This window comes from Paenibacillus pasadenensis, assembly GCF_023715725.1.
Classification (GTDB): Bacteria; Bacillota; Bacilli; order Paenibacillales; family Paenibacillaceae; genus Paenibacillus_O; species Paenibacillus_O pasadenensis_A.
Map to the genome: position 1 here is coordinate 1 of NZ_JAMBOT010000019.1, position 43,659 is coordinate 43,659.

Annotated in this window: 33 protein-coding genes, 1 pseudogene, 1 CRISPR repeat array and 1 riboswitch; of the genes and pseudogenes, 25 read left to right on the forward strand and 9 right to left on the reverse strand. The window is 55.1% G+C overall.

What is annotated here, in order from left to right; genetic code table 11:
• Positions 1–28 precede the first annotated feature (28 nt).
• Positions 29–719: direct repeats of the CRISPR family, unit length 32 nt; unit sequence GTCGCTCCCCGTGCGGGAGCGTGGATTGAAAT.
• Between the two features lie 268 nt (positions 720–987).
• From udk to M3223_RS23030, 5 genes are all read left to right on the forward strand, one after another.
• Positions 988–1,611, forward strand: coding sequence for a uridine kinase (gene udk, locus M3223_RS23005; protein ID WP_251566032.1), 624 nt, complete (start codon positions 988–990; stop codon positions 1,609–1,611).
• Between the two features lie 172 nt (positions 1,612–1,783).
• Entirely contained in the window at positions 1,784–2,494 is a 711-nt protein-coding gene (locus tag M3223_RS23010) for a response regulator transcription factor (RefSeq protein ID WP_251566033.1), read from the forward strand.
• Entirely contained in the window at positions 2,491–3,903 is a 1,413-nt protein-coding gene (locus M3223_RS23015) for a sensor histidine kinase (protein ID WP_251566034.1), read from the forward strand. Before M3223_RS23010 ends, M3223_RS23015 begins: the two co-directional genes overlap by 4 nt.
• Positions 3,900–4,721, forward strand: a complete 822-nt coding sequence (locus tag M3223_RS24375; protein ID WP_285891420.1) for a PepSY domain-containing protein — start codon at positions 3,900–3,902, stop codon at positions 4,719–4,721. Before M3223_RS23015 ends, M3223_RS24375 begins: the two co-directional genes overlap by 4 nt.
• Positions 4,722–4,883: 162 nt before the next feature.
• Entirely contained in the window at positions 4,884–5,744 is an 861-nt protein-coding gene (locus M3223_RS23030; protein ID WP_251566036.1) for a PepSY domain-containing protein, read from the forward strand.
• A 138-nt stretch (positions 5,745–5,882) separates the two neighbouring features.
• Here M3223_RS23030 and M3223_RS23035 read toward each other — a convergent pair whose 3' ends face one another.
• From M3223_RS23035 to M3223_RS23045, 3 genes are all read right to left on the reverse strand, one after another.
• Entirely contained in the window at positions 5,883–6,287 is a 405-nt protein-coding gene (locus tag M3223_RS23035; protein ID WP_251566038.1) for a hypothetical protein, read from the reverse strand.
• Between the two features lie 45 nt (positions 6,288–6,332).
• Entirely contained in the window at positions 6,333–6,794 is a 462-nt protein-coding gene (locus M3223_RS23040) for a hypothetical protein (protein ID WP_251566040.1), read from the reverse strand.
• 144 nt (positions 6,795–6,938) lie between these two features.
• Positions 6,939–7,454, reverse strand: coding sequence for a PCYCGC domain-containing protein (locus tag M3223_RS23045; RefSeq protein ID WP_251566043.1), 516 nt, complete (start codon positions 7,452–7,454; stop codon positions 6,939–6,941).
• Positions 7,455–7,596: 142 nt separating this feature from the next.
• Here M3223_RS23045 and M3223_RS23050 point away from each other — a divergent pair, with 142 nt between their 5' ends.
• The 4 genes and pseudogenes from M3223_RS23050 (at position 7,597) to M3223_RS23065 (ending at position 12,811) form a co-directional block, all read left to right on the forward strand.
• Positions 7,597–8,334 carry a MerR family transcriptional regulator gene (locus M3223_RS23050; protein ID WP_251566045.1) on the forward strand — a complete coding sequence of 246 codons (738 nt, stop codon included), beginning with the start codon at positions 7,597–7,599 and terminating at the stop codon, positions 8,332–8,334.
• 204 nt (positions 8,335–8,538) lie between these two features.
• The gene (locus M3223_RS23055) at positions 8,539–8,688 is read left to right on the forward strand and encodes a hypothetical protein (RefSeq protein ID WP_251566047.1); all 150 of its coding nucleotides are present in this window, start codon (positions 8,539–8,541) and stop codon (positions 8,686–8,688) included.
• A gap of 427 nt (positions 8,689–9,115) precedes the next feature.
• On the forward strand, positions 9,116–11,194 hold the full coding sequence (locus tag M3223_RS23060; RefSeq protein WP_251566049.1) for a carbohydrate-binding module family 20 domain-containing protein: 2,079 nt from the start codon (positions 9,116–9,118) through the stop codon (positions 11,192–11,194).
• 395 nt (positions 11,195–11,589) lie between these two features.
• Positions 11,590–12,811 (forward strand): annotated as a pseudogene (locus M3223_RS23065) (IS256 family transposase).
• A 67-nt stretch (positions 12,812–12,878) separates the two neighbouring features.
• Here M3223_RS23065 and M3223_RS23070 read toward each other — a convergent pair.
• Together M3223_RS23070 and M3223_RS23075 are read right to left on the reverse strand one after the other, a co-directional pair.
• On the reverse strand, positions 12,879–13,361 hold the full coding sequence (locus M3223_RS23070) for a DUF3221 domain-containing protein (protein WP_251566051.1): 483 nt from the start codon (positions 13,359–13,361) through the stop codon (positions 12,879–12,881).
• A gap of 47 nt (positions 13,362–13,408) precedes the next feature.
• A complete protein-coding gene (locus M3223_RS23075) occupies positions 13,409–14,629 on the reverse strand; it encodes a S1 family peptidase (protein WP_251566053.1) in 1,221 nt (406 codons plus the stop codon).
• Between the two features lie 1,071 nt (positions 14,630–15,700).
• Positions 15,701–15,900: riboswitch (cobalamin riboswitch) on the forward strand.
• Positions 15,901–16,068: 168 nt separating this feature from the next.
• Here M3223_RS23075 and M3223_RS23080 point away from each other — a divergent pair.
• The 4 genes from M3223_RS23080 (at position 16,069) to M3223_RS23095 (ending at position 20,507) form a co-directional block, all read left to right on the forward strand.
• Positions 16,069–16,926, forward strand: a complete 858-nt coding sequence (locus M3223_RS23080; RefSeq protein WP_251566054.1) for a DUF4430 domain-containing protein — start codon at positions 16,069–16,071, stop codon at positions 16,924–16,926.
• Positions 16,926–17,813 (forward strand): energy-coupling factor transporter transmembrane component T, encoded by an 888-nt coding sequence (locus M3223_RS23085; protein ID WP_251566057.1) that lies wholly within the window; start codon positions 16,926–16,928, stop codon positions 17,811–17,813. Before M3223_RS23080 ends, M3223_RS23085 begins: the two co-directional genes overlap by 1 nt.
• Positions 17,786–19,822 (forward strand): ATP-binding cassette domain-containing protein, encoded by a 2,037-nt coding sequence (locus M3223_RS23090; RefSeq protein ID WP_251566059.1) that lies wholly within the window; start codon positions 17,786–17,788, stop codon positions 19,820–19,822. The genes M3223_RS23085 and M3223_RS23090 overlap by 28 nt, the downstream gene beginning before the upstream one ends.
• A 67-nt stretch (positions 19,823–19,889) precedes the next feature.
• Positions 19,890–20,507: an ECF transporter S component gene (locus M3223_RS23095; RefSeq protein ID WP_251566091.1), complete on the forward strand. Its 618-nt coding sequence runs from the start codon at positions 19,890–19,892 to the stop codon at positions 20,505–20,507.
• An 80-nt stretch (positions 20,508–20,587) separates the two neighbouring features.
• Here M3223_RS23095 and M3223_RS23100 read toward each other — a convergent pair whose 3' ends face one another.
• On the reverse strand, positions 20,588–20,761 hold the full coding sequence (locus M3223_RS23100; protein WP_251566061.1) for a hypothetical protein: 174 nt from the start codon (positions 20,759–20,761) through the stop codon (positions 20,588–20,590).
• Between the two features lie 149 nt (positions 20,762–20,910).
• Between M3223_RS23100 and M3223_RS23105 the strand changes: the two genes are divergently transcribed.
• Positions 20,911–21,492, forward strand: coding sequence for a histidine phosphatase family protein (locus tag M3223_RS23105; RefSeq protein ID WP_251566063.1), 582 nt, complete (start codon positions 20,911–20,913; stop codon positions 21,490–21,492).
• Between the two features lie 612 nt (positions 21,493–22,104).
• Here the strand turns inward: M3223_RS23105 and M3223_RS23110 are convergent.
• The 3 genes from M3223_RS23110 to M3223_RS23120 form a co-directional block, all read right to left on the reverse strand.
• Positions 22,105–22,656 carry a GNAT family N-acetyltransferase gene (locus tag M3223_RS23110; protein ID WP_251566065.1) on the reverse strand — a complete coding sequence of 184 codons (552 nt, stop codon included), beginning with the start codon at positions 22,654–22,656 and terminating at the stop codon, positions 22,105–22,107.
• A gap of 217 nt (positions 22,657–22,873) precedes the next feature.
• A complete protein-coding gene (locus tag M3223_RS23115) occupies positions 22,874–24,223 on the reverse strand; it encodes a glutamate-1-semialdehyde 2,1-aminomutase (RefSeq protein ID WP_251566067.1) in 1,350 nt (449 codons plus the stop codon).
• Positions 24,224–24,930: 707 nt separating this feature from the next.
• On the reverse strand, positions 24,931–26,022 hold the full coding sequence (locus tag M3223_RS23120) for an LCP family protein (protein WP_251566069.1): 1,092 nt from the start codon (positions 26,020–26,022) through the stop codon (positions 24,931–24,933).
• Between the two features lie 308 nt (positions 26,023–26,330).
• Here M3223_RS23120 and M3223_RS23125 point away from each other — a divergent pair, with 308 nt between their 5' ends.
• The 11 genes from M3223_RS23125 to M3223_RS23175 all read left to right on the forward strand — a co-directional run.
• A complete protein-coding gene (locus tag M3223_RS23125) occupies positions 26,331–27,551 on the forward strand; it encodes an ABC transporter ATP-binding protein (RefSeq protein ID WP_251566093.1) in 1,221 nt (406 codons plus the stop codon).
• Positions 27,544–28,338: an ABC transporter permease gene (locus M3223_RS23130; RefSeq protein ID WP_251566071.1), complete on the forward strand. Its 795-nt coding sequence runs from the start codon at positions 27,544–27,546 to the stop codon at positions 28,336–28,338. Before M3223_RS23125 ends, M3223_RS23130 begins: the two co-directional genes overlap by 8 nt.
• Position 28,339: 1 nt before the next feature.
• Positions 28,340–29,140, forward strand: a complete 801-nt coding sequence (locus tag M3223_RS23135) for an ABC transporter permease (RefSeq protein WP_251566073.1) — start codon at positions 28,340–28,342, stop codon at positions 29,138–29,140.
• A 46-nt stretch (positions 29,141–29,186) separates the two neighbouring features.
• Positions 29,187–29,654 carry a peroxiredoxin gene (locus M3223_RS23140; RefSeq protein WP_251566075.1) on the forward strand — a complete coding sequence of 156 codons (468 nt, stop codon included), beginning with the start codon at positions 29,187–29,189 and terminating at the stop codon, positions 29,652–29,654.
• Positions 29,655–29,953: 299 nt separating this feature from the next.
• The gene (locus tag M3223_RS23145) at positions 29,954–34,489 is read left to right on the forward strand and encodes a glycosyl hydrolase 53 family protein (protein WP_251566077.1); all 4,536 of its coding nucleotides are present in this window, start codon (positions 29,954–29,956) and stop codon (positions 34,487–34,489) included.
• 184 nt (positions 34,490–34,673) lie between these two features.
• Positions 34,674–35,672 (forward strand): glycerophosphodiester phosphodiesterase, encoded by a 999-nt coding sequence (locus tag M3223_RS23150; RefSeq protein WP_251566079.1) that lies wholly within the window; start codon positions 34,674–34,676, stop codon positions 35,670–35,672.
• A gap of 41 nt (positions 35,673–35,713) precedes the next feature.
• Positions 35,714–37,690, forward strand: a complete 1,977-nt coding sequence (locus M3223_RS23155; RefSeq protein WP_251566095.1) for a polysaccharide deacetylase family protein — start codon at positions 35,714–35,716, stop codon at positions 37,688–37,690.
• A gap of 343 nt (positions 37,691–38,033) precedes the next feature.
• A complete protein-coding gene (locus M3223_RS23160; RefSeq protein ID WP_251566081.1) occupies positions 38,034–38,720 on the forward strand; it encodes a hypothetical protein in 687 nt (228 codons plus the stop codon).
• 72 nt (positions 38,721–38,792) lie between these two features.
• Positions 38,793–39,875, forward strand: coding sequence for an AAA family ATPase (locus M3223_RS23165; RefSeq protein WP_251566083.1), 1,083 nt, complete (start codon positions 38,793–38,795; stop codon positions 39,873–39,875).
• Complete coding sequence (locus M3223_RS23170) at positions 39,872–41,224, forward strand: DUF58 domain-containing protein (RefSeq protein WP_251566085.1); 1,353 nt, start codon at positions 39,872–39,874, stop codon at positions 41,222–41,224. Before M3223_RS23165 ends, M3223_RS23170 begins: the two co-directional genes overlap by 4 nt.
• Positions 41,202–43,659 (forward strand): transglutaminase-like domain-containing protein (locus tag M3223_RS23175; RefSeq protein WP_251566087.1); only part of this gene is annotated, 2,458 nt, incomplete at its 3' end. The genes M3223_RS23170 and M3223_RS23175, both read left to right, overlap by 23 nt.

Consider the following 43,659-nt stretch of genomic DNA (forward strand, 5'->3'; position numbering starts at 1 on the left):
CCATTGCCTCTGTCATCATCCAGAACTCGTCGCTCCCCGTGCGGGAGCGTGGATTGAAATCGATTGATTGGAGAGAGCAGCGGGCTAAGGAATTGTCGCTCCCCGTGCGGGAGCGTGGATTGAAATTTAATGATCAACAAAAACTTGCTGATCAAATGGGTCGCTCCCCGTGCGGGAGCGTGGATTGAAATTAAAAAGAACGTTGTATTTTCCAAGTTGCTAGGATGTCGCTCCCCGTGCGGGAGCGTGGATTGAAATGGATATTAACTCTAGTCCAGCCCGCCGCCGAAGTCGCTCCCCGTGCGGGAGCGTGGATTGAAATTCGAAAAAGAGCTTGCTGGGGATTATTCCGCAGTCGTCGCTCCCCGTGCGGGAGCGTGGATTGAAATGTTGGGGGGGCGTGTGAGAGAGTGTTGTGGTTTGTCGCTCCCCGTGCGGGAGCGTGGATTGAAATAAGAAGAAGGTTAAACATCCATCACCTTATTGAGTCGCTCCCCGTGCGGGAGCGTGGATTGAAATGCTGATCGAGCATAAGATCCGTAGAGCGCTTTAGGTCGCTCCCCGTGCGGGAGCGTGGATTGAAATACCTCGCCAAAGGCAGCAGTCATAGATTCGCCCGGCGTCGCTCCCCGTGCGGGAGCGTGGATTGAAATCTTGTTTTTTGAAGTTGTTAATGGGAACCCCAATGTCGCTCCCCGTGCGGGAGCGTGGATTGAAACCGTGATCGTCGTGTCGCTCCCCGTGTAGGAGAGTGGAATGAAATCAAGAATTCTCGTGGCTACCTCAAGCTGCCCTTATACAGGTGCATGACTTATACTCGCTTGGCGAGGCAATCAGCTTATTTTATTCGTCCCCTTCCCATTACGGGGACATATCCCGACCTGCTACCTATGCCTGGCATAGGCTAAATCCTCCCAAGATGAAATACGCGCGCCGTTGTGCTAAACTACTGGAATTGCAATGTATTCGGGGAGGTAGCACAGCTACATGCTTATTTTGGGTATCGCCGGCGGCACCGGCTCAGGCAAGTCCACTGTGGCAAGGTCCGTTATCAACCGTATGGGGCAAGGCGCGGTAACGTTTATATCTCAGGACAATTATTATAAAGACCACTCGGAGCTTTCAATGGCCGAGCGCGAGAAAATCAATTACGACCATCCGTTTGCGTTTGACAACGCACTGCTGGTTGAGCATCTGCAGGAGCTCAAGCAAGGCAAGACTGCGTACGCTCCGGTTTACGATTTTACGAATCATGCTCGTAGAACGGACGAAACGGTCGAGCTCAAACCAAGTCGAATCGTTATTATTGAGGGGCTGCACGTCCTGTCGGATGAGCATCTGCGCTCGCTATTGGATATTAAAGTGTTCGTCGACACGGACCCGGATGTGCGTATTCTAAGGCGAGTGCTGCGGGATATTGAAGAACGCGGCCGGACGATCCAGTCCATACACGATCAGTATCTCAACACGGTTAAGCCGATGCATGAAGCTTTTATTGAGCCGTCCAAAAAATACGCCGATCTCATTATTCCCGAAGGCGGGCACAACGAGGTGGGAGTGGAGCTTTTATCGGTCTTGACGGAAAAATATTTAAAAGAGGGCAACGGCTAACGCCTGTTCTCTCTTCTTTAATAGTTGGCACCAGTCAGACCAGAGCCAACTTATTAGACCTCTAAAATGGACAAGCCTCGCGGCGAGTCCATTTTTTATTTTTACCGGCCGTTTGACGCCAAGCAGATATGCGGTAAAATAGCGGCTGAGAGAACAACCGGGAGGGAAGGCCGTGAACGAGGCTATTCTCGTCGTTGAGGACGAAGACAAAATTGGCCGGCTGCTGGAGATTGAGCTGGAATGCGAAGGCTACCGCGTCGGCCGGGCGTCGAACGGCTCCCAGGCGCTGGAGCTGTACCGCTCCCAGACATGGGATGCGGTTCTGTTGGACGTCATGCTGCCGGGCATGAGCGGCTTCGAGCTGCTTCGCCGCATACGGACCGCTGATACGCGCACGCCCGTTCTGCTGCTGACGGCCAAAGATTCCGTGGAGGATAAGGTGGCCGGTCTTGATCAAGGCGCCAATGATTATATTACAAAGCCGTTTCAGATGGAGGAGCTGCTTGCGCGCGTGCGCGCTGCACTGAGGCTTCGCCCTCCGGCTCAGCCGGAGGAAGCGGCGGCTTCGGATGAGCCTGAAGACTGGCTCGCTGCGGGGGAGCTTCGACTCAGCCCCGGCACCCGGGAGGTCATCCGAGGCGGCCAGCCGATTGAGCTGACTCCGCGTGAGTTCGACCTGCTGGTGTATTTGCTTCGCAACAAGCGGCAAGTTCTCAGCCGGGACCAGATTATGCAGGCGGTATGGGGCTACGACTACTTGGGGGATACAAACGTCGTAGATGTTTACATACGTTATGTGCGCAAAAAAGTCGACCATGGCTTCGCCCAGGAGCTGATTCAGACCGTTCGCGGCGTCGGGTACGTCCTCCGGGAAAGCTCATGAGGCTGCGCAGCAAAATCCATCTTTACTCCTCCGTGCTGTTCGCCGCCGTCATTATTCTGATGAATGTATCCATCTACGCGATGTTCTGGCGCATCTCCACGAACAGCGAGCTTATGCGTGCGGAAGCGGAGGCGGTTACGGCGGCTGCCGGGCTGAGAGAGGCGGCGGATACGGCTGCGATGCGCGATCTGCTGCGCGCCTATGTGCCGCTGGACGGCATGATCGGCATCGTGGACGCACACGGGTCGGCCGAAGGAAGGGTCACCTCGGCAGGCGAGCCGGGTTTGAGCCGTTGGCAGCTTCATTTTACGGAGGAACGGCAGGTACGTACGGTTCACTTCGAGGGACGCAGCTTCAGCTACGCCTCGATTCCCGTCATCTGGAGCGGCGGCGAGGTTGCGAACATTCAGGTCATGCAAAGCATGGAGGCGGCGTCGGACAACTTGCGGGTGCTGGGCCGGGTGTTGACGGCCGTGACGCTGCTCGCTTTGCTGCCGGTATTCCTGTCATCCTGGCTGCTGGGCCGGCTGGTCATGCGTCCGATCCAGGCAATGACCTCCACGATGCGAGATATCCGGGGAAGCGGCAGCTTCCGCCGGCTGAAGCAGCAGGAGGGGACGCGGGACGAGCTGGCCCAGATGGGCGAGACGTTTAACAGCATGATTGAGCAGCTGGAAAATAACTACGACAAACAGAAAAGCTTCGTTTCCAACGCCTCCCACGAGCTGAAAACGCCGCTGACCGTCATTGAAAGCTACGCCAGCCTGCTGCTGCGGCGCGGCAAGGAGCGTCCGGAGCTGCTGGAGGAATCGCTGCAGGCGATTCATTCCGAGGCGGTGAGAATGAAGGAGATGACGGAGCAGCTGCTGCTGCTTGCCCGTCCCAAGGAGCAGTGGCAGGTTTCGCTTGGACAGGTAGAGCTCGGTGCTGCAGCGGAGGAATCGGCGCAGGCGTTTCGCAGCGCCTACGACCGGGCGATCTCGGTCCGGCTGCCGGAGCTTCCGGTTACGGCCTGGAGCGACGCGGCCAAGCTGAAGCAGCTGCTTTTTATTTTGCTGGATAATGCCCGCAAATACAGCGAGGATGAGATTACCGTAACTGTCGCGGAGCGGAAAGGCGGAGGCGCGGAGCTGAGGGTCACGGATCGGGGCATCGGCATTCCTAAGGATGAGCTGCCGAAGGTGTTCGACCGCTTTTACCGCGTCGATCAGTCCCGCACAAGGAGCATCGGCGGAACCGGGCTGGGCCTGTCGCTGGGCAAGGAGCTGGCGGAGGCTATCGGGGCGGAGCTGACGCTGGAGAGCGTGGAAGGACTTGGCACGACGGCAGTTGTCGCTTTCTCAGCAAAATCTAATCCGCATCGGCTATCCTATTCTCACAAGAGCAAAAAGGAGGAGGGGAAGCGATGAGCGGACGTTACCGGATCATTGGACTCGGACTTGCGACGGTAGTGTTCGTTGCAGCCGTATGGCTTGCCGTGGAGAGAATATGGGCCAGTCCGCAGCTGCTTAGCGTACAGCAGGCGGAAAACGCCGTTTTGGACCAATATGACGGCATGATCAAGGAAACCCGGTTGAGCGGCGACCGGTATAAAATCGTGCTGGCCAGCAGCGGCCGCCAGTACGAGCTCGGCCTAAGCGCGCGGGATGGAACGATTATGTCCATTCACAGCCTTGGAGCTGCCGAAGGCTCATCGCTGCTTCCCGGAACGCAGCCGCCCGGCTCACCGCCTGACGGAACGACAACGCCAGGGAAAACGTCGCCGACTCCATCGCCGTCCTCTTCAAAGGCACCTCCGACGCCGACTCCGAGTCCGAAGCAATCATCAAAGCCGACGGCAAAACCAACGTCAAAGCCAACGACAAAACCGACGGCAAAGCCAAGCCCCACAACGAAGCCGAAGTCTCGGGCGATTTCGGCGGAGGAGGCTAAAAAGCTGGCGGCCGCTCATCTTAAGGGTAAAGCCAGGGATGTGAAGCGCGGCAGCCGGAACGACTATTTGGTCGAGGTGAAGCTGTCTGACGGCAGGAGAGCGGAGGTTCAGATCAACGCCATTTCCGGTAAAGTGATGTCTGTTGTCTGGGACGAGAAGCATACGCCGCCGAGAGGCTCCGGCAAAAAAGGCGGCGATGACGACGATGATAACGATGACGATGACAGAAACGACGACGACAGACACGGCGATGATGGCGATAAAAAGCGTGGCGGCAACGATGATGACGATTGAACAGCCGATTAGAGGGCTTCGCGACACTGCGGAGCTCTTCTTTGTTGTTCTCTGAGTTTTATCATCGATTTCTAATGTTGCTCCAATAGTTTTCTCATTCGGGGGCGTTACATTGTTCATGTGCCTTATTACGAGCGATGATAACTGAGAGGAGTGTTGAACATGAACATGAGCATGATGAGCAAAAAGAAATGGGCGGCAGCCTTCTCGGGCCTTTTGGTTGCGGGAGCGATCGGCGGAACGGCGGCGTTCGCCTCGCAATCGAGTTCCATGATCGGTCTGGACAAAGCGAGCGAAGTAGCGTTGAAGCATGCAACCGGACAGGTGGAGGGCATTGAGCTGGAGCGTGAGGTCGGCAAAGTTTATTACGAGGTGGATGTAAAAGATTACCTGGGCCGTGTGTTCGAAATTCATGTTGACGCCTACAGCGGAGATTTTCTGGGCAAGTACGTAAACGTGAACGACGATGCTGCAGCTGCGACTTCGGCGCCAAGCAGCTCGCCTTCTCCGTCCGCATCGCCAACAACATCTCCAACCCCAACCCCAACCCCAACCCCAACGCCAACGCCATCTCCGAAGCCGGGCGGCATTATAACGGCTAAGGACCATGACACGAAAAAAACCGACGTTAAGCCTAAACCGACCGTGAAGCCGTCACCGGCACCGGCGAAGCAGACCGGAGTAAAGGCGGTCACGAAGGAGCAGGCTGTGCAAATTGCCCAAAAGGCGGTTTCCGGCAAGCTGATCAAAGTGAAAAAGGACCGCGAGGACGGCCGTTTTGTATACGAGGTTAAGCTGTCTACGGACAAAGGAATTGTTGAGGTTGATGTTGACGCCGCCACAGGTAAAATTACTGAAGTAGACCGCGATGACCGCGACGACCGCAGCTGGAATGGCCGCGGAGACGATAACCGTCATGACCACGGCCACGATGATAAAGATGATGACAAGGATGACGACGACGATGACCGCGACGACCGCGACGACCGCGGCAAAAAATCCAATGACCGCGACGACGACTAAGTTCGGGCCATTTTTGAATCGTAAAGAGACATCTTGACTCCACATAAGGCCTGCACAAAGATTTAAACCTGCGTATCCTTAAGCGCAGCTGCAAAATGGGAGGGAACTGAGCGGGGCTCAGCTTCCTCCCGTTTTTGTCTATGCGTTAGCGATAATTAACGTTTTTGAAGAAGGACTTTTTGTCGTAATCGGCCCTGACATATTGATATCCGTGATACTGGGATTCCGGTATGTGGGAAAAGCCCTGTTTCTTAACGTAAAGGAGACGGACGCTCCAATACTTTGGTATCCGACATCGGCGCTGGTGTCTTCCAAGAAAATAATTTGCAGCTCAAAATGATGCGAACTGCCAGGAGCCAGATTGCCGGATGGACTTGGCGGGGCAATGCCGCTAAGCAAAGATATAAATAAAGGGAACCTGCTTGTATTCACAATATCGAAGCCGATGGAGTCCGCTGCACGTTCAACAGGGGAATTTAAACAGTCGCCAAAAATGCGGACAGCCGTCACCAATAGAATAAACAAAACAAGGGTAATCCCCATGTTCACATCCTCCTTCTTCCGCATTTTAGTTACGCTAACTATTCGTCAATCGGAAATAAGCAGCAGAGTGCGGGAGGATTTGATAGCTGCAATGGGACCTTTTGTAGTATAAAAAGGGATGTCTGGATTTCTTAATTTCCACCCGGCGGAGTTAGATAAAACAAAGGAAACTTCAATATCGGTGCCTTCGGAGCGATAGATAGCGGTGCCGGCGGTATCTGTAAATATGACAACTTCAACTTCATAATGATGATCTCCGCCTGGCGGGAGATACGCAGCTGGAGTCGGCTGTTCAAAATCGCCATAAATAAATGTGCGTCTAAGCGGAATTGAACTCACATTAACGATATCAAAACCAACTGTCGCTCGAGCCGAAAAATCCCCTCCAGCATTTGCATAGAGGCTGGGAACGATGCGCACCACAATCGTCAGCAAAATAAACAATACAAGAATGACGGCTGGGCTTGAGCTATTAAAACGGCTGATTTTTACTTGTTTAAAAGTCATTCCACGTCCTCCGAAAAATCGCTATATTAGTATAATATTAAGGGGCTTACAGATTTGTGAGGGCTCCTTACGAGAATAAAAGAGCCGCCCCCGGTCATCTGACGATGACTTCAGGGGCGGCTCTTTTAACGTAGTCATTCATTTTCAGCTGCGTCCGTACATTTCTTCAATCGTTTTGCGGATGTCCTCATCCGTCTTGCCTTCTACTTTCATGGAGATGGATTCCGCCGCAATTTGCAGGCAGACGCCGCAGCGGGTTGCGTGATCGTCCCAGACGATGGAGCCGTCCTCGCGTACTTCGTTTATAAAACAGTTCAGATTGCTTTTATGGCCGACGTTTTCCATACAGCCGCAGTAACAGGGCATTTTGGAAAGCAGGTCGGTTGCTGTTGCCGTTGCGGTATAAACGATCTGGATTTGTTCCGGCTGAGTGTCCAAAAACTTCGGGAGCTGCGAGGCGGATGCGGTTTCCTCACGAATATCGGTAGCGGCATGGTCGCCGTGGCCGTCCTGAGAGCCAGAGTCTGCATGCGAGGAGGAGCCTTCGGTTGCAACGGATCCGCCGTCGCCGCATGCGGCAAGCAGCAGCGCAAAGCTTATGGAGACAACTGGCAGCAGGCGGCGAAGCGTCCGGCGCCAGGGGGATTTTGAATGGAACATATGTAGCAAGCCTCCTTGGAATGGACAAGCGTTTTCATCGTATACTATATCATATTTCATCCCGGAGATTGGGAAAAAAAGTGGTTGACCCTTACGCAACGTGAGGCCTTATTCTGATGCAGAAGGGAGAGACGCAAACAAAATGTTCAAGGTAAAAGAAGTGGCCGAACTGGCCGGAATCAGCGTCCGGACGCTGCATCATTATGACGAAATCGGCCTGCTTCATCCGGAAGAAGCGACCGAATCGGGTTATCGGCTGTATTCGGACCGCAATCTGGCCGCCTTGCAGCAAATTTTGTTTTTCCGCGAGCTCGGATTCCCTTTGAAGCAGATCAAGTCAATCCTCCAGGACCCGGGTTACCGGGCGGCCGAAGCGCTGCAGATGCACCGGGAGATGCTGCTGGAGAAGCGGCGGCGGCTGGACGCCTTGATCCGCAACGTCGAAATGACGATTCAGGATGCCGAAGGAGAGAGGACCATGAGCGGTAAAGAGCGGTTTGAAGGATTTAATTTTAGCCACAATCCCTATGAGCAGGAAGCCAGGGAGCGCTGGGGAGACGAGGCCGTCGACCGGGCGAACGAATACGCCAAGGGCATGGGCAAGCACGATCAGGAGGCGTTCAACGACCTGTACCGGAAACTTGCGTCCGTAAGGCATTTGCAGCCGGATTCGGATGAGGCCCAGGAGGCTGTCGGCGAGTGGTACCGTATGCTGCAGCGGTTTGGCAGTTATTCGCCGGAAATGTTCCGCGGGCTAGGCCAAATGTATATCGACGACGAGCGTTTCACCCGCAATATCGATCAGTTCGGAGAAGGCCTCGCTTTGTTCATGCGCGATGCGATGGCTGTTTACGCGGATCGTGCTGCCGATAATGATTAACGAATGTGAATAATAGAGTGACAAAGCCTTTCCCGGTCCGGGAGAGGCTTTTTTGTGACGAAGGGTAGGATAGGATTGACAGTCCTGTCCGATCATTCGCATAATGGAAGCTGCATGTATGGAGTCAAATTGTTCGTAAGATGGGAAATGCAAACGCGTGTCGTAAGCGTGATCAATCATTAAGATCGTTAAAGGGGCAAAGTCATGGAAGAAAAGCCAATACCGAGGTGGGCATTTGCGCTTGTCGGCGCGGTGCTGCTGCTCGTTTTGCTCAGCGTAGGATATGCCTTATTTGCAAGCGGCCAGCATGGAGAAGACGAAACGCAGACCAGCGCGGTGGAGCTGCGGTTTTAATGGAACTCGAGTCCATTCAGAAAATGACTCCTCTTTAGGCCTTTCCGGCGGCGGGAAGGCTTATTTTATTATCCAAATTTCACCTTAATCGGGACTTTCCGACCGTCGAAGCAGAGCATTTTGAAGGACTAAACGCTTAAAATGATTCAGGTGATGCCCACATAGGCCGCTTGTATAATTATGTCGAATGTCCCGTTGACAGTTTGTGCAAACGGTTGCATAATGACGAGACAATACCGCGCAATCGTTTGCTCAGGATTGATGAACAGATGTTCATCCCTGTGCAAGCCGGACAATGAAAGGAGGGAGCCTGTACATAGGAAATGATTTCATTTTAAATGTAAGCGTTAACATTAGCCGGATAAAAGAGCCGTTCACCTAGCTTGCATTTTGCAATGCCATCTATGATTAAAAAGGAGAATGATTGATGCCATTAAAAAAAACAAATAGACGCTGGGGCTCGCTGCTTGCCGGCGCATTGCTGCTGCAAACGATAGCGGGGGCAGGTTACGCCGCTGTTGGCGGGAATGGTTTGAATGGAACGGCGGAGGCTGCGGCTGCACAAAGCGCGGGACTGCCTGCGGCGACGAAGGACGGCGTTATTTTTCATGCGTGGAACTGGTCCTTCGAAAACATCCGCAAAAACCTCCCGGCTATTGCGGCCGCCGGTTTTAAATCGGTCCAAACCTCGCCGATTCAGGGCAATAAGGAGCCTGCCGTGGACGGAAGCCAATGGTGGGTGCTGTACCAGCCGGTTAATTTCGCCATCGGCAACACGCAGCTCGGCACTCGCGAGCAGTTCCGGTTAATGGCCGAGGAAGCGGACAAATACGGCATTAGCATCATCGTCGACGTTGTTGCCAACCATACCGGCAACGCCGGGGGCGGAGAGCAGACGTACAAACCGGCAGCAAACGTCGATCCGTCCATCCGCGACAACGCTGCGTTTTGGCATGAGGCGAGGGGAGTGGAGAACTGGGACGACCGCTGGCAGGTGACGCAATGGGGCATCGGGCTGCCTGACCTTAACACCTCCAATCAGGAGCTGCAAAACAAGGTCATTGCTTTTCTCAACGATGCGGTGGCGCTTGGCGCGGACGGCTTCCGTTTTGATGCGGCGAAACATATTGAGCTTCCCGACGACCCGGCCGGGTCGAACTTTTGGCCCCGCGTGCTTGGAGCGTTGACGGATAAGGAGAAGCTGTACAACTACGGCGAGGTGCTGCAGGGAGCGGCGGACAATATGGCCGGATACGCCAATCTGATGAGCGTTACGGCGTCGAACCTCGGCCATGAGGTGCGCCGCGCGGTTGGCTTCGGCAGCAGCGTCAACGTCGGTCTGTCGCAGCCTTTCGGGGCGGGCAATATTAATCCGTCGAAGCTGGTTACTTGGGTGGAATCCCATGACACCTATGCCAATGACAGCAGCGAATCAACCGCGATGACCGATTACCAGCTGGAAATGGGCTGGGCGCTTATTGCGGCCCGCGCGGAGACGACGTCGCTCTTTTTCGACCGTCCGGCTGGAAGCGGCAAGTTCGGCAGCAAGCTCGGAGAGCCCGGCAGAGGGCTGTGGAAGGACCCGGATGTCGCGGCTGTTAACAAGTTTCATAACGCGATGGCGGGAGAAGGCGAGTATTTAAGAACGCTGCGCAGCGAAACGATGCTGATTGAGCGCGGAGCCAAAGGCGCTGTTATCGTCAATCTTGGCGGAGACATGGCGGTTGATTCCGTGACCAATATGGCAAACGGCGTGTATACCAGCAAAGCGTCGGGCGGCGGCAGCTTTACGGTGTCGAACGGCCGTATTAAAGGCAATCTGGGCGGCGGAAAAATCGCTGTGCTGTACAACGAGGCGAGTACGGCTCCAACGGCTGCGCCAAGTGCGACGCCTGCGCCGTCGGCAGCTCCGGTAACCGGGATGAGCGTTCATTTTTACAAACCAGCCGGGTGGGGCACGCCTAACATGTATTACTACGACGACAGCGTTAACCCTGTTAAAAACGGACCGGCTTGGCCTGGAACGGCGATGAGCGACGTAGGCGGCGGCTGGTATAAGGCGGTCATTCCTTCCTGGGGCCAGGCGAAGGTTGTGTTCAATTCCGGGAGCAGCCAGCTGCCTGCGGCCCAGCAAACGGGATATGCCGTAAACAACGGCGAGGTATGGGTTATAGACGGAAAGATATCCTCTAGCAAACCTTCACAGAGCCTAGTCAACGTCACCTTTACCATCCAAAACGCTGCCACCGTGACGGGCCAGAACGTCTATATTTCCGGCAATGCGGCGGAGCTTGGCAGCTGGGACCCGGCCAAAGCGATTGGCCCGGGCTCGGCGTCGAACTATCCGGCCTGGACCGTGACGGCGCAGCTTCCGGCAGGGGCGGCAATTCAGTTCAAAGCGCTTAAAAAAGACAGCAGCGGAAATGTTGTCTGGGAAAGCGGATCGAACCGCAGTTATACGGTGAGCGCGTCCAGCCCGAATGTAACGTTTTCGTTTGCGAATTAGAGTTGGGGGGCAGCAACCGTGCGGAAAGAAGGAGATTAAAGAGAGGAACGGCTACGGAGAAGCTAGGACAATGGTAGGGGGGATGGGGAGCAGGTACAAACGAAGTTACGACTAAATGAAAAGAATCGGAGCGTAGAGGTAACAAAGACATGATTAGTTGGAAGGAGCTAGAGTGTAAATAGGATGCAGAAGAACGGAACGACAGTTGTTGATAAAGCAAAGGAAATTGAATTAGAGTGAGTTTAGATGTAGGACTAGCGCAGAAAACCAGGGAGGTATGAGCTGAAGAGTTGGTTTAGCGTAGGAAAGAGAGTCGAACAGGAGTATGTAAAATCTTTTGTGTAAACTCCAAAACCAATTTACTATGGAAATAGTTGAAAGGTTGGGGAGTACACATGGGGTTATGGTCGAAGGAGCAACTGCGGGCATTCATTAAGGAGAATAAACTGGTGGCCGCGCAGGATGCGCAGAACGCGTTGAAAGACCTGTTTGCCGAGACCATCTAGGAGATGCTGGAGGCCGAGATGGGTACGCACTTGGGCTACGAGAAGCATGAGACGAAAGCTAAGGTCACGCCTAACAGCCGTAACGGCAAAAGCAAGAAAACGGTCGTCAGCGAATACGGCGAGCAAGAGATCCTAGTGCCGCGTGACCGACTGAGCGAGTTCGAGCCACTTGTGGTCAAGAAGCATCAGTCCAACGTGACGGGAATTGAGGACCAAATCGTAGCCCTCTACGCCAAGGGCGTGAGCACGCTGGAGATCCAAGATCACCTGCAAAGCTTATACGGTATTGAGGTCTCACCGACGCTCATTTCCAATGTCACGAACAAACTGCTGCCACTCATCAAGAAATGGCAGAATCGGCCGCTGTAAGGCGTTTATGCGGTCGTCTATCTCGATGCCACCCACTTTAAGGTGAAGCAGGACGGGGCCATCGTGAACAAGGCAGCATACATGGCTATCGGCATTGACCTGGACGGCAACATGGACGTGCTGGGCATGTGGATCGGCGAGATCGAGTCGGCCAAGTTCTGGCTGAGCGTCCTTAATGAACTCAAGAACCGCGGTGTCCAGGATATTCTCATCACGTGCGTAGACAACCTCTCAAGCTTCTCGAAGGCCCTCTGCGCCAGCTACCCGAAGACGGAGATTCAGAAGTGCATCATCCACCAAATCCGTAACTCCACCCGCTATGTATTCTATAAGGATCTCAATAAGGTCACAGCCGACCTGAAGCCGATCTACAATTCCGCAACGGAAGAATTGGCGCTGTTGGAACACGAACGATTTGAGGAAACATGGGGCACCAAGTATCCGCTGATCATTCGCTCGTGGCGGACTAACTGGCCCGAGATCGTTACGTTCTTCAAATATCCACCGGAGATCCGCAAGCTCATCTACACGACAAACATGATTGAGAGCTACCATCGGCAACTCCGCAAGGTCACTAAAGGGTAAGAGCATCTTCCCAACAGACGAAGTGCTTCTCAAAATGCTCTACCTGGCGACCATGGACGTCACCCGCAAGTGGACAGGCCGGATCCAGAACTGGGGGCAAATTCTCCTCCAGCTCTCCGTCTTTTTCCCTGAACGTATCGGTCAGCATCTACGCTAGGTTTCACTGTCAGTGGGTTTACACAAAGTAATTGACAGACCCACATTTAACGTGAACGTTTTAAGTCTTATTCTTTAATGGTAAATTGAATTTCTTTTTCGCGTGTTTTTGCATCGAATAGTATCACATTCCATTCTTGATCAACCAGGTTAATCGATTTAAAAATAGGAATTTGTATTCCTTTGTACTTGTTTATAACCTTATTAATTATTTTAACTTGTTCATTGCTTTCGTTAATAATATCTATTCTTTTTGCCTCTCCATACGCCGGATCTGATGTCGCTATTTCGCCATTAAAAGCAATCTTAACCTTATTACCAATTTCTATATTTGAGTTTGATAAAACCCAGATTGCTTCGTAATCAGATGATTTTTCTTCATTATAAGAGGTTACTAACATCTTACCAGATTCACTTTTCACCACATATCCAATCAGTTCGTATACAACCTCATTTGAGTTAGAATTTATTCTCGATGAATAGTCAGAATTACAAGCAGTTAATGCAATGATAGACCCAATCGCTAATATAAGCTTCAAGACCGAATTCATCTAACTCCTCCTACAAGAAAAAGCCGGGGCACCCGGCTTTTTTTCTCTCAAAATGGTATGCCATATAAAAACAACGTGTAATCAGGCCAATATGTTGCGAAAGTTCCAATTTTTGTAGCGGAGGCCCAAGCATCGTTCCCTGAAAGACTTGATTTTCCTGACATTACGCCATAGAGGGCATTACTTGAGAAAAGAGGGGCGCCGCTATCACCTGAATCCTGAAATTGATAATTAGGATTTGCAATTTTAATCTGATCCGGCCGGTTTACTCCACTTACTACGGGATTAAAGCTAGTACTAAGAACCGTACTGCATGTATACCCTGTAGTAATACCAGACTTACATACGCTCTGACCCTGTGTTACTGTAGAGGTGCTAGTAAAGCTTCCATCATAACTTGAAGTAGATGTTTTAATTACCCCATTACTAATTTGACGGCCAGTTTCAGTTATTTTTATAAGTCCAATATCTTGTCCATTCCCTGCCTTAGCCCATTCTACTCCCACTTTTGATGTATTTTGATTAACTGAGGTTGTACCATTTGCAGAGCTTAAACAATGTTCAGCTGTTATTATATACCTATCTGCTCCTTTTTTTGCTGTTGCAGCAATTGTACAACTGTTGTTGTTTATTGCAATTCCGCCACCAATAAGAGAATTATTTCCATTCCTAGAAACAGTATTTACGCCTCCTTGGAATTCATTACTTACTCGAAATTCAATAATTTCTCCGTATCTATCTAGTATTAAGTCTTTCGCTTTTTGTGATAGATTTGTACTTTCAATTATAACTCTACCTATTTCTTCATCGGTAAAAGTAGATGTGATGTTAGCGTGTAAACTATTATAAAATTCCAGATTATCAAAAATATCTTTATTTATTTCGAGCAGTGTATCGGAAGGGAACGATTTTTCATTAGAAACCCTGAATTCGATGATATTTTCTGGGAATTCATATTTTATTTTGTCTATTAGTGCATTTATTTGATTGGAATTTTCTAAATCTGAGGAATATGAAAATACAAGTTTTTTATCATTAGGATTATTAATTTTAAAGCTGCTAACTGAATCATCAAAATATAGATTTCCAAGACTTCTAAGTTCTTGAAGATATGGATCTAGACCTTCAAGTAGTTCTTTTTCTTTATTTACTTGATTTAATATGGACTCATTAGCAGACAATAAATTTGAAGAAGATTCTGCAGATACTCCTGATGATAAAAGGCTCAGAGACAACAGGGCAGATAAAAACATAATTCTTTTTTTCATTTTATTACCTCCTCAAGGTATGTATTTACATAAATAGTATATATCTGTTTTTTGTTGGTTTATATAGGTATTTTATCATGTGCTTTATGTACTATGTTGAATTAAATAGGGGATGTCTGAAAACTTATCATAAAGAGTTACTTCAACAAAATCATGGAAGAAGCCAAGAAGGCAAAACTCTAAAATCTCAAGAAAGCTTGTCATGGTGTGTTGCGATCCTGCGGAAGGTTTGAATTATTTTGGATAGAATCCCACGACATACTGTTCTTTCTACTGATAAAAATCGAATACCAGGGATTGCCGTATTCGACTTTGACTTTGGAGGGAGGCAGAACGTTGCGTCTTGAGTACATGGTTCGAGTCGGCTTAAACTACACTTCTGGACAGAGTTACGCTAGAGAGAGTTTCAACCGTCACTGTGTAGTCATGAATATGTCATGGCGTTAAAAATAGGTGATCTAAATTACCGAATGTATCCACAATAGTGTGGTTCTTGGTGTTTCGGCCTCCTCTGGAAAGTCTGATTTTTGGATTGGTTTCGGCGTTTCAGCCCTTTTTAGCTTCCGTCGCATTCTGCTGAACTTTGAAGGAAGTGCTATCAATTGATGCATCCTGCCAGTCCGCATCGCCGGCCAAGGACCCACCCCCTTTGAAAATGTTCGTCCTTGTAAAATTATGTTATGGTTTTCGCTTTTGAAGCATTATGCAGACATGCCCTAGTAATGATGAGAATTAATGTTCGGTTGAATCGGCTCTTAGGTCAGTATCTAGGACACTATCTCTTACTATTTAGAGATGTGGCTCTAGTTGCATCGGAACAAGCTTATGTCTCGAAGAAGCCATAGAAGGCTTCATTCAACACTCTGATCGACGGCTGCAGTATGCATCGGAGGCGTACCCCGACCGTTTGAAGAACTGCAAGATGATGCATAGTATGAGCAATAGGGGCAATTACTACGAAGGTCCGGCAATTGGGGCAAAACGTCTGCCGTTCAGTTTATCGCCGGACTTCCGGGGGGTAATCTGCTACAATGGAAGGTAGTTGTATAGCGGATCCGTTACGCGGAGCACCGCTTCATATGCTCAAAAGGTGCTGCGGGCGGAGCAATCTCCGGCAGCTTAATAGGGAAGCCGATGCAACTTCGGCGCGGTCCCGCCACTGTAACGCCGAGCGGCTGCCTATGAACCACTGTTCCCTCAGGGAACGGGAAGGGGGGCAGCGTCCTGCCATGACGCGAAGCCAGGAGACCTGCCTTTTGATCCAATCGGTCAAGCCCACGAGGATGGGGTGTCGGCGGACTCAAGAGGTATTTTCTTTGGGCGGTCCGCTTGTCATTCGCATCTTCCGCTACGGGAGATGCTTTTTGCCGTTTATGGAAGACCGGGCGGCGTGCGCGGACGGAATCAATAAAGTGTTTGTATAGATTGGGGAGAGTGGAATGAAACGTTCAACAGGCTGGGCCCGCCACAAATGGAAGCTGCTCGGCATTCCCGCCGCCGCGCTGATCGTGGCCGGAACGGCATGGCTATACAGCGGGGCAGCGGGAGGCGGCGCCGGAGAGCGGCAGACGGCCGCGCTCCAAAGCACCGCGCCGGCTGCGAGCGCATCGCCGCAGCCAAGCCCGGACGGCGCCGGCGGGGCGGGGTCGCAGACCGCCCCGCCGCCGACAGGAGCGCCGGAGGACGATTCGTCCTCCGGCGGCCGCGGCGAGGCCGATGCGCAGCCGGGGACAGGGACAGGGGCTGACGCAGGAGCGTCAGCGGATGCGTCCCCGTCCCCTTCCCCGGCGAAGACGGCCGCGCCGCAGGCCACGGCGAAGCCGGGAGCGGCGGGAGCGGCGGGGGATAAACCCGCCGCAACGCCGCCCGCCGGAGGGGCGAAGCCCGGGGGCGGGAAGGCTGGCCCGTCCGAGAAGCCGCAGCCGAAGGAAAAGACGGTGCAGCTGAGCATCGTCGGCCCAGAAGATACGGGAACGATACTGGACTCCGCCAAGGTGGAGATCGGAGAGGATTCCACCGTCATGGACGCGCTTAAAAAAGCGACGCGCAGCGGCAAAATCCAGCTGGAGTTCAAGGGAACCGGAGCCGCCGCTTATGTGGTCGGCATCGACAATATTTATGAATTCGATAACGGCCCCGGCAGCGGCTGGCTGTTCAGCGTGAACGGAGAATTCCCCAAAAAAAGCGCAGGAAGTTATGCGCTTAAGCCGGGCGACGAGGTGCGCTGGATGTACACGCTTGATTACGGCGACGATCTGGGCGCTCCTGATGCAAGCGGCACGCAAGGCGGCGGCTGATGGTTTACGGATTCGCCAGCCTTCATCCCCGCGTATGCTTCCTATATTTTGCGCTGCTGCTGTCATTCTGCATGCTGTTTCTGCATCCGCTGCTGTTAGGCGCAACGCTGGCGGCAGTTATTGGCCTTAATCTATCGCTGGACGGCGGACGGGCTTTGCGCAGAAGCATCGGCGGATATATGATTCTAGCTTTGTTTATATTTATCGTTAACCCGCTATTCTCCAGCAGAGGGGCAACGATTCTGTTTTATGTGTGGGATCGGGCGGTTACGTTGGAGTCGGTCGTTTACGGCGCGCTGTTCAGCGTGTCGATGCTCTGTTTGCTGATCGCCTTCACTGCCCTGAATTTGGTGTTAAACCCGGGCAAACTGCTGCTTTTGCTGTCGCCGATTGCGCCGCAAACGGCTTTTGCGGTAACGGTAACGATGCGTTTTGTGCCGCTGTTGACCCGGCGTCTCAAAGCCATTATGACGGTACAGCGGGCAATGGGCTATTTTACCGACGGTATGGGCCGCAGACGTTACGCGCGTGAGGCGATGGAGACGCTGCATGCGCTTGTCTCCTGGTCGCTGGAGGAGGCGCTGCAGACGGCGGCGTCCATGCGTTCGAGAGGGTATGGCATTGGCCGCCGAAGCAGCGCTGACGAGCAGACAATGGATGGGCGCGATTGGCTTGTATGCTGGGTTTTGCTCGTTGTCGGCGGAAACAGTCTGATCGGCCGTCTTATGGGCGTGCATGCGTATGAGGTATACCCGCGTCTGGAACCGCTTGGAGAATCGCCGCTCGGCTGGCTGCATTTGGCGAGTTATCTGGCTTTTCTGGCGCTGCCGCTTATTATGAATGAAAAGGAGAGGCTGCATTGGCGTCATATCAGATCGAACATGTAAACTTTCGCTACCCCGGTTCGGAAGAGCTCAGGCTGAAGGACGTCAGCCTGTCCATTGAAGAAGGGGAGTTTGTGCTGTTATGCGGCCCGTCGGGCTCAGGCAAAACGACACTGCTGCGCCAGCTGAAACGGGAGGCTGCTCCAGAGGGCCGGCTGGAGGGCAGCATCCGTTACGATGGAGAGCCGCTGGATTCGCTGCCGCCTCGCCGCTCGGCGGAGGAGATCGGCATGGTGTTCCAGGACCCGGACAGCCAGATTGTCATGAGCACCGTATGGCAGGAGCTGGCGTTTGCGTTGGAGAACCTCGGTTATCCGGCGGCAGCGATTCAGCGTAGACTTGGCGAGCTGGTGCCGTTTTTCGGCATGGAGGGCTGGCTGCACCGTGAAGTGCATGAGCTGTCCGGCGGGCAAAAGCAGCTGCTCAACCTGGCATCCGTCATGTCGCTCCGGCCCAAAACACTGCTGCTCGACGAGCCGACCGCACAGCTCGATCCCGTTGCAGCCCGCGAGTTCATCGGACTGCTGTCGCGGCTGAACGAGGAGCTTGGCCTCACAATTGTCATCTCGGAGCATCGCTTCGAGGATTTATTCCCTTTGGCTTCGCGGGTCGTGCTGCTGCGGGACGGGCGCATCGCCTGCAATGCAACGCCGCGAGAGGCCGCGCTGCGGATCGGCGGCGAAGGGAGCATGGAGGCTTTGCGCTTCCTGCCGTCGATTGCCCGGATGTTCGCCCAGACGGAAGCGAACGGGAAATCGGTTATGGCGTTTGAGCCGGAAGGGATGAACCCCCAATCTACATTTGCTGCTCTGTCTTCGCCAGCTAGGAACAGTCCGGCCGCCGACGTTCCTCAAGCCAGCTATGCGGAACAGGAGGGAACGCGCTTTTCTGGCGAAGACGCTCCCACTGCTAAGGGACGCGCCGCCAGCGTGCCGCTCACAGTACGCGAGGGAAAAGCTTGGCTGCGCGGCTCGCAGGACCGGCTTGCAACGCAGCTTGCTTTTGCCGGAACGGCAGCCGCCAGCGGCTTATCCGGCACTGCAAGTGCGGCAGCTGGCAATGTAGCATCCAGCGTCGCCGGAACGGCAGCCGCAAGCGGCATATCCGGCACTGCAAGTGCGGCAGCTGGCAATGTAGCATCCAGCGTCGCCGGAACGGCAGCCGCCAGCGGCTCATCCGGCACTGCCGGCACAGCCGCTGGCAGCAGCAAATCCAACGCCCCCAGCAGCCCGGACGCTCCGGCTCTGCTGGAATGCCGGGAGCTCGTTTTTGCCTACGGCAAAGACGAGGCGCTTGTGCTCAACCGGCTGTCGCTGGAGGTTGAGCAGGGCCAATGGATGGCGCTTTTTGGCAGCAACGGCGCGGGCAAGTCGACGCTGCTGCAGTGCATCGCGGGCGCGCTTGAGCCGCAGCGGGGTGCTATTAGCCTTGGTGGAGAGAAGCTTGGCCGCCGCAAGCTGCAGGGCGGGTCCGAAGCGCGCAGCCGGATCGGCTATGTCGCGCAGAACCCGCTGCTTTATTTTACGCGGGATACGGTTGGCAGCCAGCTGGAGGACCGGCTTCGCAGGCTCGGGCTGGAGCGCTCCGCTTCTCCTCTGGCAGAATTGGAGGAGCTGCTGGAGCTAGGCGGTTTGCAGGACCGGCATCCCTACGACATTAGCGGCGGCCAGCAGCAGAAGCTTGCGCTGCTCCTGGTGCTGCTTGGGCAGCCGGAGCTGCTGCTGCTCGACGAGCCGACTAAAGGGCTTGATCCGGAGTCCAAACACCGGCTGGCCGGACTGCTGGAAAACATCCGCTCCAAAGGAACAACGCTGCTTATGGTCAGTCACGATGTCGAATTCGCCGCTGCCTATACGGACCGCTGCGGTCTGTTGTTCGACGGGCAAATGGCCGGACTGCAGAGCACCCGCGATTTTATGAAAGACAACTATTATTACACAACCGCTGTTCGCCGCGCCGCCGGAGAGCTGCTGCCGGAGCTGCTGACGCTTAAGGATTTGGGCTATGATTAAAGGCCGTACGGGATGGGCTGTATATGCGCTGTGTTTTGCCGCAGCGGGGGCTGTACTGCTGGCAACAATGTGGAGGAGAGAGCTTTACTTGCCGCTAAGCCTCCTTATGGTTTTTTTAGCGATGCTGCCGTTTTTCATCCGGTTTGAGCGCCGCAGACTGCGTGCGGAGGAGCTGCTGCTCATCGCCATGCTTGGCGCAATCGCGGCGGTCAGCCGCATTCCGTTTGCGCCGCTGCCGAGCGTGCAGCCGGTGTCGTTTGTTGTTATTATGGCGGCGCTTGTGTTTGGAGCGGAGACAGGCTTTCTCGTTGGCGCAATCGCCGCGATCGTCTCCAATCTGTTTCTCGGCCAAGGACCGTGGACGCCATGGCAAATGTTCAGCTGGGGCATGATCGGATTCACGGCAGGTTTGCTGCGCAACACCCGGTTCATGGGAAGCTTGTGGGGCAAAAACCTATTTGGCCTCGTCTGGGGATTTCTTTTCGGCTGGATTATGAACCTGTGGGGGCTGCTCGGATTTGTCGAAACGCTGAATTGGCAGGTCGTTTTTGCCTCATACGCCGCCAGCTTTGCCTTCGATTTGACGCATGGCCTGTCGAATGTGTTTTTCCTAACGCTGTTTTCCGGCATCTGGCTCAAAATTTTGGGCCGAGTCAAGCTGAAATACGGATTGTTAGAGCATTAGAGCGCCTGCCTGTTAATCCGCGCAAGAAAAAACCGTTTCAGCCGCAATCGGCTTGAAACGGTTTTTGGTTTTAACGATCGTTACAACTTCCATCCTAAAGAATCCAAAAGCCAATTCAGCGCCACGAGCGCCACGGCCAAATAGAGCAGCATGTTCAGCCAATCTTTGCGGGAGAGCCGGAGATCCTGGACAAGATGAAAAACGGACCAGACGAAGATGACCAAATACGCGAGCTGAAGTACAATGGACGGCATGATCATTTCCCCTCTCGGCAAGGTGTTGAAGAAGACTTGCTGGTATATCATATGAGCGTAGAATAGAGATATGACGGATGATAAGAGATAATTTGAAAGCGTTTGCGAAATAGTTTGCTGCTGAAATTCGAACGCTTTAGGAGGCCTGAATGAGAGCGACGGTTTATATGATTCGACATGCGGAATCGGTTTACAAGCATGGGGAAGAGAGCAGCCGCGGCCTTTCAGAAAAGGGTTTGCGTGACACCCTTCAGGTGCGGGAGCTGCTTGCCAAGGAAGAGATACATCTCGTATTTTCAAGCCCGTACATCAGAGCGGTTCAAACGGTTCAGCCGCTGGCGGATGCCAAAGGGCTGCACGTTCAGCTGTGCGAGGAGTTTAGAGAGCGATCCATCGCCGGAGACGACGTTGCCGCTTCCTGGGAGCAGGTTGTGGGCGCGATGCGCCGCTCTTTTACCGATAAGGACTACGCTCTGCCCGGCGGGGAGTCGGCAAATGAGGCTTGCTTGCGAGCCGTTACAGCCATGGAGGAGCTGCTGAGGGGCTTTGCCGGACAAGGAATTGCCGTCGGCACGCATGGGAGAATTATGTCCGCGATGCTGCATCATTGGGATGCCAATTACGGATTCGATTTCTGGCAAAACGCATCTATGCCGGATGTATACAAGCTCAGCTTTGACGGCGGACGGCTGGTGGATGCGGAACGGATGTGGACGCCTGAAGCGGAATGACTTTCAAAATATCGGATAATCACATGGAGGTTCTCGGCGGGCGCTCGTAGGGGAGGATGAAGCAGGCACTCTTTTTAGAGTAAACAAGGCCTTTATTGGTCTTATATTGTTTGAAATGCGATGAAATTTGAAAATAAGGCCTTTATCGGTCTTATTTTTGTCCGAACACGTGGTTGAAGTGAAAATAAGACCTTTATTGGTCTTATATTTGTCCGAACACGTGGTTGAAGTGAAAATAAGACCTTTATTGGTCTTATATTTGTCCGAACACGTGGTTGAAGTGAAAATAAGACCTTTATTGGTCTTATATTTGTCCGAACACGTGATTGAAGTGAAAATAAGGCCTTTATTGGTCTTATATTTGTCAGAACACGTGGTTGAAGTGAAAATAAGGCCTTTATTGGTCTTATATTTGTCCGAACACGTAGTTGAAGTGAAAATAAGGCCTTTATTGGTCTTATATTTGTCAGAACACGTGATTGAAGTGAAAATAAGGCCTTAATGGTCTTAACATGGTGAAGAGGAGGACAAGCCAGGCGGTTGGAGCCTAATACTTGTCCCTAAGAATGAGCAGTCCGTTCAATTTGGTTCCAGGCTCGCGCCCGTCAGCTCTTACCGACTAGGGTACAACACGTCGAATTCCCGCCGCAGCATCCCGTAAATTAGCTCGTCGTGGCGGCGTCCGTTTGTAAACATTTGCTCCCGTAAGCGGCCCTCCAGCTGGAATCCAAGCGATTCCTGGAACTTGATCGAGGCTTCGTTGAAGCCGTACACATGGGCAGTGGCTTTTTCATAACGCAGCTCGTGGAAAAAATACCGCAGCAGCAGAAGTACAGCTTCAGACGAGTACCCTTTACGCCAATGCGGGCGGAAAAGGGCGATGCCGTATTGGAAGCTTCCGCCTCGGGGATCGCAGTGATGGGCGTTCAAACTTCCGACCAGCTCGCCATCAAGCGTCTCGATCACAAGAGCCACGCTGTCGCCCTCGGGCTCCTCTTCCGCTTTTTTTTCCGCCCATTGCCGGGTCCCTTCCTCGGAGCGCGGAAAATAGATCAGGTCGCATGCTCTCGCCGCTTCCATATCTCCATCGTTATCGTGAAAAAGCTCCCAATCCTCAGGATTAATCGGCCGCAAACGAACGCGCGCTCCTTGCCAGCTCATCATTGCTTGTCCTCCTTTTGAGTAAAAAAAGCGCCCCTAAAGCCAAAGTCTAACCTTCCAATCCGTCCGTTGGCAATTCTGATTTCTCGTTCAGGCTTGTCATTCCAATGTATTCTATTTTACCCGTTCGGGCAGGGAGAGTTTAAATATAGTTAAATTTAAAGCCAGGCTCCGTGTAGGAAACCTGGCTTGCACGTTGTTGAACGATCGTCTCCGCAGTTTAGCGGGCCATCTCGGCAAAAGCGGCCGCCGCTGCTTCCAGCGTGCGGGCGATATCTTCCTCCGTATGGGCGGTTGTCAGGAACCATGCCTCATATTTGGAAGGTGCCAGACAGATGCCGCGATCCAGCATGAGGCGGAAGAAGCGGGCGAACTGCTCGCCGTCCGTGTCCTGCGCCTGCTCGTAGTTGGTTACCGGATGATTGCAAAAATGTGTGGAAAATGCGCCGCGAATACGGTTAACCGTCATTGGCACGCCGTAGCGGGACGCCAGATCGGCCAGCCCGTCCGCCAGCCCGGCGGCGAGCCGGTCCATCCGCTCATACACGCCTGGCTGCTGGAGCACCTCCAGGCAGGCGATGCCGCTGGCGATGGAAGCCGGGTTGCCGGCCATCGTGCCGGCCTGATAAGCCGGACCGAGCGGAGCGACCTGCTCCATAATATCTTTGCGGCCGCCGTATGCGCCGATTGGCAGGCCGCCGCCGATGATTTTGCCGAGCGCCGTCAGATCCGGCTCTATGGCCGCCGCGTTCGGGAACGCATCGAACGTCTGCGCGCTGCCGTAATGGAAGCGGAAGCCGGTAATGACCTCGTCGTAAATGACCACCGCTCCTGCCTCGCGGGTAAGACGGCAAAGCTCCTCGAGGAAACCCGGCTGCGGCATAACCATGCCGAAGTTGCCCACGATCGGCTCGACCATAACGGCTGCCGTTTCCGGTCCCCAACGCTCCAGCGCTATTTTCAGCGCGTCGACATCGTTAAACGGCACCGTGATGACTTCGCTGGCGATGCTTTGCGGAATGCCTGCGCTGTCGGGGATGCCGAGCGTGGAAGGACCGGAGCCCGCCGCCACAAGCACGAGATCGGAGTGGCCGTGATAGCAGCCAGCGAATTTGATGATTTTATTGCGGCCGGTATAGGCGCGGGCGACACGAATCGTCGTCATGACAGCCTCGGTGCCGGAATTGACGAAGCGCACTTTGTCGAGGGAGGGGATTGCGTCTTTCAGCATGCGGGCCATATGGATTTCTAGCTCGGTCGGCGTGCCGTAAAGCGTGCCGTTTGCGGCGGCGCGGCTGATTGCCTCGGTAATATGAGGATGTGCATGTCCGGTAATGATTGGGCCATAGGCGCAAAGATAGTCAATATATTGATTGCCGTCGACATCCCAGAAATAAGCGCCTTGGCCGCGCTTCATAAAAACGGGTGCGCCGCCGCCGACCGCTTTGAACGAACGGCTCGGGCTGTTGACGCCGCCGACGATATGCTGGAGCGCCTCGCTGTACAGCCGCTCGGACGCGGCCCGGGAGGAGCCTGGTTTGGCAAAGGAAGTTTCGGATGTATGGGACATTAGGGATGACCTCCTGATCGAAGACTTAGAAAGTTAGAGGATGCGTTTTGGATGATGAAAATTGAAGTGGTGATATAAAATGCTTCGCGCGGTTAGGGCGTTAGACGACCTTACGGAAGGCGCAAAGCGAGCAACCCGCGCCCGTAAGGTCGTCAAACGACCTTAAGGGAGGCGCAAAGCGAGCAACCCGCGCCCGTAAGGACGTCAAACGCCCTTAAGGGAGGCGAAAAGCGAGCAACCCGCGCCCGTAAGGACGTCAAACGACCTTACGGAAGGCGCAAAGCGAGCAACCCGCGCCCGTAAGGTCATCAAACGACCTTACGGGAGGCGCAAAGCGAGCAACCCGCGCCCGAAAGGACGTCAAACGACCTTAAGGGAGGCGCAAAGCGAGCAACCCGCGCCCGTAAGGTCATCAAACGACCTTACGGAAGGCGCAAAGCGAGCAACCCGCGCCCGTAAGGACGTCAAACGACCTTACGGGAGGCGAAAAGCGAGCAACCCGCGCCAGTAAGGACGTCAAACGCCCTTACGGGAGACTCAAACCGAGAAACCCGCGCCAATAAGGTTGCCAAAAACCCTTAAGCCTCGCGCCACAAGCCTGGAACAATACAGGGAGAGCAGTTAGTTCTGCTCTCCCTGTATTGGACTACACGGCTAATCGGCGGTGCAAGCCGGGATGAAACAGCTCTCAAGCTCCAGCCGCCGCCTCACGGCGACTCCGCATTAACCGGACTGCCGGAGTTTTCGCCCGGCGACGGCGATGGGGAAGGAGCGTTTTTATCCTCCGCCAGCGTTTCCTGCACATACTCGCGAAGCTTGTCCTCGTCAGTAATGGCGAGCACCGATGCGCCGTTCACGCGCTCGTCTGCAAGCAGCTTGCTCGGCGGGAGCTGTGCGGTGCCGGCATTTTGCAGGCCGAAGCCGAGATAGCCGAGGCGGCGCATATCGTCCGCCGACAGGTTCGTTTCGATGAACGGGCTGACTTTGCGGATAATCGTGCTCAGCTGCGTGATGTTGCCGAGGTTTTTCATCTTATCGGCGACGGCGCTCAGGAATTTGCGCTGGCGCTCCGTACGCGTGAAGTCGCTCGTTGCGTCATGGCGGAAGCGCACGTACTGCAGCGCTTGATCGCCGTTCAGCTCCTGATAGCCTTTTTTGAGATTGATGTCGTAACGGTTGCCGTCGGCGTTGTCGGTGTACTTCATATCCTTTTCGACATCGATGTTGATGCCGCCGATTGCGTCAACCAGCGACTTAAAGCCTTCGAACTCCGTGTAGACGTAATATTGAATTTCCAAGCCCGTAAGCTCGCTCATCATCTGCATGCTCAGCTTGTAGCCGCCGTATACGATCGCTTCGTTGGCGCGGCCGTGTCCGTGTCCGGGAATTTGGACCCAGGTGTCGCGCAGCAGCGAGAATAGATGCGCTTTTTTTGTGACGGGATCAATCGACACAATCATCATGGAGTCGGAGCGGGCCGGTTCATGGGACGTTTTTTTGCCCCTGCCGTCGCCGCCCATAAACAGAATGTTGACACGCTCCGTGCCTTCCCATTCAGGCGGCGCTTCTAGCTGAGTGTTATTCTCGAATTGATTAAAAATCGATTTATCCGGATCTTTCTCCAGACCGTTTAATGCGTTGTAGTTATCGACAATAAAATAAGCGACAATACCAGCCATCAGCAGCACAACGGAAAACAAAACCCACAGCCAAGGGCGGCGTTTTTTGCTTTTCGGAGGCTTAGGCTGAGCGGTTTTGCTTCTGCCCGGCGTTTGATGCCGATCTTTTCTGCTTTCCATCCGGCAGTAAAATCTCCCTTCACTATCTGTGATGATTCCTTGTGTAAATCGGCATCATCCATACCATCATGAACATTTTGCGGTAAATATCTATAAATAGAGCATTGCCGGGAAACTGCACGCTCATCCGGCCCGATCAGCCGCAAACGGCGAAAACCCCTGTCGCTTGCTTCCCCAAGCTGTCGTAACATATCATAAAATTATAAATCCGGGGTGGGCATGGCGCAAGCTTTGCCGCAGGAAGAGGAATTTCGCTTCCATTTCCCGGGAAATGTCGAGAGACCTGAAAGGAGCCAGTCATGACTAACATGCCGGCTATAGAGGTGCGTGATCTGCGCAAGCAGTTTCACGTTCAAAAAAATAGGGAGGGGCTGTCCGGAGCCCTCAAAGATTTGTTCAAACGGGAATATCGCGAGGTTATGGCGGTCAAAGATATTTCCTTTGAGATTCCCCAAGGGGAGATATGCGGTTACATCGGTGAGAACGGGGCGGGCAAATCAACCACGATTAAAATGCTGACCGGCATTCTGGTGCCTACGGCCGGACATTTGCGGGTGAATGGATTTGTTCCGCATAAGGACCGCGAAAAATTTGTCGGCGGCATCGGCGTTGTTTTCGGCCAGCGGTCGCAGCTTTGGTGGGATATCGGCGTTATCGAATCTTTTCAGCTGCTGCGAAAGGTATATCGTGTGCCTGAGGAGGATTACCGCAAACGGTTGGACGAGCTGGTAGAGCGGCTGCAGCTTGGCGAGCTGCTCAATCGTCCCGTGCGCAAGCTCAGCCTCGGCCAGCGGATGCGCTGCGAAATTGTCGCCAGTCTGCTGCATAATCCTTCAATTCTGTTCCTTGATGAGCCGACGATCGGCCTCGACATTGTTGTTAAGACGGAAATCCGCGATTTCCTCAAAACGCTTAACCGCGAGCAGGGAACAACGATTTTGCTGACAACGCATGACCTGCAGGATATCGAAGCGCTGTGCACCCGCGTTATTATGCTGGATGACGGACGCATCATTTACGACGGCGGGCTGGACGAGCTGAAAAACCGCTGGAGCCGTGGCCGCGAGATTGTATTCCAGTTCGGCGACCGGATCAAAACCGGGCAGCTGGCGGAGCTGACGGCGGGGCTTCCAGGCGTAACCTGGCGCGCAGACAACGACGTTACGGCGTCCATGTGGCTGCCCAATGAAGTGAAGGTGGCCGATGCGCTGGCACGGGTCGTTGGCGAAACCCGGCTCGATATTCGCGATATGAAAATTGTCGAAACGAATACGGACGATATCGTCCGCGAAATTTATCAATCCGGGGACGCCGCGTCGCCGGGCAAAACGCGTGCTGCCGAGCTGGCGGTCGAAACAGAGGAAGTGACAGCTCCAACGCAGACAGCCGATGCTTCGGAAGAGACCGCTTCTGCGCCTGCGGCCAGCAGCTCCGCTTCCACCGGCAGTGAAACAGCTTCCGCGACCGATAAAGCCGGAAGCGACAACGAAGCGGCCCTGCAAGGGAAGGAGCCGATTCAACGTGGCTAGCGCTTATGTGGATCTGATCCGCATCCGGTTTCTGATGATGCTCGCCTACCGCGTCAATTATTACAGCGGGATTATTATTTATGCGATTAATATTGGGGCGTATTACTTTCTGTGGGGAGCCATTTACGGAGATCAGACGTCGCTTGCCGGCTTCACGATCGGACAGATGACAACCTATGTCGCCGTATCCTGGATGGCGCGGGCGTTCTATTTTAACAATCTGGACCGGGAGATCAGCAACGAGATTCGTGACGGCAGCGTCGCCATTCAGATGATCCGTCCCTATAACTACCTCGTCGTCAAAATGATGCAGGGGTTCGGGGAGGGGTTGTTCCGTTTTCTGCTCTTTATGATTCCCGGCATGGTCTTGGCGTGCCTGCTGTTTCCGGTTCGCCTGCCGACTGACCCCGCCACCTGGGCGGTTTATCTGGTAATGCTCTTTTTTGCATTCCTGATTAACTCTCAAATCAATATTTTAACGGGACTGGCCGCATTTTTCGTGGAGAGCAGCGAGGGCATGATGAGGCTGAAGCGGGTGGCGGTGGATCTTTTCTCCGGCGTTATATTGCCCATCAGCTTTTTCCCGGGCTGGCTCGGCGAGTCGATGAAATGGCTGCCGTTTCAGGCCATCACGTATTTGCCAAGCTCCGTATTCACGGGGCGGACTCCGGCCAGCGAAATACCGGGCGTGCTCGGCATTCAGCTGCTCTGGTTCGCCGTTCTGCTGATCCCGATTGCGCTCGTCTGGCGCGCGGCGCGGCGCCGGCTGTTCGTACAGGGAGGTTGACATGAACATTCGATTTTATGCGTCCCTATTTTGGGATTACTTTAAAAACTATGCCAAAACAAAGCTGACCTACCGGGCCGATTTCTGGATTGAGCTGCTGGCCGATCTTAGCTTTCAGGCGCTCAATCTGATCTTCATTCTGATCGTATTCCAGCATACGCCGACCTTGGGCGGCTGGAGCGAGGCGGAAGTTATATTTGTTTACGGCTTTTTCATGATTCCGTTCGGCATTTTTGGCACGTTTTTCAACCTGTGGAGCTTCAGCGAGCGCTACATTACAAAAGGGGAAATGGACCGCGTCCTGACCCGGCCTGCTCATAACTGGATCCAGGTTACGCTGGAAAATATGGACCCGCCTTCGCTGATCGGTTCCCTGGCCGGCGTAATTATCATGGTCGCCTGCTGGATTGAGCTTGGCCTGCCGCTGGAATTCTGGGACATTCCGATCATGATCGTACTCATCATCGGGGCGGTGTTAGTGTACGCCGGTTTGTACACGGCCTTGACGGCAATCGCATTTTACTCGGATGCGCCGACCGGCATTTTGCCGCTCATGTACAACATTCAGAACTACGGCCGCTATCCCATCAACATTTATAACAAAGTGATCCGTTTTGTGCTGACCTGGCTGATCCCGTTTGCTTTTGTCGGCGTCATCCCGGCCTCGTATTTCCTTGGAGATCACGGCGACGGACTTGGACAGCTCGCGCTGCTGACACCGGTGATGGGCATCGTGTTCATGACGCTGGGCATGCTGGTGTGGAACCATGGCGTGAAAAGGTACCGTGGAGCAGGTTCGTAGGGCGAAGCTGTATTGGAGCTGTATTTTCTCGAAAGGAAGTTTTGGCATGTCGAATGTTACAATTGGCGCCCCGGCTCCCGACTTTACGCTCCCTGCATCGGGAGCGGACAAGCCGGAGGTATCGCTTTCCGATTACCTGGGGCGCAAGATCATCCTTTATTTTTATCCGAAAAACAACACCACTGCCTGCACAAAGGAATCCTGCGACTTCCGCGATGCGGAGCCGGATTTTCGCAATGCTAACGCGATTGTGCTTGGTATCAGCACGGACGGCGTCAAGTCGCACGGCAATTTCCGGGCCAAACACAGCCTGCCGTTTCCGCTGCTGTCGGACACAGAGCATAAGGTTGCGGAGCTGTACGGCGTCTGGCAGCTGAAAAAGCTGTATGGACGGGAGTATATGGGTGTCGTCCGCTCTACCTTTTTAATTGATGAAAAAGGCCGGCTCGTTAAGGAATGGCGCGGCGTCAAAGTGGCGGGCCATGCCGAGGCGGTGCTCGCCAGTCTGAATTAAAGCGGCACGCCGGACTACCGATAATCAAATACCGCATCGCTTGGCGGTGCAACCAAAGAGGAGGGCTGCGGCCCTCTTTTTTTTATGAGCAATGGCGAAACACTGTATCTTTTAGACTATAATTCTGGATTTTTTTACTAAATTTGAATCATGGGAAACAATTTTCAGAAGATTTATGATTGATCTCGAAAGGTCAAATAGATATGGGGCTGCCGCATAGCGCGAGAAAAGGAGGAGGAAGAACGGATATTAATGAAACCGCTTACCTTATCTGTTAAAATTAAAGGAGGTTAATGGGTGTGAAAAGGTCCTTTTCTCTTATTGCGATTATCATGTTGTTATGGACATTTGCGGCTCCAATTGCCCCGTCAACTACAGCATGGGCGGAAGCGGAGGCTCCTTCGGTCATTCAGGATACGGAAACGGGAACAGGAGTTGGCGAATTCAACTATGTCGGCAGCTGGCAGTCGGATTACGCCGATCATTGGAGCAACTCGTCAGGCGCTTACTTTGAGTTCAAGTTTGACGGCACGCAAATCGCAATTAAAGGAGCAAAGGATTGGAAACACGGCATTGCCGCGATTTCCATTGACGGCGGGACGGAGACGAGCGTAGATCTGTACGCAGCCGCGCGCGAGACGGTGACGTACTTCACGTCGTCCGTGCTTGCGCCTGGCCAGCATACGGTCAAAGTCAGGGTAACAGGAACGAAAAACAACGCGTCGTCCGGCACGTTCATCCCGGTGGACAGCGTGTCCGTTACGAACGACATCCCGCCGCAAACGTTCGCTACGGTGGAGAACAGCGTGTATGGAACCGGCAGCGGCCAGTTTGAATATACAGGCTCCTGGCAGAGCGGTTCCTCCGACCATTGGAGCAAAACGACTGATGCTTCCTTTACGTTCCGATTCGAAGGAAGGGCGGTTGAGCTGATCGGCGCCAAAGGCCCTGCACATGGGATTGCCGAGATTTCCATCGACGGAGGGGCGGAGGTAACGGTGGATCTTTACGCCGCCGCGCGCAAAACAGTAACGTATTTCAAATCACCTGATTTGGCTTGGGGGTCTCACATGGTTAAAGTACGGGTTACCGGAACGAAAAACAATCTCGCTACGGATACAAACGTCGTGGTGGACAAGGCCAAGGTCAACATCACGCCTGCGGCTCCAGAGCCGGTGGAATATGCGCCTCCGGTTACGGATCACCGGACGCTGAGCTTCAACAACAGCTGGAAGTTTTACCGGGGGAATAAGCCTGGAGCCGAGGCGGTTGATTTTGATGATTTTACATGGGAGGATGTAACGCTGCCTCATTCCGCTATGCTGGAAAAGGCGGATGTGAGCGACTCCTACCAGGGAATTTCATGGTACCGCCGGCACTTCTTCGTGGACGGAGCGTACAGCGGCAAAAAAGTATTCATCGAATTTGAAGGCGTCATGCAAAAAGCGGACGTGTATGTAAACGGCAATCTGCTCGCGACGCACTACGGCGGTTACCTGCCTTTCACGGTGGATGTTACGGATGCGATTACCTACGGCGGGACCGACAACATCATTGCCGTCAAAGCCGACAATACGAATAATGCCGACATTCCTCCGGGAAGGGGGCAGGACAGTCTGGACTTCCTGTACCAGGGCGGCATTTATCGGGATGTGCGGATGAACATCATGAATAAGCTGCATATCACCGATCCGGTCTATGCGAATAAACCGGGCGGGGGAGGCGTGTTTGTCACATCCGGCAATGTAAGCGCCTCCTCCGCGGCAATTCAGGTGAAAACGCATGTCCTTAACGAAACGGCAGCCTCTCAAACTACTCAGGTGCTTACTACAATCGTCGACAAGGACAATAACGTCGTCGCGCAAAATACGAGCGCCGCTCAAGCGCTGGCAGCCGGCAGCGACGTAACGATTACGCAGAGCCTTACGGTAAACAATCCGCAGCTGTGGTCGCCGGACTCTCCTTATTTGTATAAAGTGCATTCGGTCGTGCTGAAGGACGGCCAGCCCGTTGATAGTAAAACGACGAATACGGGCATCCGCTCCATCGAATTCTCTCATGAAGGCGGCCTGATTTTGAACGGGCAGCGTTTTAAAGGGATGGGCACGAACCACCATCAGGCTTACCCGTACCTTGGCAACGCCGTGTCCAACGAAGGGCAGTACCGCGAGGCCGTGAAGCTGAAGGAGGCCGGCTTCCAGTATGTGCGCACCTCTCATTATCCGGTTGACCCGGCGTTCCTTGCAGCATGCGACGAGCTTGGCCTGATGGTGCTGGAAAGCATTTCGGGCTGGCAGTATTTTGGCGGAGAGACGTTCCAGAACCGCTCCTATCAGGAGATTCGCGACATGATCCGCAGGGACCGCAACCATCCTTCGATCATTGCCTGGGAAGCCTCGCTTAATGAATCGTACATGACGGAGACGTTTGCGCAAAATGCAGTGAATATCGTGCATCAGGAGTATCCGGGCGGTTATGCGGCAGGCTGGCAGTTCGGCTATCTGTACGATGTTTTCATCGGCGCCGCGCAGCATGGAATCCGCAACACAGACAGTACAAAACCGATTATTATCAGCGAATACGGCGACTGGGAGTTCGGCGGCGCGAACAGCACAAGCCGCGTAGCCCGCGCGGACGGGGAGGCGGCGATGCTGCAGCAGGCGGCCAACTTCCAGGAGGCGCTCAACCTCAACCGGAGCAAGTCATGGTTTACGGTGGACGGGCAATGGGTGTCGATCGACTATAACAACGGCTTCAGCGTTTCTCCGCAGCAGTCCGGCGTCTACGATCTGTTCCGGCTGCCGAAATTCTCGAAATACCTGTATGAAAGCCAGCGGGACCCCAATCTGCTCATTCCAGGCATCGATTCCGGCCCGATGGTGAAAATTGCGAACAACTGGACAAGCTCTTCTCCGACCGATGTGAAGGTGTACAGCAACGCCGAACAGGTTGAGCTTTATGTAAACGGCACCAAAATCGCCACAAAAAGCCCGGACACCGATAACAAATCGGTCTATCTGAAACATGCTCCATTTACGTTTAGCGGGGTAGCGTTCCAGGCGGGCACGCTGATGGCAAAAGCTTTAATCGGCGGCCAAGTCGTGGCAACCGATACGGTCAAAACTCCGGGCGCGCCGGCGCGCATCGAGCTGGAAATGGAGACCTCGAACAAAGCGCTCACGGCAAACGGGGCGGACGCGGTGTTCGTTTACGCCAAAGTTGTTGATGCCAACGGAACCGTCGTCCCGACGGCCGCCAATGCCATCACGTTCAGCGTTGCCGGACCGGGACGGATCGTCGGCGACAGCTCGATTAACGCTAACCCGGCGAACGCCTCGGCTGGCATCGCCACGGCGCTGCTTCAGGCTTCGCGCAATGCGGGCGCCATTACGGTAACCGCCACGGCTGCCGGATTGGCTTCCGGCACGGCAAGCACAACAAGCGTCGCGGATCAGCCGGACACGATCTGGCCGCTTAAAGACGCTGCAAAAGGCGCCGATGTGGGCTGGCTGAGCCAGCTGGAAAGCCTCGGCTACAAGTGGGTTAACGATCAGGGCGTCGAGCAGGACGCGCTGCAGATTTTGAAGGACAGCGGCGTTGATTCCATCCGTTTGCGCGCCTTTGTTAATCCCCCGGCGAGCAGCACCTTTACGCAGGGCGGAGTGACCAGCTATCTCGGTTTTGCGGATAAAGCCAGCGTTGTCTCCATGGCGAAACGGGCAAGCGACCTCGGCTTCCGCATTATGCTCACGCTGCATTACAGCGACGTTTGGGCTGATCCCGGCAAGCAGTACAAGCCTGGAGCATGGTCTGGACACAGCTTTGCGCAGCTGAAAACGGCTGTGTACGACTATACCTATGACCTGATGAACACGCTGAAGCAAAACGGCGTCGATCCGGAATGGGTTCAGGTTGGCAACGAAATTAATTACGGCATGATTTGGCCGGAGGGCAGCACTTCCAACTTCAATCAATTGACGCAGTTAATTAACAGCGGCTACGACGCGATTAAGGCCGTTAATGAAAAAACGAAGGTGATCGTGCATCTGTCCAGCGGCTCGGACAATACCTTTTCCCGCAACTGGTTTGATCAATTCGTCAGCAACGGCGGCAAAATGGATGTGCTTGGCTTCTCGTACTACCCGTTCTGGATCGGCGGAAACAACGTCCAGGGACTGACCAACAATCTGACCGACATGGCTGCGCGATACGGCAAAGAGGTTGTCGTTACGGAGGTTGGCGGCCATGCAACCGATCCGGTCGGCACGTACAAAATTTTGGAGGATACGCAAAAGGCAATTGCAAAGGTGCCCGGCGGAAAAGGGCTTGGCACGTTTTACTGGGAGCCGGAATCGGCGCCGGAAATTTTGCCGGACAACTATCCGCTTGGCGCTAGCAAGCTTGTCGGGGAAAAAAAGCTGCAGTTCACAAAAGCGCTCAGCGCCTTCAAGGGTGTTGTCACTGCGGCTGAAATTGAGGATACCGCTACAGGAACCGGCGACAACCAGTTCCAATATGTCGGCACCTGGTCGAGCAGCGCGAACGATCATTGGACCAATGTGTCCGGCAGCTATTTCAACTTCAGGTTCACGGGTACGGAAATTACGCTGATTGGCGCCAAAGATCCGGGGCATGGCATCGCCGCGATTTCCATCGACGGAGGCCCGGAAACGATGGTCGATCTGTACGCGCCGACGCGCCAGATCGTGCCGTATTTCAACTCCGGCCCGCTGGCGCAGGGGCCGCATACGGTCAAAGTGCGGGTAACAAACACCAAAAACAGCTCGTCTTCCAATACGTATGTCGTTGTGGATAGAGCGCAGGTGACTTACTGAGTTAGCAGTTGAATTAGAGCTTTAACGGAAACTATCAGCCGGCCAGCTGGCATCAACCGAAGCAAGCCTTTCCCGATATGGGGAGGGCTTGTTTTTTTGTTTCGCGGCATTTGAAAGGCGGCTGGTAAAAACAACCTCGTTTGGACATATTAAGCGAAGATGGACTCAGCGAGGAGGCCTTGGCATGGTTAACAAACGGCATGCGGCAAAAACTAGGGCTTTTAAAGGAACTAAAGTAGCGGTTATAACGCTTGCCGCTGCGGTGCTGCTGGCATATCCCGCACGCGCGGAGGCGGCGTTTCAGGTTGAGGCGTTGGCGCCGGAGCAGGCGGCGCCTAACGGCAGCGTGATGCGCCGCTCGGCTGTTCCGATCGGTCCGGCGAGGCCGCTTGTCATTGCGCATCGCGGAGCATCGGCTGCTGCGCCGGAAAATACATTAGCCGCCTTTGACCAGGCCGTCAAAACCGGCGCTGACTATATCGAGCTGGATGTGCAGCTATCGCGGGACGGCATTCCGTTTGTGCTCCATGATACGGGGCTGGAGCGCACGACCAGCGGCCGCGGGTTGGCTTCAAACCGGACGATGGCGGAGCTGGCGAAGCTGGATGCGGGCTCGTGGTTTTCGGCAGATTTTAAAAACGAACGCATTCCAACGCTGGAAGAAGTGCTGCGCCGGTACAAGGGGCATGCCGGGCTGCTGATAGAGCTCAAACATCCGCAGCTGCAGCCGGGGCTGGAGCATGCGCTGGCGGAAGTGCTGACTCGCTGCGGGATGACCGGCGAAGAACGGCTGGAGGCGAACACTCCGGCGGCGAGCTGGCAAAGAGCGCCTGTCATTGTGCAGTCATTCAGCCTGCCCGCTCTGCGCCGATTCAACGACCTGCTGCCTTCTATTCCGCTTGGGGTCATTATATCCCGGGCGGAGGAGATGGAGCCGGAGCGGCTGCATACTATGGCCGATCTGGCCACCTATGCGAATATCCGCAAGCAGCTGGCCGAGCCCAAGCTTGTGCGCCGGATTCATAGCAGCGGCATGGCGGTTATGGTGTGGACGGTAGACCGGAGGAGGGAGGCCGTCAAGGCGGTTGCCGCAGGCGCGGACGGAATCGTCACCGACGATCCGTATCATTTTCGCGAATGGGTCAAAAAGCCTTCTAGCATACAACGCCGTTCCACCTCATAGAATCTAGCAAATAGATTCGGAGAATAGAAAGGGTGACTGGAATGGCGGCAATGCGCAGGCTGCGGCTGCTCGCGGCAGGAGCGGCAATTTGGATGGGATGGATCGGTATCGGCGGGGGTTCGGGACAATGGGGTTCCGGCAATTTGCATCAGCTGGCAGCCCCGCCTGCGGCGTCGTTGGCCTCAGCCTCGGCAGCCCCGGACGAAGCCGGCGAGCCGTTAGTACTGGAAGCCCTCAAGCGCGCCTCGGCAAAGAGCCCCGGCCATTCATCGCTGGCAGTTGTTGAGGCTGCCGCAGATTCTTCCTTGCCGGACGCGGAGCAGGCTTCGGGAAAAACATCTGATGCCGCAATGGTTGATGAGGTCGGCGCTGCACCCGTTAAAGGGGGCAATGAGGAAGTGAAGACGGAAGCTGCGGGGAAGCCGGGGGCTGCGGGACAGGCGGATGTGATAGAGCCGGAGCCGGGGGTAGCGGGAAAGCCGGATGCGAAGGAGCCGAAGACTGGGGTAGCGGGAAAGCCGGATGCAAAGGAGCCGAAGACTGGGGTTGCCGGGAAGCCGGATGTGAAGGAGTCGAAGACTGGGGTTGCCGGGAAGCCGGATGTGAAGGAGTCGAAGACTGGGGTTGCCGGGAAGTCGGATGTGAAGGAGTCGAAGCCGGGTACTACGGGAAAACCGAATGTGAAAGAAACGAAACCGGCCTCCCCGGGCAAAACGGTGTATCTCACCTTTGATGACGGCCCCAGCACCCATACCGCCGAAGTGCTGGATATATTAAAGAAGTATGGGATCAAGGCGACCTTTTTCATGGTAGGCAATCATGTGGAGGACCGCCCCGAGCTTGTGAAAAAGGTGCAAAAGGAAGGACATGCCATCGGCAATCATTCTTACGACCATAAATACGACCGTATTTATACCAGCTTCGCGGGATACGCACAGCAGACGCTCCTGACGGAAAAAGCGCTGCTGAAGGCAGGGGTGGCGACCAATCTGGTGCGGGCTCCGGGCGGAACGTACAGCAACTTTGATGCAGCGTATTTCAAGGCGATGCGGGACGCTGGATACAAAATGGCCGATTGGAACGTGGACAGCGGCGATTCCAAACGGGTCGGCGTCCCGGCGAAGGACATCGTTGCGGGTGCAACGTCGGTTTCGCTCAAAAAGGAGATGACCGTGCTTATGCATGACGGGACGGGGCATGCAGAAACGGTCAAGGCGCTGCCTGCCATTATTGAATTTTACAAGTCGAAGGGGTACCGGTTCGCGGCGATTACTCCGGAGGTGGAATCGCCTGTGTTTCCGGTTGCGGCAAAGCTGAAATGGAAGCGCCCGGCTCCAGCGGCAGCCGATATGACCGCGCTGGCGGAGCAGAGCCGCAAGCTGCGGAGCAGTGCCGCATGGCTGGCGGCAAGCGGCGGTCCGGATGAGGCGATGCCGGCTGCAGCTGCTGGCGGTAAGCAGGCTGCGGGCGGCACCGGCAAGGATGCGGTTGTTGGCGGCAAACAGGCGGAGGGCAGTACTGGCAAGGACGCGGTTGTTGGCGGCAAGCAGGCTGCGGGCGGCACTGGCAAGGATGCGGTTACCTTGGGGAAAGCAAACGCAGCTGCCAATGAAGAGGTGCTTGCGCAGCAAAAGCCGAACGGAAGCAAACTGCCGGACGGTTCAAAATCATACGGTACGCTTCAGGCGGATGTTCTGCTACATTCCAGTTTTGGCGAGCTGCGGATCGGATATGGAGAGTATGGCGTTGTAGACGGCAGATTGGTCGTTCCGGTCCGGCGAACGGCGGAGGCGCTGGGCGGGACCGTTCACTGGGATGCGGAGACGGGAACGGCGGCCATTGTAGGTCCCTCCGGCATAGTAGAATTAAACTCCGCCACATCGTTCCGCAGCTTGACCGGAGTCTTGTACGCTCCGCTTGGCGATGTGCTGGGGCTGTTGGAGCAAATGGTCGTTCGCGCCGATGCTTCGGCGGGGCTGGCCGAGGGATGGCTTGCTGCAGCCGGGGCGGAACCGTAATGAATTAATCCGGATTTATTCCGACTCATTCGGGCTATGGTTGAGGGAGAAAACAGATTCGAGCTCTTGAGTGGAGAGTGTCCAAGTTCGAAGTTTTGAGCTTACTTGAATCTAGTCAATGTAAGTTGGCCGACCGGCTACCGGTTGGCTTTTTGACTTTTATGATTGAGATAGGTATGTTTCAGACTCGCTCCACTCGAGTCCGGCAAACTATGAAGTGAAGGTTAACCCATGCCGGAGGTTGAGGGCAGTTACTATGATGTTACTTGGAAGTTAAGTCAAACCGCTCGTATTGAGCGAGAATAAGGCCGTTTTTGGTCTTAAAAGAGGCGAATCGTACGTAATGAGCGAGGATAAGGCCGTTTTTGGTCTTAAATGGGGCGAATTGCTCGTGATGAGCGAGGATAAGGTCGTTTTTGGTCTTAAATGTGGCGCATCGCTCGTGATGAGCGAGGATAAGGCCGTGTTTGGTCTTAAAAGAGGCGCATCGCACGTGATGAGCGAGAATAAGGCCGTTTTTGGTCTTAAATGTGACGCATCGCTCGTGATGAGCGAGGATAAGGGCATTTTTGGTCTTAAATGGGGTGAATCGCCCGTATTGAGCGAGAATAAGGCCGTTTTTGGTCTTAAATGGGGCGAATCGCTCGTGGTGAGCGAGGATAAGGCCGTTTTTGGTCTTAAATGTGACGAATCGCTCGTGGTGAGCGAGAATAAGGCCGTTTTTGGTCTTAAATGTGGCACATTGCATGTAATGAGCGAGGATAAGGCCGTTTTTGGTCTCAAATGTGGCGAATTGCTCGTATTGAGCGAGGATAAGGCCGTTTTTGGTCTTAAATGTGGCGCATCGCACGTATTGAGCGAGAATAAGGCCGTTTTTGGTCTTAAAAGAGGCGAATCGCACGTAATGAGCGAGGATAAGGCCGTTTTAGGTCTTAAATGTGGCGCATCGCACGTATTGAGCGAGGATAAACTCTTTTCGCCTGATTCCGATTCTATCTGCTTTTTTAAGAGACTGTTAACGGAGGTCTAAATCTCTCATCCGCTGTCCACACTGATGAATAGAGAAGATTGATAGATTGGAAGCGGATAGGAGGAAATGACCATGCAAAGCCAGTCGGGTCAGGAGCGCGACATGTGGGAGGAGCCTCTTGGAGCGGGGCAGGCGCACGGGCAGAGGTGGCAGGGAGCGGGACCGGGATGGTCCGCTCAACAGGAGGATTGGCCGGAGCCAAGACAGGCGCTGCTGGCAAGAATGGCCGCTCGTTCGGAAAGTGTGCTGCTCGGAAAAGGAGAAGTGATCGGTTTTGCCATGACCGCTATGCTGGCAGGCGGACATGTTTTGCTGGAGGACGTGCCGGGTGTAGGTAAAACGCTGCTCGCCCGGGCGCTCGCGCGCGTGCTTGGAGGCAAGTTTCAGCGCATCCAGTTCACAGCCGATCTGCTGCCTGCGGATGTGACAGGCTCAGCTGTTTGGAGCAGCAAAATGGAAGAGTTCCTCTATCGAGAAGGTCCGATTATGGCCAATGTGGTGCTGGCGGACGAGATCAACCGCGCTTCGCCGCGCACGCAGTCGGCGCTGCTGGAGGCAATGGAGGAACGCGCGGTTACGGTGGACGGCGTTACCCGTCCGCTTCCTGCGCCATGGCTGCTGCTGGCAACGCAAAATCCGCTTGATAGCGAAGGGACGTTTCCGCTGCCGGAAGCGCAGATGGACCGTTTTATGATGAGGCTGTCGATCGGATATCCGGAAGCGCGCGAAGAAATTCGTATGCTGGAAATGATGAGCGCCGGCGAGCAGCAGACGCCGGAGGGTCTGCGGCCTGTCGTGTCTCCGCGCCAGTGGGAAACGATGGCGGGCGAAAGCCGGACCGTCCATTGCAGCCCGGAGCTGCTCGCTTATATGGTGCGCATCGTGCAAGCGACCCGCTCCGCCCCTGAGCTGGAGCAGGGCGCAAGCCCGCGCGCCTCGCGCGATTGGCTTCGCGCTTCTCAGGCAGCCGCCTATATCGCGGGCAGGGATTACGTGCGTCCCGCCGATGTAAAAGCGGTCGCAATGCCCGTGCTGGCTCATCGGCTCTCTGCCCGAGGAGCTTACGGCCAGCCGGATCGCGGCTCGGCGCTCCGTGTGCTGGAGCGTCTGCAGACGGAGACGCCGCTTCCGGGCAGCGCAAAGGCGGGCAAATGAAGTCCCCGAGAAGTAAAACCGTGCCAGCGGCTGGTCTTGGTCTGCCGCGCACGAGACGGGCTGCGCTCGGGTTGCTCACTGCGCTGCTCGGCGCAGCGTTAACCGGCGTCATCGCACGGGGCGCGGCTATGGACTGGTTCGCAGCCGGCATAACGGCCTGTGTGCTGGCGCTCGCTTGTTTGCCCAAGCTCTGGAGCGCCGGAGGCGGCCTGAAGCTGGAGCGCGTTTTTGAGGCGGGAAGCGGTCCGGGGGAGCTGCTGGTCCGGCTGCGTTTTTCCGGGCGGCGGGTGCCCCCGTTCCTGATCGTGCAGGTGAGAGAGCAGCTTGAAAATGAATCCGCTGCGGATAAAAGGCCGCTTGTGCTGACCTGCTGGAAGCTGCCTTGGTTAAGCGGAGAATGGTCGGTTTTATACCGGCTGGACGGGTTAGGGCGTGGAAGGTACCGTTTCACCCCGGCAACGGTTTCAGTGACGGACCCTTTTGGACTCGTCTGCGGACTGCTTCGTGCCGGAGCTGCGGATGTATTTACAGTATTGCCCCAGCCGGAAGGCAGGTTTGAGGCTTTTACAGCCGGTACAAAAGAGCAGCCTCTCCCGCATACGCGAGGCGGTGTTGGAGAGGAGGGCGGAAAGCCGGATATTCGGGCAGGCGCAGGGCTGCTGTCCCGTCCTTACCGAAGCGGAGATCCGCTCCGGCGCATCGATTGGCGGCAAGCAGCGAAAGGGCGCGGGCTGCAAACGAGGCAGGATGAGCGGGCTTCCTCTCCGGCCGTTGTTTTAGTGCTTGATTTGGAGGGAAAACATTTTTTGGATGGGCAATCCAAGCCTCGAAAATGGGCGGACGGCGCGCTGGACGCATGCGCAGGAGCTGCCGCCCAGGCGCTGCGGGAGGCAGCCGAAGGACGCTGCTCCATGCAGCTTTACGGGGGCGAAACAGCAGAGGCGCGAGTGCCAGCGGGAAATCTCCGTGCCGTACATGCGGCGGCGATGCTGTTGGCGGCGGCTCGTCCAGCGGCTGGCGCGGGAGCGATTGCCGTGCTGGAAAAGCTGATACAGGGGCATAATCTGTGTCCTGGCAGCCGAATCGTCGTGGCGACTTTTGGCATGGAGCTTAAAAACTGGGAACGGCTGGTCGAGCTTGTGCGGTCGGCGCGCTGCCGTTTGGAGCTGCGCGTTCCGCTGTGGACATCGCCTCAGTTAGCGGCTTTCTGCCGGGAGCGCCAGTTGTGGGCGTCGAAAAACGGCGTGTTGTTAAGCTGGATACCGCTGGCGGCCGAGCGCCGTTTGGCTTGGAGCAAAAGAGCAAGCGTTGGAGAGGAGGAGGGCCATGACTGGCAAGCATGGAGCTGAAAAAGGCGCGTCAACCGATAACGGCGTTATCATTTGGGCGGCAGATCAGGCTTCGGGGAAGGCGGCGAATGGAAAAAGCCAAGGCGCAGCCGGGCAGGCCTCTCCGCCTTTGACTTCGACATATAAAGACCAGCCGGGCGGACAGCTTGGCTGGCCCCTGCGTATGGCAACAAGCCTTCTGCTGCTCGGCCTGCTGCTAGAATGGCTGCTTCCGCTTCGCCAGCTGCCGCAATGGACGGATGTTTACAGCATTGGCGTGCTAGCGATATTCGGTGCGGCAATTTTGCTTACGGGCACTTTTCTGCTGCCGGGCCGGATCGCCGTTCCGCTGCGTCTGGCCGCTATTTTGGCAGGAGCCGCATGGATGGACGGAGGGACGCAAACGTTCGGCGAGCGCTTGGCGGGATTGCCGGGGCAGCTCGGAGAGGACGCCGTTCTGCTCGTGACCGATGGACCGGCCGCGCTGTCTTTGTTTGGGCAGGCGTTTTTTCTGCTTGCGGGCCTATCGATTCTATTGTCGGCGCTGCAGACTCTCCTCTGGGTGCGCCAATGGGGGATCGGCCTGCTCGTGCCTACCGCCATTTATTTATGCATGTTGAACCAATGGTTTGGACTGGATACGGTGCCGAATCTGGCCCGGGCGGCCGCAGAGGGGCTGCTGTTGTCGGCGCTGTTGTCTTACGACCGGCTGGAGCGGACGCTGGCGGAAACCGGCAAGGCGTCGGCAGTCCGGTCACCCCGCAAGTCTGTACGCGGAAAAATAGAGCTGCGCTGGTGGGCGGCCGCTGTTGCGGCAGCTGTGCTCATTCCGCTAGCTGCGGCGTTCCCCGCTTGGGACAAGCCGCGCCCGGAGGCTCCTGCGCAATGGGCTGCGTCGGTGCAGCAAACGATCCGGGAGGGAGTCTCCGATTCCTACGGACAAAAAGAGGCGGGCAGCGCGCCTGTTTGGGCCGGGCAGCCAGATTCGGCAGGAGCGGGATTGCCGGCCGGAGCTGCTTTTACCGGTTATAGCGGCAGCGACACGCGGCTGGGAGCTCCGCTTCGTTTATCCAGGGAGCCGATGTTCTGGGCCGTTTCGCCGCAGCCGCTGTACTGGAGAATGGAAACGAAGTCGGCCTACACCGGACAGGGCTGGCGGGAGGATACGAGAGAGCTAATGACAAAACCGGTCGGCGGATCGGAACGGGATATGGATGCGCTCAAAAAGGAGCGGCAGTTCGCGATGTGGGGCCAGACCGGAGTGATTTCCCAAACCGTTTGGATGGCTAATGCTGAGCAAGGAATACCGCTGCCGGTTTCGGGCGTGGATTCAGTGCTGCTTGAGGCACAGCCGGGGGGCGGCGAGCAGTACATGCAGGCATTTGGCGGAGGAGCGATTTTTTGGCCGGATGCTGCGGGAAAACCGCTGCTGTACACGGTTGAATCCCGATACACGGCTTTTTCGGCGGATGCTCTGCGCGGCTTGAAAAATACGGCGTCGGAAGATTCTGGTGTTGAAAAAAACGCTGCCGGGGATGTTTTGCAGGGAAGCGGCGTGTTCTCCAGCGATGGCGAAAAAGCCGAATTAGACAGAGCGAGCCGTGAAAATGACGCTGCCGGTTCAGCTGGTGTTTCAGGGGGGACATCTGCTGTTTTTGCATCTGCCCGCGCTGGAGAGGGTGTTGAAAACGAGCAGCTGGCGCTTCAGTTGAAGGCGAACCTGCAGCTTCCGTCAGCGCTTCCCGAGCGGGTGCGGCAGCTTGCGGCAAAAATTGCGGCAGATGCGGGGGAAAGCCGGTATGAGAAGGCGGTTGCAATCCGCGATTTTTTAAAGTCCGGCTACCGCTATTCGTTGACGGACACCCGCGTGCCCGAAGCCGGAGAGGATCTGGTCGACCAGTTTCTGTTTCAGCAAAAAACGGGCTACTGCGTTCACTTTTCCAGCGCAATGGCTGTAATGTTACGGGCGGTCGACATTCCGGCGCGATGGGTAAAAGGTTTTGCTCCGGGGATGGCTGTAGATATGAATCAGGCGCCGGAAAAGGCGCAGCAGGCTTTGACCGCCGGACTTGCAGCGGCGGCGGACGCGAAGCTGTACCAGGTTGGAGCAGCGGATGCGCACGCCTGGGTAGAGGTTTATTTTCCCGGCGCGGGCTGGGTGCCGTTCGACCCGACGCCGGGCTACGCCGCAGGCGCAGAGCAGGCGGCATCGGTACCGCCGCCTGCTCTGGAAGGTGTCTCCGGCGGAGGCGAAGCCGCCGGAGAAGCGCCGCGCGGGGCGGGGGCGGCAGGCCCCGCGCTAGCGGAACGGCTGCGCGAAGCCGCCGCTGGAGCTGCGCGCTTGGCGGCAGGGCTGGGGGGCGCCGCTGCGCAGCCCGGCCCGGCCGCGGCGGGCGCGGCGCTGGCCGCAGCTGCGGCAGCGCTGGCGTCGCCGGCGCTGCGCGGCCGGCTGCGCC

Bases quoted from the DNA above. Each gene is read 5' to 3' on its own strand.
- udk (WP_251566032.1), top strand. From the start codon at position 988: ATGCTTATTTTGGGTATCGCCGGCGGCACCGGCTCAGGCAAGTCCACT.
- M3223_RS23015 (WP_251566034.1), top strand. From the start codon at position 2,491: ATGAGGCTGCGCAGCAAAATCCATCTTTACTCCTCCGTGCTGTTCGCC.
- M3223_RS24375 (WP_285891420.1), top strand. From the start codon at position 3,900: ATGAGCGGACGTTACCGGATCATTGGACTCGGACTTGCGACGGTAGTG.
- M3223_RS23030 (WP_251566036.1), top strand. From the start codon at position 4,884: ATGAACATGAGCATGATGAGCAAAAAGAAATGGGCGGCAGCCTTCTCG.
- M3223_RS23035 (WP_251566038.1), bottom strand. From the start codon at position 6,287: ATGGGGATTACCCTTGTTTTGTTTATTCTATTGGTGACGGCTGTCCGC.
- M3223_RS23040 (WP_251566040.1), bottom strand. From the start codon at position 6,794: ATGACTTTTAAACAAGTAAAAATCAGCCGTTTTAATAGCTCAAGCCCA.
- M3223_RS23045 (WP_251566043.1), bottom strand. From the start codon at position 7,454: ATGTTCCATTCAAAATCCCCCTGGCGCCGGACGCTTCGCCGCCTGCTG.
- M3223_RS23050 (WP_251566045.1), top strand. From the start codon at position 7,597: ATGTTCAAGGTAAAAGAAGTGGCCGAACTGGCCGGAATCAGCGTCCGG.
- M3223_RS23055 (WP_251566047.1), top strand. From the start codon at position 8,539: ATGGAAGAAAAGCCAATACCGAGGTGGGCATTTGCGCTTGTCGGCGCG.
- M3223_RS23060 (WP_251566049.1), top strand. From the start codon at position 9,116: ATGCCATTAAAAAAAACAAATAGACGCTGGGGCTCGCTGCTTGCCGGC.
- M3223_RS23070 (WP_251566051.1), bottom strand. From the start codon at position 13,361: ATGAATTCGGTCTTGAAGCTTATATTAGCGATTGGGTCTATCATTGCA.
- M3223_RS23075 (WP_251566053.1), bottom strand. From the start codon at position 14,629: ATGAAAAAAAGAATTATGTTTTTATCTGCCCTGTTGTCTCTGAGCCTT.
- M3223_RS23080 (WP_251566054.1), top strand. From the start codon at position 16,069: ATGAAACGTTCAACAGGCTGGGCCCGCCACAAATGGAAGCTGCTCGGC.
- M3223_RS23085 (WP_251566057.1), top strand. From the start codon at position 16,926: ATGGTTTACGGATTCGCCAGCCTTCATCCCCGCGTATGCTTCCTATAT.
- M3223_RS23095 (WP_251566091.1), top strand. From the start codon at position 19,890: ATGTGGAGGAGAGAGCTTTACTTGCCGCTAAGCCTCCTTATGGTTTTT.
- M3223_RS23100 (WP_251566061.1), bottom strand. From the start codon at position 20,761: ATGCCGTCCATTGTACTTCAGCTCGCGTATTTGGTCATCTTCGTCTGG.
- M3223_RS23105 (WP_251566063.1), top strand. From the start codon at position 20,911: ATGAGAGCGACGGTTTATATGATTCGACATGCGGAATCGGTTTACAAG.
- M3223_RS23110 (WP_251566065.1), bottom strand. From the start codon at position 22,656: ATGATGAGCTGGCAAGGAGCGCGCGTTCGTTTGCGGCCGATTAATCCT.
- M3223_RS23115 (WP_251566067.1), bottom strand. From the start codon at position 24,223: ATGTCCCATACATCCGAAACTTCCTTTGCCAAACCAGGCTCCTCCCGG.
- M3223_RS23120 (WP_251566069.1), bottom strand. From the start codon at position 26,022: ATGGAAAGCAGAAAAGATCGGCATCAAACGCCGGGCAGAAGCAAAACC.
- M3223_RS23125 (WP_251566093.1), top strand. From the start codon at position 26,331: ATGCCGGCTATAGAGGTGCGTGATCTGCGCAAGCAGTTTCACGTTCAA.
- M3223_RS23135 (WP_251566073.1), top strand. From the start codon at position 28,340: ATGAACATTCGATTTTATGCGTCCCTATTTTGGGATTACTTTAAAAAC.
- M3223_RS23140 (WP_251566075.1), top strand. From the start codon at position 29,187: ATGTCGAATGTTACAATTGGCGCCCCGGCTCCCGACTTTACGCTCCCT.
- M3223_RS23150 (WP_251566079.1), top strand. From the start codon at position 34,674: ATGGTTAACAAACGGCATGCGGCAAAAACTAGGGCTTTTAAAGGAACT.
- M3223_RS23155 (WP_251566095.1), top strand. From the start codon at position 35,714: ATGGCGGCAATGCGCAGGCTGCGGCTGCTCGCGGCAGGAGCGGCAATT.
- M3223_RS23160 (WP_251566081.1), top strand. From the start codon at position 38,034: ATGAGCGAGGATAAGGCCGTTTTTGGTCTTAAATGGGGCGAATTGCTC.
- M3223_RS23165 (WP_251566083.1), top strand. From the start codon at position 38,793: ATGCAAAGCCAGTCGGGTCAGGAGCGCGACATGTGGGAGGAGCCTCTT.
- M3223_RS23170 (WP_251566085.1), top strand. From the start codon at position 39,872: ATGAAGTCCCCGAGAAGTAAAACCGTGCCAGCGGCTGGTCTTGGTCTG.